This window comes from Cryptosporangium aurantiacum (genome assembly GCF_900143005.1).
Taxonomy (GTDB): Bacteria; Actinomycetota; Actinomycetes; order Mycobacteriales; family Cryptosporangiaceae; genus Cryptosporangium; species Cryptosporangium aurantiacum.
This window is the reverse complement of the sequence record NZ_FRCS01000010.1, coordinates 55,734-113,404: the sequence shown is the minus strand read 5'-3', so window position 1 is coordinate 113,404 and position 57,671 is coordinate 55,734. Positions and strand designations below refer to the sequence as shown.

Below are 57,671 nucleotides of genomic sequence, written 5' to 3'. Positions count from 1 at the left end.
GCAGGAGATGAAGGACGCCGGAGCCTGGGTGTTCTCCGGAGGGCTGGAGGCCCCGGACACCGCGACCGTGCTGCGCGCGACCGGTGAGCTGCTTCCGAGCGGGACGCTCTCCAGCGACGACGTGCTGCTCACCGACGGCCCGTTCATCGAGGCCAAGGAGTACCTCGGCGGGTTCACGATCCTGGAGGCCGCGGATCTGGACGAGGCGCTGCGCTGGGGCCGGCGCACCGCGGCGACGATCGGGCTCCCGATCGAGGTCCGCCCGTTCCACCGGGTGGACTCCTGACCTCGTCCGCGACGCCGCCGACGCCGGGCCGGCGCCCGGCGTCGGCGGCGGAGATCGAAGCCGTCTTCCGGGCGGAGTACGGGCGCACCGTCGCCGTGCTGGTCCGCGTCTGCGGTGACATCGACCTGGCCGAGGAATGCGTCCAGGACGCGTTCGAAGCCGCGCTGAGCCGCTGGCCGACCGAAGGCGTCCCGCCCAGCCCCGCCGGATGGCTGATCACCACTGCCCGCAACCGCGCCATCGACCGGGTCCGGCGCGAGAGCACCAGGGACGCACGCCACGCCCGAGCAGCCGCCCTGCTCGACGACGAGCCGCCGCAGGAGGTGGGCGCCGTGCCGGACGACCGACTTCGGCTGATCTTCACCTGCTGCCACCCCGCGCTGGCCCCGACGGCCCGGGTGGCTCTCACGCTCCGCCTCCTCGGCGGCCTCACCACCGCCGAGATCGCGCGAGCCTTCCTGGTGCCGGAGCCCACGATGGCGGCCCGGCTCACCCGCGCGAAGAAGAAGATCTCCGCGGCCCGCATCCCGTACCGGGTGCCCAGGGAGGCTGACCTCCCCGACCGCCTGCGCGCCGTGCTGGCCGTCCTCTACCTCGTCTTCAACGAGGGGTACGCGGCCAGCACCGGCGACCGGCTGGTCCGGGCCGACCTGTGCGCGGAGGCGATCCGGCTGGGGCGGCTGCTCGTCGAGTTGATGCCGGACGAACCCGAGGCCCGCGGCTTGCTGGCACTGATGCTGCTGGCCGAAGCCCGCCGGAACGCGAGGGTCGGCGACGACGGGACGCTGGTGCCGCTGGCCGACCAGGACCGCTCGACGTGGGACGCGACGCTCGTCGCGGAGGGCCGCGCGCTCGTCCGGCAGTGCCTACGGCGCGGACAGCCGGGCCCCTACCAGGTGCAGGCGGCGATCAGCGCGGTGCACACCGACGGACCGAACCCGGACTGGACGCGGATCAAGGAGCTCTACGACCAGTTGCTGGTGCTGACCCCGACACCGGTGGTGGCGCTCAACCGGGCCGTCGCGGTCGCCGAGGTCGAAGGCCCCGCCGCGGCGCTCACGCTGGTCGACGGCCTGTCTCTGGACTCCTATCACCTGTTCCACGCGGTCCGCGCCGACCTGCTGCGCCGCCTCGGGCGCGACACCGAGGCCAGAGCCGCCTACGAGGCCGCGCTCGCCCGCACCGACAATGCGTCCGAACAGGCTTTTCTCCGGCGCGCGACGGCCGAACGCTGACCGGATCACCAGCGCGCTCGAGACGCCAACCCGATCGCGTACGCCTGCCACCACACGCCGGCCTTCGGCGCACCGACGCGGCAGGTGCCGTCGGACAACCCGATCGTCTTCACCCAGAGCGACGCGTCCAGCAGCGGATCACCGGTCGACGTGGTGGGTCGCGCCCCGAGCGCCCGCCCGGGCGGGTTGCACCAGGACTGGGTGCCGGTCCAGGGCCCGTTGCCGTTCCGGCTGACGTCGATCACGAAGTGCGCACCACCGGAGGCCGCCGAGACCTGACGTCCGTACGCCACCTCGTCCGCGGTGGTCTGGAAGTTCGCCACGTTCAACGCGAACCCGGCGGCCTGGTCGATACCGGCCTGCTCGAGCCGGGCGGCCATCGTGGCGGCCGGCTTGAACGCGTTGTGTCCGGCGTCCAGGTAAACCGCGATGCCGGACGTCTTGGTCAGCTTCGCCACCGCGTACCGCAGTAGGGCCAGCCGGGACGACTGCCGCGGGCCGGTGAGGCAGTCCAGGTGCGGCAGGGCATCCGGTTCCAGTACCGCGACGACCTTGCCGCCGGCCAGACCGGCAGCGACCTGGTCCACCCACGTGCGGTACGCGGCGTCGCTCTTCGCGCCACCGGCGGAGTAACCGTGGCAGTCGCGGAACGGGATGTTGTAGAGCACCACCGGGAGCAGCTTGTTCGCCTTCTTGGCGGCGGCCACCAGCGACGCGGCCTGCGTCCGTGCCTTCGCCGGGCTGAGCCAGTCGCCGAACCAGACCGCCTGCGGCTGACCCGCGATCTTCCCGAGCAGCGTTCGGGTGCGGGTCTCCGAGCGCGGCGTCTTGGCCAGTGCGACGGCTGCGGCGCTGCCGGGTGCGGTGTGAAGAGCGCGGCTGCGGACGATGTTCCGCTGGGCATCCGGGGTGGTGGCGGCCGCCGTCACCGGCGCAGCGCCCGGCCGGGCGAACGCGTAGCCGAGCGTGACCGAGGTCGGCTCGGCTGCGGCGAGGGTGGAGATGCTGATCGCGGTAGCGACGAGGACTCGCAGGCCACGATGCCGTCCGCCGAGCGTGGGCATGAACGGTTCATCGGCCGGAGCGGGCCGCACCTGATGCTTTCGGCGTGGTTGCGAGGCGGGTGCGGATGCCCGAATTAGCAGCGTTCCGCCGCACGGACGTCGACATCGGGAAAGCGCGACCACGCTTCCTTCCCTGGAGAGTCCGATGACGAGCCCTGCTGCCAACGAGCCACCCCCGCCCTCCGAGGCCGCAGCACCCACGGACGTCGCGGAGCCCGACCAAGCGCCCGCGCAGGGCGAGCCCGCTGCCGTCGGGGCCGCACCCTGGACCCGTGGCGCCGCTGCGTTCCCGCCCGCGTACGCGCCGACCGGCCCGTTCCCGGGTGACTTCCAGCCGGTCGGTCGCCTGCCGAGCTTCGACTCACCCGGGTACGGCTACGGATACGCCACGCCGCCGACCTGGCACTCCGCGTTCGAGGGCCCGAAAGCCTGGCCGGTAGCGGTCTTCACCGTGTTCTTCGGGATCTTCGGCGCGATCTCGGCCGCCCGTCGCTCCAGCGACGCTCGCGCTCTCGGCCTGCCCGTCGGCCGCTACTGGGGTGTGTTCGCCGGAGCGCTGGTCGGCAGCTTCGCGATGTGGACGCTCGTCCTCGGCCTGGTGATCGCGGTGCTGGTCCCGGTGTACCTGGAGTCGGCCACCGTGATGACGACCAGCCGGCTCGAGCAACAGCTGAAGTCGAGCAGCTCCCCCGGGCTCGCCGTCACCGACGCCGCCTGCGTGGAGGAGGCCGTCGACACCTCAGGCACCGGCACCTACCAGTGCCTGATCACGTTCACCGACGGCGACAGCTTGCCGTACCGCATCACGGTCAGCGACGACGGGACCTGGGCGACATCCGCAGCTGATTGACGAACAATTCGCACCGGTTTCCCCGCCAGCCACGGAAATGACGTGAGCGCATCCGGGGACCCCGGCGTCCGCGTTATTCTGCCCCTGTTCCGCCCGGCCGTGCCACGGCCGCCGAGCGCTACTTGGCACAGGGAGAACTGCCCGTGGACGCAGCACCCGCTTCCCAGGCCATCGAGGCGATAACCAGTCGATTGGCGCAAGCGGACGCGAACCCGACGGAAACCGAAGGGGACGTGACGTCCGAATCGCTGTTCAGGGCCGTTGCCGACCGTTTACTTCTGAGCGACGACGGACGCGGAGCCTACCAGCGAATCACGGAGCACCCTACGGACGATGAAGCGAAAGACGCCGCAATTCGAACATTGCAATTCGAACTGGAACGCGATCACGTTTTCGCCGCTCGAATTCAAGCCCTGCTCGCCGGGGAAGAAGATCCGGAAATAGTGGTCGCGCCCCCATCACGGCGTTCAAAATGGGCTTGGATTCTCGGCGGTTCGGCGGCGCTGCTGGTCATCGGGTTGGCCGCCGCCGCAGCGCTCGCCTACCCGCGCGTCACGAACAGCAGCACGCCGAACGTCGCGACCTCGCCGTCCCCGGCGCCGTTCGGACCGACCTGGAAGGTGATTGGCGACGTCGGCGTCCGGGCGAACGACGTCGAGTTCCACAGCCGGTACGGCGACTTGTTCGCGACCGCGAACGTCGACGGCACGATCACGCTGTGGAAGGTGGGCCGAAAGGCCCGGCTGGCACGGTTCGATTCGACCAACGGCATGCCGGCCAGCGGTCCCGCGGAGATGCGTTCGCTCGAGTTCAGCCGGGACGGGCGTCGACTGGTCGCCGCCGGAATGCGGGGATCGATCGAGGTCTGGAACCTCGACACCGGCCGGCTGGCGACCAGGCCGTTCGGCGCTGGACGGATGGGCGTCGTGAACAGCGTGACGCTCTCCCCGGACCGGCAGACGGTGGCCAGCGCCAGCGCGGATGGCACCGTCCGGCTGTGGAACGCGAACAACGGTCAGCAGCTCGGTGACCCGATCGATGCCACCCCGGAGGGGGCGGCGTACCGGGTCGCGGTGAACGCCGTGAAGTTCAGCCCGAACGGCAAGATGCTGGCGACGCTGTCGGACGACGGTTCGGTGTCGTTCTGGAACGTCGCGACGCGGGAGCGGCTCCGCCAGACGGATTCGCCGTCCAGCACCGTGGGCACCGCCGGTGACGAGTTGGTCTACCGGCCGGACGGCCGAGTCGTCGCCAGCGTCAGCGCGTCCGGCGTACACCTGTGGGACGCACGGACCGGACGCTCGATCCCGGTACCGAAGACCGATTCGATCGGTGCGTTCGCGTTCCGCCCGGACGGCAAGATGCTCGCCTGCGCGAGCATCGAGGGGCCGGTCAAGCTCTACGACCCCACGACGCTCCGTCCGGTGGGCAACCCGCCGCCCGGTGGGTTCCGCTTCGTCGACGCGATGGCGTTCAGCCCGTCCGGCAAGTACCTGGCGGCTGCCGAGGCGGATCGAGGGGTCCGCATCTGGAGCATCTGAGCCCCGGTCAGCCGAGCGTAATCTCCCCGGCCTCGGCCTTGGCCGCGATGTCGGAGCGGTACTGAGCGCCCTCGAACGTGATCTGCTCGACCTTCGCGTACGCGCCGGCACGGGCGGCGGCGAGGTCGTCGCCGGTCGCGGTCACCGAGAGCACCCGGCCGCCGCTGGTCGCCAAGTCACCCGCGTCGTTCCGCACGGTCGCGGCGTGCAGGACGCCGGGCTGGTCGGCGCCGGTGATCACGTCACCGGTGCGCGGCGTTCCGGGGTACCCCGCCGAGGCCATGACCACGGTGACAGCGGCGCCGTCGCGCCACCGCAGCGGCGGGTGCGCGGCCAGCGTCCCGGTGGCGGCCGCGTTGAGCAGACCGGCCAGCGGCGTCTCGAGCATCGCGAGGACGACCTGCGTCTCCGGGTCGCCGAAGCGTGCGTTGAACTCGATCACGCGCGGCCCGCGCGTCGTGATCGCGAGCCCGACGTAGAGGACGCCGACGAACGGCGTGCCCCGGCTGGCCAGGTCGTTGAGCGTCGGCGTGACGACGTCCTTCATGACCTGGTCGATCGTGCCGCCAGGCAGCCAGGCCAGCGGCGTGTAGGCACCCATACCGCCGGTGTTCGGGCCGGTGTCGTCGTCGCCGATGCGCTTGAAGTCCTGCGCGGGCAGCAGCGGAACCGCGGCACTGCCGTCGGTGATGACGAACAGTGACACCTCGGGGCCGTCGAGGTACTCCTCGATCACGACGCGCCCGCAGTCTTCCGCGTGGGCGAGCGCCACCGCACGGTCGTCGGTGACCACGACGCCCTTGCCCGCAGCGAGCCCGTCGGCCTTGACCACGTAGGGAGCGCCGAACAGGTCGAGCGCCGCCTCCACCTGCTGGGGGTCGTCGCAGGTGCGGGACTCCGCGGTGGGGACGCGGGCCGCGCTCATCACGGCCTTCGCGAACGACTTCGAGCCCTCGATGCGCGCGGCCGCGGCGTCCGGACCGAAGACGGGAACACCCTCCTCGCGCACCATGTCGGCAACGCCCGCCATCAACGGCGCTTCCGGGCCGATCACGACCAGGTCGGCCTCGACCTGGCGCGCGAGCGCCGCGACGGCGTAGGGATCGGTCGGCTTCACCGGCTCGATCTGGGCCACCGCCGCGATGCCGGCGTTGCCGGGAGCACACACCAGACGCTCGACGGCGGGGTCAGCTGCCAGCGCCGTACACAAGGCATGTTCGCGGGCACCGGATCCGATAACGAGGACGCGCACGCGAAGAGCCTAGTAGCGCGGTCAGTCGCTCGGTGCCCCGGCCGGTCCCCCTGTGGATGACGACCCGAAACGAGCCGCTCACCGATAAGCGGCGGAGGCGTCCGGCGACCCGACGGGATCGGGCAACGCCACGGACCGACCGTCCCACTGAGGCTGTGGCCACGCCGCTGTCGGCCAGGCGCGCCGCGGACCGAGGGCCGACCGGCACGCGGCGGCCGCCGAGCCTGATCAGTGCCACCCGGTGCGGCGCGACCCGCGGACGCTGCGCCGGGCGGGACCGAGCGGCCAGCCATCGCCGGACCTCGGTACTCCGGCCGAGGCGCCAGGTCGCCAGCCCGAGCATCGGGATCGTCAGCAGGTCGGCCGTGGTGAGCCCGTGCTCGCTGTCGAGCGTCCAAAGGACGAGGCCCTCCACCGGGCCGTTGGCGAGGATCCATACCGGGGCGAGAACGGCGAGCGCCGAGGCACATCGGCAGCTACCGCGTACCGCGCCGACCGCTGTTCCGAGAGAGAGTGCAAGCACACACAGCGGCAGAGACACCTTTTGAGTAGATCATGCCTATTGCAGATAAGCTGTACCGGTTCATTAACTCGCCGTTACCACGATGGGGACCAGGCCCGCGGTCAGCGGGCCCGATCCCCCATCGATCGGGTGGCGTGGATCTACACGTGGTGGCGGTCCAGCAGACCGAACACCTCGTCCAGGATCGCCAGGCCCTCCTTGGCCTCACCATCGCTGATCGTGCACGGCGGCACGACGTGCATCCGGTTCATGTTGACGAACGGGATCAGCCCGCGGAGCTTCGCCTCGGCCAGCAACTCGGCCATCGGCGCGTTGTCGGCGCCCGCCGCGTTGTAGGGCACCAGCGGTTCCCGGGTCTCCCGGTTCTTCACCAGGTCGAGGGCCCAGAAGACGCCCAGGCCACGGACCTCGCCGATCACCGGGTGCCGGGCGGCCAACTCGCGCAGGCCCGGACCGAACACGTCCTCACCGAGCCGGGCGGCGTTCTCCACGATGCCCTCGTCGGCCATCGCGTTGATCGTCGCCACCGCTGCGGCGGCCGCCAGCGGGTGCCCGGAGTAGGTCAGGCCGCCCGGGAACGGACGCTCGGCGAACGTCGCGGCGATCTCATCCGAGATGATGACGCCGCCCAGCGGCACGTATCCGGAGTTCACACCCTTGGCGAACGTGATCAGGTCCGGGGTGACACCCCAGTGGTCGACCGCGAACCACTCACCGGCGCGGCCGAACCCCGCCATCACCTCGTCGGCGATGAACACGATGCCGTACCGGTTGCACAGCTCCCGGACGCCGGCCAGGTAACCGCCCGGCGGAACCAGGATGCCGGCCGTCCCCGGGATCGACTCCAGCACGATCGCCGCGATCGTCGCCGGCCCCTCGAGCTGGATCGTCGCCTCCAGGTGCGCCAGGGCCCTGTCGTTCTCCTCCTCCTCGGTGGTCGCCCAGAACGGCGACCGGTACAGGTACGGCCCGAAGAAGTGGTGGACGTCGGTCGCGGCGCCGTCGTTCGGCCAGCGACGCGGGTCGCCGGTCATCTGCATCGCGGTGGCGGTGTTGCCGTGGTAGCTGCGGTAGGTCGTCAGCACCTTGCGGCGACCGGTGTGCAGCCGGGCCATCCGGACCGCGTTCTCGTTGGCGTCCGCACCGCCGTTGGTGAAGAAGACCTTGTTCAGGCCTTCCGGCGCGCGTTCGACGATCAATCGCGCTGCTTCGCTCCGGACGTCGTTCGCGAACGCCGGTGCCACCGTGCAGAGCTTCGCGGCCTGCTCCTGGATCGCGGCGACCACCTTCGGGTGCTGGTGCCCGATGTTCGTGAACACTAGCTGCGAGGTGAAGTCGAGGTACCGGTTGCCGTCCGGGTCCCAGATGTAGGAGCCCTGAGCGCCCTCGATCACCATCGGCTTGATCAGCGACTGGGCCGACCAAGAGTGGAAGACGTGAGCCCGGTCGAGTTCATAGGCGCGAGACATCCGTGCTCCTTACTTGTTCTGGGGGAACCCAAGGTCGACGCCACGGTGGGACGGGTCGGGCCACCGCGTCGTGACAACCTTGCCTCGGGTCCAGAACCGCACGCCCTCGGCCCCGTACATGTGCACGTCGCCGAAGAGCGAGTTCCGCCAACCACCGAAAGAGTAGGTGGCCACCGGCACCGGGATCGGCACGTTGATGCCGACCATGCCCACCTCGACGTCGAGCCCGAACTGCCGGGCGACGCCGCCGTCGCAGGTGAACAGCGCGACGCCGTTCGCGTACGGGTTCGAGTTGACCAGGTCCAGCGCGTCGTCGTAGGTCTCGACCCGGACGACCGACAGCACCGGGCCGAAGATCTCGTCGGTGTAGATCGTCATGTCCTTGCCGACGTTGTCGAACAGCGTCGGGCCGACCCAGTAACCGTTCTCCCGGCCCTCGACGCTGGTGCCACGGCCGTCGGCGACCAGCGTGGCACCGGCGGCCTCACCCTGGTCGATGTAGCTCTTGATCTTGTCGCGGTGCTGGGCGGAGATGACCGGGCCCATCTCGGCACCCGCTTCGTCGCCGGGAGCGACCTTCACGGCCGGGATGCGCTCGGCGATCTTGCCCACGAGCTGGTCACCCACGGCGCCGACCGCCACCACGACCGAGACGGCCATGCAGCGCTCGCCGGCCGCGCCGTAACCCGCGGACACCGCGGCGTCGGCGGCCAGGTCGAGGTCGGCGTCGGGCAGCACGACCATGTGGTTCTTCGCACCGCCGAGTGCCTGGACGCGCTTGCCGTTGGCGGTGGCGGTCTGGTGGATGTACTGCGCGATCGGGGTCGAGCCGACGAAGCTCACCCCGGCGACGTCCGGGTGGTTGAGCAGGCCGTCGACGGCGACCTTGTCACCGTGCAGCACGTTGAACACGCCGTCGGGCAGGCCGGCCTCGGCCCAGAGCTCCGCGAGCCGGACGCCGGCCGACGGGTCCTTCTCGCTGGGCTTGAGGATGAACGTGTTGCCACAGGCGATCGCGATCGGCGACATCCAGAGCGGCACCATGGCCGGGAAGTTGAACGGCGTGATGCCGGCGACGACGCCCAGCGGCTGGCGCACCGAGAACGAGTCGACACCGGTCGAGACGTTGGGGCTCTGGTCGCCCTTGATGTGCTCGCCGATGCCGCAGGCGAACTCGACGATCTCCAGGCCACGGGCGACCTCGCCCTTGGCGTCCGGGATCGTCTTGCCGTGCTCGCGGCTGATGATCCGGGCCAGCTCGTCGGTGTGGCGGTCGAGCAGCTCACGGAACGCGAACAGGACGCGGGTGCGCTGGGCGAGGCTCGAGCGGCGCCACGTCTTGAACGCGGCCTTGGCGGCGGCAACCGCGGTGTCGACGTCCTGGGTGCTCGCGAACGGCACGGTGGCGATCTGCTCGCCGCTACTCGGGTCGTACACCGGCCCGGTGCGGACCTCGCCGGCGTCGACGGCGCCCTCGGTCGGCTTGCCATCGATCCAGTGCGGGACGGTACGCATCGGCTTCTCCTTCTGGTCGCTGCGGGGGTCCACCGCTACCGTCACCCGGATCTGGACCAGTCACAAGATCCAGTTGATGTGCTGGTAATGAGTCCAGTTGTGCGACGCTGGAACCGTGACCCTCCTGGCTGAGCTGGACCGGAACAGCAGCGTGCCGCTGTACCGGCAACTGCGGGCCGCGCTGGAGCGGGAGATCCTGGCCGGGCGATTGGGCACCGAAGGCCGGTTGCCGTCGTCCCGCGAACTCGCCACCGCACTGGGGGTCTCGCGCAACACCGTGGTCACCGCCTACCAGGAGCTCATCGCCGAGGGTTACGTGACGCCGATGCCGCGGTCGGGGCTCGCGGTCAACGCCGAACTGCACGCCGAACCTCCTCCCCCTCCCACCGGACGCCGCTTCGACTGGGACGCACGGATCGCGCCGGCGCCCGACGCCGACCTCCCGATCTCGCACCGGCCACGCGACTGGCAGCGCTACCGCTACCCGTTCCTGAGCGGACAGCCGTCCGCCGACCTGTTCCCCCGCCGGGCCTGGCAGCGTTCCCTGCGGGCCGCGATGGAGGGGTCGAACTTCTGGCCGAGCCTCTCCGACAGCGGCGACGCGGACGACCCGATGCTGGTCGAGGCGCTCTGCCGGCACATCCTCCCCGCCCGCGGCATCGACGCCGAGCCGTCGCAGGTCCTGGTGACGCTCGGCTCGCAGCAGGGCCAGGCGCTGATCGCGGGTGAGCTGCTCGGGCCGGGCAAGCGGCTGGCTGTCGAGGACCCCGGCTACCCGGACCTCTGGCACATCGCGGTGCGCGCCGGAGCGTCGCTGGTGCCGATGGACGTGGACGGCGGCGGTTTGGTGCCGACCGACGCGCTGGCCTCCTGCGACGCGGTGGCCGTGACACCGAGCCACCAGTACCCGACCAACGTGACACTCACCGTCGGGCGGCGGAACCAGCTGCTGGACGCCTCGCCCGACCTGGTGATCGTCGAGGACGACTACGACGCGGAGTTCCGGTACTCCGGCAGCCCGACACCGGCGTTGAAGGCCCTCGACCGCCGAGGGCAGGTCGTCTACCTGGGCAGTTTCTCGAAGTTCCTGGCACCGGGGCTGCGGCTGGGCTTCCTGGTAGCGGACGCCAGGCTGGTCGCCGCGCTACGCGAACGGCGCCGCTTCCAGGTGCGGCATGCGCCGGGACAGCAGCAGCGGGCGCTGGCGTTGCTGATCACGTCCGGCGACTACGCCAGGGCACTCCGCCGGGCCCGCACGATCCTGCGCGACCGGTGGCGGCGAACCGTCGCGGCGGTGGATACGCACCTGGGGTGGCGGCCGGCGTTCGGGGACACGTTCCCCGCCGGTGGTACGGCGCTGTGGGTGGTGGGGCCACCCGAGCTGAACAGCCGCGCGCTGGCTGCGGCGGCGCGCGCCCGTAGCGTCCTGGTCGAGCCGAGCGAGTCGTACCACCTGCGCGAGCCACGCGCGCTCAACGCGGTCAAGATCGGCTTCGCGAGCGTGCCCACCGACCGCATCGACGCCGGCATCGCCGAACTAGCCACCGCCTGGTCGAGCGGGACGGCCCAGGCAGCGGGGGTCGGGGTCGTCGGATAACGAACGGGACGGGGCCAGCCAGGACAACATCGCTCGCTCCACCTGCCACCCGTGCACCTCGACCGCGCTGTACGGCGGCTCGATCGGGTCCGGGCAGAGCACCTGGGAGATCACCGCGTCGTTCGCCACGAACTCGACCTTGCCGCCGGACTCCAGCAGCGTCGTCGCCCGGTCGTCCACGGTGATCACCTGACCCCGCACCACGGTGACCTCGCTCCGATCGCCGACCGATTCCTCCGCCGAGGAGTCGGCCAGCGCGTCCGGCTTGAGCTCCACCGCAACCGCAGGCAACACCGGCGCCTGGACGAAGATCGCGGCCACCAGGATCGGCCCGATCACCAGACCGGCCATCGCAACCCAGTGCGTCACCAGCCGCGCGGACGGCGCAGGCACCGGACCGGTCAGGAACGGCAGCGCCACCACCGGCGCGATCAGCAGGAACGCGGTCTCCGGCTCGCCCGCCCGGACGGCGTCCAGCGTGGCCGGGCCGAACAGCAGGAGGCCGAGCACCGAACAGACCACCGGCACCACGATGCACGCCATCCGGATCAGCTGCGGGTGATCCTCGTACCGCAGCCGGACGTCCAGCGCGAAGATGACGAGCAGCAGCATGCCGAGCGTCGGCAGGAACCGCAGTTGCCAGGTGACCGCGGCGACCGCGAACGCCGACAGCACCACCCAGCCCGGCGTCCGGCCCGCGGCACGCGCCAGCCACGACCGCCCGGCGTCGATCGAGCTGACCAGCAGCAGCGCGCCCAACGCCCGCCCGACCAGGATGAACACCGGCGGCACCCAGATCAGCGTGATCAGCAGGGAGCCGATCAGACCGAGCGGGCTCACGTTCTGGACCAGCAGCAGCATCGTCTGCAGGTCCTGCCGACTCAGGTACCAGAGCCGCAGCACCAGCAACAGCAGCGGGAACGCCGGGAGCGCGGTGAGCATCCACTGCTGGTCACGGCCCCGGCGCCGGCGCGCGGGCAGCATGACCGGCTGCGGCCGGGTCACTGTTCGTCCTCCCACGGCCAGATCCGCACCCGCGGCTTCTCGACGTCGGGCTGCTTGGCGACCGCGACCTGCTGCGGCATCGCGCTCGGCTGCTCCCGGCGCAGGTAGGTGTCGTACGCGGTCTCCCAGCGGCGGTCGGTCGGCTCGGTGTACGAGCGGTAGAGCGCGAGGTCGACGAGCGTCTTCAGCGCCTCGTTCGTGCCGACGTTGATGCCGTAGAGCTCGCTGCCCTCCGACCCGATGTCGTGGATCGTGAACTTGCCGGGGTTCTCGAAGACGAACCCGGCCAGGATCGCCGCGTCGGTGGAGACCGCGTCGTACGCGCCGGACTCCAGCCCGCGGACGCACTCGCTGATCTTGTTCTTGCCGAACGGAAGCACACCGGCCGCCTCGAGGTTCTGCTTCGAGGTCGTGGTGTTGAGCGTGCACACCTTCCGGTCGGCGAGGTCGGACAACGCCTCGTACCGAGCGGACGTCTTCCGGGTCAGAACCGACTGCTCGGTACGCAGATACGGCGCCGAGAACGAGACGTCCGGGTCGGCCTCGCGTGCCGGCGTGATGCTGAACGTGGCCACGACCAGGTCGACCGTGACGATCTTCTTCGTCTTCACGTCGAGGGCCTGACGCCGGGCGCGGTCCTCACTCTCGATCGTCAGCAACCGCACATCGTCCGGGGCGAACCCCAGGCTGGCAGCGACCAGGTACGCGATCTCGACGTCGAAGCCGCGGTAGACGCCGTTGTCCAGCAGCGACATCCCCGGCTGGTCGTCCTTGACGCCGATCAGCAGCTGACGCTTGTCGAACAGACCGGCCTGCCGCCGAAGGTCGTCCTGCGACGGTGGCCCGACCCCGCTCACCGTGACCGCGGCGACGACGACGGCGCCAACCAGCAGCACCACGACGACCGCGAGCCGGGCCAGGCGAGCCGCGAGCCCCAGACCGTCGAGCTTGGATAACGTCCGGCCGCCCGCGACCCACCGCGGCGGAAGGCCGGGCCGCGATTGCGAGGCGAACCCGGTGTCCGCCGGCGCCGACTGAAGCTCCTCGGTCCCGCGCTCGGAGTCCCCGCGCTCGGAAGCCCCGCGCTCGGAAACCCCGCGCTCGGAAACCCTGCGCTCGGAATCGTCGTCCGCCATCGTCACCTGCCTCCCGCTCCGCCCCACCAGCGCCGTCTCGTACCGCCGTTATAGCTGGGGCGCGCACGGGCCGCCGACCCGACGAGCGACTCAGATCAGGTCACGCACCACGACGTTCTGGTCGCGGCCGGGGCCGACGCCGATCACGCTGACCTGCGTGCCGGACAGCTCCTCCAGGCGAGTGACGTACGCCTGCGCGTTCTTCGGCAGGTCGGCGAACGTCCGGACGTCGGACAGATCCTCCCACCAACCGTCGAGGTACTCGTAGATCGGCTTCGCGTGGTGGAAGTCGGTCTGCGTCATCGGCATGTCGTCCATCCGCTCGCCGTCGACGTCGTAGCCGACGCAGATCGGCACCCGGTCGAGGCCGGACAGCACGTCGAGCTTCGTCAGGAAGATATCGGTCAGTCCGTTGACCCGGGTGGCGTACCGGGCGATCACCGCATCGAACCAGCCGGTGCGGCGGTTGCGCCCGGTCGTCACGCCGACCTCGCCGCCGACCTTGCGCAGCCGCTCGCCGTACTCGTCGTGCAGCTCGGTCGGGAACGGGCCGGACCCCACCCGCGTGGTGTAGGCCTTCAGGATCCCGATCACCTTCGTGATCCGGGTGGGCCCGATGCCGCTGCCCGCGCAGGCACCGCCCGCGGTCGGGTTCGACGAGGTCACGAACGGATACGTGCCGTGGTCGACGTCGAGCAGCGTGCCCTGCGACCCCTCGAGCAGCACTGTCTCGCCCCGCTCCAGCGCCTTGTTCAGCAGCAAGCGGCTGTCAGCGATGTGCGGCTTCAGCCGCTCGGCGTACCCCAGGTACTCCTCGGCCACTGCGGCCGGGTCGAGCGCCTTGCGGTTGTAGACCTTGACCAGGATCTGGTTCTTCTCGGCGAGCACCGTGTCGAGCTTGCGGCGCAGGATGCCCGGGTCGAGCAGGTCGGCGACCCGGATACCGATCCGGGCGAGCTTGTCACCGTAGGCCGGGCCGATGCCCCGCCCGGTGGTGCCGATCCGCGCCTTGCCGAGGTAACGCTCGGTGACCTTATCCAGCGCGCGGTGGTGCGGCATGATCAGGTGCGCGTCCGCCGAGATCCGCAGGTTCGACACGTCGACACCACGTTCGATCAGGCCGTCCATCTCGCCGATCAGCACGGCCGGGTCGACGACGACACCGTTGCCGATCACCGACGTGGTGTTCGGCGTGAGGATCCCGGACGGGATCAGGTGCAGCGCGTACTTCTCCCCGTCCGGGGTGATCACCGTGTGCCCGGCGTTGTTGCCACCCTGGTACCGGACGACCCACTGGACCGAACCGCCGAGGAGGTCGGTGGCCTTACCCTTACCCTCGTCCCCCCATTGGGCACCGACGAGCACGATCGCGGGCATACGGTCCTCCATTAACCCCGGCACGGACAGGATGTAAGGCTAACGAACGTGGACGTGCTGCTTCTCGCGCCGGGTCCGGGCGTCGCTACCCGGGTACCCGTGCTGGCCTGTCGCGACGCGCTCCGGAAGGGCGCGGACGTAGAGGTGCTCGAGCTGGATTCGGATTCCGAGGTCGACGCCGCTGTGAAGCGAGCGTCCGTGGACGGTGCCCGCCTGGTGGTCGCCGGCGGCGACGGTCAGCTGCGGGCGGTGCTGCGCCGGATGGTTCGCCGGTCGCTGCCGCGGGGCGGCGAGCGCCCCGCCGACCTGCCCAGCGACCGCACGGTGCCCGACCTTCCCGCCATCGGGGTCCTGCCTCTCGAAGCGCATGGGGACGCCGACCTCGCGGCGAAGTTGGGGCTTCCACGCACGCCCGCGGACGTGGCCGCCGCAGTGCTCGAGGGTGCCGAGCGGCGGGTCGACCTGCTGCGCCACGACGGCGGCTCGGTGACGTTGCACGGCGCGCTGCTCGGCGGCGCGGATACGAGTGGCCGTCCGGTTGCCTGGCACGCCCGGATCGACGTCGACGACACACTGCTCACCGACGGCACCGAACCGCTGCTGGCCTGCGCGATCGCCAACGCCGACGGGTACACCGACCTCAGCGGGCTGCCGCTGGTGGTCAGCGCCGATCCGGCGGACGGCGTCCTGGAGGTGGGGCTGGCGCTGCCGGCAGCGCCGACGCGCGGCCTGTTCGGCCGCAGGCGCGCGCACGGTGAGATCGAGGTACGGCGGGCACGCGGCCGCGCGGTGTCGCTCAACATCGTGACGAATACCGCTGAGGACGCCGTCCCGCTGATCGACGACGGCGTGAGCGGCACCGTGACCAGGAAGCGAACCTGGTGGATGGAGCGCGGGGCCTGGGGCGTCTACACCCGGTAACCGGCGTTATCGGCCATTGGTAGGTACCGGCAGTATGGATATTGGGCATACTCCACTGCAGTGCTCCGGCCAAATGTTGGGGGGTTCCAATCCGTGCAAGGCACCGGCCAGAGCAACGGTGAGGCCAACGGTCGTCCCGGTTCCGGGGCGCACTCCGAGGTGTCCGGCGAGCCGTCCGCGATCGGATGGCCAGAGCCGACGACACCCGGGTCCTCGGAGGCGTCGTCCAACGGTGTGCAGGCGGCCCAGCACCTGCAGTCCGGTTCCGGATGGGCGGAGAGCACCACCGGCACGAACGGGGTCGTCCGGATCGCCGAGACGCCCGAGGTGCCCGCGCAGCCGGGCCCGGACGCCACGACCTCCGGGCCGCCGTCGCCGAGCGAGCAGCCGACGCTGCCGCAGTGGCCGAGGCCCGACGGCCCCCAGTCGGCGCCACCGCAGGACCCCGGGCCGCACGCCCAGACCGTGCCCGGCGTGGCACCGGACGAGCAGTGGCAGCCGCCGTCGGCGCAGGGTTGGCCGGGTCAGGTGGGTTCCGGTGACCTTGACTCGGCGGACCAGCAGTGGCTCGGCCAGCTCCGCGATCAGGAGGCCGCGGACCGGCCGGCGTCGCCAGAGGCCGGTGCCCAGCCCCAGCAACAGCCGACGCCGCAGCCGCAGTCCGGTGGCGAACCACCGTGGCCGGGCACGGAGCAGTCGCCCGGCAGCCAACCGCAGTGGCCAGGCACAGAGCAGCCGCCCGGCAGCCAACCGCAGTGGCCGGGCGCGGAGCAGTCGCCCGGTGGCCAGCCGCCGTGGCCGGGCGCGGAGCAGCACCAGACGCCGGGCGCGGAGCAGCAGTGGCCGGGGCAGCACCAGTCGCCGGGGCAGCACCAGTCGCCGGGGCAGCACCAGTCGCCGGGGCAGCACCAGTGGCCCGCGCAGCCGCAGGGCCAGCAGTGGCCGGCGCAGCAGCCACCGGGCCAGCAGCAGTGGCCGCCGCAGCAACCGCACGAACAACAGCAATGGCCCGCCCAGCAGCCGCCGGGCCAGCAGCAGTGGCCGGCGCAGGCACCGCACGACCAGCAGCAGTGGCAGGCGCAGCAGCAACCGGCGCAGTGGCCGCAGCAGCAGCCCGGCTGGCCGGCGCCGGAACCGCAGTGGCCCGCGCAACAGCAGTGGCCCGGCCAGGAGAACCAGTGGCCTGCCCAGCAGGAGTGGCCCGCGCAGCAGCAGTGGCCGGGGCAGGAGAACCAGTGGCCCCCGCAGGAGCAGCAGCAATGGCCTGCGCAGCAGCCACAGTGGCCCGCCCAGCAGCAGCCCGCGCCGCCGCCCCACCAGCCGCCCCAGCCCCAGCAGCCCCACCAGCCCCAGCAATGGCAGGCGCCGGAGCAGCAGTGGCCCGCACCCGCGGATCCGAACCACCCGGTCTCCGGGCAGCCGACCTCCGAGCAGGGCGGGTTCCCGGTCTCCGGCGACCCCTCGGCCACCCCGCCGACGTCGGGACAGCCGATCTCCGGCCAGCCCGTGTACGACCACCCGGTATCCGGGCAGCCCATCTCCGGGCAGCCCATCTCCGGGCAGCCCATCTCCGGGCAGCCCATCTCCGGGCAGCCCATCTCCGGGCAGCCGGTGTACAACCACCCGGTATCCGGGCAGCCGACCTACGGGCAGCCCGTCTCGGGGCAGCCCGTCTCGGGGCAGCACGCTGAGCCCGACCCGTTGACCGCACCGCAGTGGCCGGCGCCGCCCCCGGAGCCAGAGCCCGCACCGGAGCCCGCGCCGGACCAACCGGCCCAGGAATGGGCGGCGCCACCGGCTGCGGCGGCGTGGCCCACCGAACAGCCTCCGGCCGGTCCGCCTCCGGTACCACCACCAGCCGCACACGACCTACATCGGCCCGCAGACCACTACGCCTACCGGCCCGCGCCGGACACTGCCGCCGAGCGTCCACAACCGTTGCAGGAACAGCCACCACGGCAGACGCCGCAGCCGGAGTGGCGGACCGGCCCGGGCCAGCCCAGCTTCGACCAACCGGCCGTACCACCGACCGCGGAGGAATTCGCCGCCCGCAGGGCGCACCGGCCCCGGCCGCCAGAACCGACGATGGGCGTACCCGCGCTGATTCGGCGGGTCACGTTCGGCACCGTGAGCCCGCAGCTGTCGAAGCGGGAGATCGAGTACCGGGACGCGGTCGCGAAGGTCCGGCGGAACTTCGGCGGGCTGCGCCAGGTCACGGTCGTCAACCCGAAGGGCGGCGCGGGCAAGACCGTCGCGGTGCTGATGACCGCGATGACGTTCGGCCAGAACCGCGGTGGTTACGTCCTGGCCTGGGACAACAACGAGACCCAGGGGACGCTGGGCATGCGCTCCCAGCAGGACTACCACGTCCACACGGTCCGGGACGTCCTGCGCGCGCTGCCGAGCTTCCAGAACAGCGGCAAGGTCGGCGACCTGACGCCGTACGTCCGGTCGCAGGGTGAGGCGATGTTCGACGTCCTGGCGTCGGACGAGTCGGCGACCGCCGGTGAGATGCTCACCGCGCAGGCGTTCGTCAACATCCGCGAGGTCGTCAGCCGGTTCTACAAGCTGATCGTCGTCGACACCGGGAACAACGTCCGGGCGGAGAACTGGCAGGCCGCGATCGACGCGACCGACCAGCTCGTCGTCACGATGTCGGCGCGCGGCGACTCGGCGGAGACCGCGGCGCGGATGCTCGACCACCTCGACCAGACCGGGCGGCACGAGCTCGTGCGCCGGGCGGTCACCGTGGTCGCGATGGCGGCCAGCCGGAAGGACGTCGACCTGCCTGCGATCCAGCGGCACTTCGCGGCCCGGACGCGCGCGGTGCTGCTGGCGCCGTACGAGAAGCTGCTCGACTCGGGTGAGCCGATCCGGTACGGCGAGCTGTCGGCTCGTACTCGCAACGCCTGGCTACGTATCGCCGCCGCTATCGCCGAGGGCCTCTGACGCGGCTGCTTTGGCCGCGAGGCCGGTGAGCAGGACGTCGAGGCCGAACGCGAACCGTTCCTCGCCGCCACCGGTGGTGAGGGCCTCGGAGAGCTCGACGACGTGCGGGAACCGGTCGGCGGGCAGGCTGGCGAAGTACGCCCCGAGCCCCTTGAAGTACTGCTGGCCGTTGTCCGCATCGCCGAACGCCGCAGCGTAGAGGCTGCCCTCGTGGGCGTCCGCGGTGATGTAGTCGAACAGCAGCGGGCCGGCCCAGGCTGCGAGCTGGTCGGGTAGGCCGATCCGGCGCAGGATCCCGAATACCTCGTTGCTCAGCCGCATCGCGTTCGGGCCGGTCGGGACGCGGCCCCACAGTGCTTTGGCGACGTCCCGGTGAGCGATGAGCGCCTCGCGGGTGGCGTAGGCGAACCGGGTGAAGTCCTGGCGCCAGTCGCCGGTCAGTTCGGGGAACTCCACGGTGGCGAGCACACGGTCGACCACCGCGTCGACCAGCTCTTCTTTGTTCTGGACGTGCGCGTACAGCGACGCGGCGCCGGTGCCGAGTTCCTGTGCGACGCGCCGCATGCTCATCGCGTCGACGCCCTCGGAGTCGAGGACGGTCATCGCCGCGTCGACGATCTGCTCGTAGCTGAGCGGACGCCGGACCGAAGCGGTCTTCTTGCGCTCGCGCCAGGGCGGTACCGGCATGTCGTCCAACGCTGCTCCCCTCGCCGATCCTCCGAACACTGTACTTGACACGAACGCCGTTCGATCATAGAACGGTGTTCGTTGCAACGGAACACTGTTCGTAAAGGAGCCATCCTCGTGACTTCCCAGATAGAAACCCCCACCGCGCCTGCCCGCCCGCCCGACGGCTATCGGGCCGGCGGGCGGCTCGCCTGGCTCGCCCTGGCCGTCGTCCTCGTCGCCGAGGTGATGGACCTGCTCGACACCACGATCGTCGGCGTCGCCTCACCCGCGATCCGCGACGATCTCGGCGGCACCTACGCGTCGATCCAGTGGATCTCGGCCGGCTACACGCTGGCGTTCGCGGTCGGACTGCTCACCGCCGGTCGCCTCGGCGACCTCTACGGCCGGAAACGCCTATTCGTGATCGGTGTCGCCGGCTTCACGCTCAGCTCCGCCGCCTGCGCGCTCGCCGTCTCGCCAGGCATGCTGATCGGCTCCCGACTCCTCCAGGGACTGTTCGCCGCACTCCTCATCCCGCAGGGCTTCGGGCTGATCCGGGCCGCGTTCCCGCCCGACCAACTCGGCAAGGCGTTCGCGTTCTTCGGCCCGGTGATGGGGCTCTCCGCGGTGGCCGGGCCGATCGTCGGTGGCGCGCTCGTGGATGCCGACCTGTTCGGTACCGGCTGGCGCATGATCTTCCTGATCAACGTGCCGCTCGGCCTCGTCGCGCTGATCGGTGCGGTGACCGTCTTACGGGAGGACCGGACGCCGTCGGCAGGCGGGCTCGACCCGCTCGGCGCCGGGCTCGCGACCGCCGCGGCGTTCCTGGTGGTCTATCCGCTGGTGCAGGGCAACGAACTGGACTGGCCACGGTGGATCTTCGGGTGTCTCGCCCTCGGTGTTGTGCTGTTCGTGCTGCTCGGCGTCCACCTGGTGCGGCGTTCACGACACGGACGTGCACCGCTGGTGATGCCCAGCCTGTTCGGCAAGCGCAGTTTCAGCAGCTCGCTCGTCGTCGGCTTGCTGTTCTTCGCCGGGATGAGCGGTCTGATGCTGGTCATGACCCTCTACCTGCAGATCGGCCTGGGTTACACCCCGCTGCGCGCCGGTCTGACGATGGGCCCGTGGCCGTTCGGCGTCGCGGTGGGCGCCGGACTCGCAATGGGCGTGCTGGTGCCGCGCTTCGGCCGGTACGTCGTGGTCGGTTCCGCGCTGGTGATGGCCGCGGGCATCGCCGGGGTGTGGCTCACGCTGGAGATCGCGGGCTCGTCGGTCAGCAGCGTCGCGTTCGCGCCGGGGTTGCTGGTCGCAGGCATCGGCATGGGCGGCGTGGTGGCGCCGTTCTTCGACATCGCGCTCGGCGACGTGGACGACACCGAGGTCGGCTCGGCGAGCGGGCTGCTCAACGCGATCCAGCAGCTCGGCGCCACGGTCGGGGTCGCGGTACTGACCTCGGTGTTCGTGGGCCTGCTCGGGAGCGCGGTGATCAGTGGGGTCGGGTCCGTGACGCCGTCCCTCCGCGCCGAGCTGTCCGCCGCCGGAGTACCCGCCGCCGCCCAGGAGGAGATCGTCGCGGACTTCCGCGACTGCGTGCGGGACCGGGCCACCGCGGACGATCCGGCCGCGACGCCGGAGAGTTGCCGGGCGTCGGTAACCCCGGAGGTCGGCGCGGTGCTGGCGGACGAGGGCGCCGCCGCGAGCAAGGAGATCTTCACCGACGCCGCGCAAAAACTGCTGCTGATCGACGCCGCGCTGATGGTGGTGCTGGCCGGGCTGTCGTTCCTGCTGCCGAAGAAGGCTCGCCCGGAAGAAGCCGGATGAAACGCGACAACGGCGGGCAGGGGTTGCCCGCCGTTGTCACGTTCACATGCGGTCGGCCGCTGACGGATCCGAGTCGCGGAGGAACTGGGCGCAGCGCGCGGCCTCGTCGGACTCGCCGATCTCGAGCGCAGCGCGGGCCAGCGCGTTCAGCGCCCGGAGGAAGCCCTGGTTGCCCTCGTGCGAGAACGGAACCGGACCGTGGCCCTTCCAGCCGTTGCGGCGCAGCGCGTCGAGGCCCCGGTGGTAACCAGTGCGCGCGTACGCGTACGAGGCGATCGCGTCGCCCTTCGCGAACGCCTGGTCGGCGAGTACGGCCCAGGCACCGCTGCTCGTCGGGTAGCGAGCCGCGACGGCGGAGGGGTCCTCCTCGCCGGCCGCTGCGGCCCGGACCGCCGCCAGTTCCTCCGGGTCCTCCGGCAGGAGCGTGGCGGGCGGCTGCGGGAGGAGGTCTCGAGGAAGGCTCATGGGTTCATCCTGACGGGCGGGAGGACACAGCGAACCACCGTGCCTCCAGGTGTGGGCAGTATTACGCGACGCAGTGAAGCCGCTAGCCAGCCATAACAAATCATCGCTGCGAAACCATGCCGCGCGATCCAAGGAAACTTGGCGGAAACTCGTGGCGTCCGCGATCTGACGTACATTCCACCGACTTTGCGCCGACCGGCAATATGGGACGGTGGACGCCACCCCGGACGAAGTAGAGACCCTGGCCGAACTCAGGATCTGGCTGGACAAACGGACGTTGAGCGGGCTCGCGGTTCAAGGTTTGGACCTCACCGGGATCTCGCTGGCCGACGTCACGGTCGAGGACACGCTGTTCCTCGGCTGCCGGCTGAACGCACCGGAGGCCGCCGACCTCGTAGCGCGTGGCGCGTCCGTGGTGCCGGAGCTCGCCCACGCGCCCTACCCGACTCACCCGTCGACGCTCTACACCGCGGCCGACCTGACCGTCGGGTTCGAGGCGAGCGGCTTCGCAGGCATGTACGACTCGGTCGTCTACCGGCACTTCGTCGAGCACGGCGGCCCGCTGCCGCCGATCCGCGAGGCGCTCTCGCAGCGACTGCACGACCACGGCATCGACAACGCACTGTCGGACGCGCTGGCCGCCTGGGCGTCCGCGTCGACCGGACCGGTGGTCGGTGTCATGGGCGGACACGCCGAGCCCCGCGGTTCGGTGGCGTACCGGGAGGCCGCGACGCTGGGCCGGGCGCTGGCCGACGCCGGTGCGCTGGTGCTGACCGGCGGCGGGCCGGGCGTGATGGAAGCGGCCAACCTCGGGGCCTACGTGCCGTCGGCCGAAGCGCTGGACGCCGCTCTCAAGGAGTTGTCCGCGGCGCCGTACTTCGTCGACCACGAGCCGTACACCGCAGCGGCGCTGGCGGTCCGGGCGCGATACCCGTCGGCCGAGCCATGGGCCGGCGGGCTGTCGATCCCGACCTGGCTCTACGGACACGAACCGGCCAATTTGTTCGCTGCCCGGATCGCAAAATACTTCTCGAACGCGATCCGGGAGGACACGATCCTGCGCGCGGCCCGCGGCGGCATCGTGTTCGCGCCGGGCAAGGCGGGCACCGTGCAGGAGGTGTTCCAGGCGGCGACCAAGGCGTTCTACCGCAGCGACGGAGCGTCCGGGCCGATGATCTTCCTGGACCGTCGGTACTGGACGGACGTGCTGCCGGTGGAGGCGCTGCTGCGGCCGCTGTTCACTCAGGCCCCCGAGGTGCCCGCGGTCGTTCACCTCACCGACGACGTCGACGAAGCGGTCGAACTCCTGACGACGCATCGACCGGCGTGAACTCAACTCGTCGGTACCTCCGATAGCCTTTTAGCGAGGAAGGAGGTGCCATGACGACGCTGGGTCGGCCGCGCACCGGCTACCTGACGACGGTCGACCTCGTGACAGAGGTCCGGGCCGGGAAAGTCCGAATTCCCCCCTTCCAGCGACCATACAAGTGGCAGCCGACTGACGTCGTTACCCTCTTCGACAGTCTCCGGCGGGGGTTTCCGATCGGGAGCCTTCTGTTCTGGCGACGCCCGGCCGCGGAGGGCGAACTCAGTCTTGGCCCGATACAAATGCGTGTTCCAGCCGTTCCGGACGCGAATTGGGTGGTCGACGGTCAACAGCGCATCATCAGCATCGTCGGGGCCCTGACGGCCCCGGACGACGTAGCTGATCCACGATTGCGCATCGTCTTGGATGTATCCAATGAGGAGTTTCGCTCGGTCATCGAGCCGTTCGAGGCTAATCCGGTCTGGCTCCCGGTGTCTCGCCTCCTCGACACCAAGCGATTGCTCGCCTGGTTGCGTTTGAACAGCGAGTGGATCACCGACGAGCAGATCGACATGATCGAAGAAGTATCCGCGACAGTGCGCGAGTATCAGATACCGACGTACACGGTCAGCGGTGATGACGAGCGCGATCTTCGCCTGATCTTCGATCGAATGAACAACAGCGGTCGGCCCATGACACTCTCCGAGGTTTTTCATGCCCTCAACGCTGCGGGAACGGCGCCGGACACGCTGAACACGCTAACTGCACGAGTGGCCGATCTGGGCTTCGGCAAGCTGGAGGAGGACGCGGCGCTGCGGTGTGTCCGCGCCTATCGCGGCAGCGATGTCTTCCGCGACCCACACGGCGAGTTCGACAACCCGACTGAGTTCAGCGAGGCACTGGATCACACGCTCAGCGCCGTGACTCGTGCGGTGGAGTTCCTACGGGCCGGAGCTGGCATACCGCACATTCGGATCCTTCCCCACACTCATACGCTCTACGTTCTCACTCGGTTCTGCGGATTGCACGGGCATCCGGAGGGCCGTGCTGCAGAGCTATTGCGCCGATGGATCTGGCGAGAGGCTGTCTCGGGACTCGGCCACCAGAGTGTGAGCGTGACTACGATTCGCCGGGCCGTAGCCACTATCGACCAGGATCCGCTGGCTTCGGCGGAGCGATTGTTGCAGACCGTGCCGCACAAGCGGCCTTCCAGGCCTATCCCGCTATCCAGCATCAGTATCGGACTGACGGTCGGCAAGCTAATTCTCCTCGGATTCCTCGCACAGGAACCCCGCGATCTCCGGACGGGTGCAATTCTTGAGCCCACCCAACTCCTGGATGCAGGCCCGAAGAACCCATGGCGGCAAGTCGTCACGCAAAGTTCCAGCCCACTCAGCAAGAGCGCCGCGAATCGCATCGTCCATGGGGCTCTTGGTGGGACCAACGTTGCCGCCGCGCTGACGAAGGTCGATCAAGGAATTGCCGACAGCCACCTCCTCGACGAGGCAGCCGTCGAGCTTCTCCACCAAGGTCGGACAGACGAATTTTTCGAACATCGACAGCTATTGGTTGAGGCAGCTATCAACAACCACATCGATCGGATGGCCGAGTGGGGGGCGCGCGATGGACGGACGATTAGAGATCTGATGCGTTCCGGGACTCTCAAGTGAAAAAGCAAGTGGTCGCCATCGTTCAGTTGCACGATCATCACGTCGGCCACATGGTGTTGACGCGCGGAGGATCGCGCTTCTATTACACTGATCGTGTCGATGTTTCTGACCACCTGGTGCTCGGTCAGGCTTTTGAGGAGAGTCCGGGAGCAGTACGGCAGGAACGAACCGGAGTTCCGGCCTGGTTCGCCAACCTCCTCCCAGAGAGCGGCGGTGCGCTACGCCGCTACATTGAACAGACGCTGGGCCGGGGCCAATTGGACGATCCTCGCTTGCTGCTGCAACTCCGCACCGACCTACCAGGCGCGGTAACGCTGAGGGTCGTGGAGGATCCAGAGATCGCCGACCAGGTCCTTCGCTCCGAAACCGTGGAGGATTTCGGTCCTGAGCCCGACCCCGACGATCACGTACGCTGGTCCTCGCTCTCCGGAATGCAGGGAAAGCTGTCGGTGCCTGCTGACCGTTTGAGCATTCCCGTTCGCGACCGGGGCACCTGGTGGATCGCGAAATTGCCGGACCGCGCGAACCCGAACGTACCAGCCAATGAGTACATCGTCATGACCTGGTTGGCACGAGCGGGTTTTGAGGTGCCGGTCCCTGAGCTAGCGCCCGCGCGGGTGATCGAGGGCCTCCCGGAAGGGATGGCCACGCCGGATGACCTCGTCTATCTCATTCCCCGGTTCGACCGGAGCCCCGATGGACCCGTACACATCGAAGACTTCGCACAGGTGCTCGAGGTCGAACCACGATTCAAATACGACATGCCGGGCGTGGGTCCTCATACGGTCGAGGGGCTCGGATCGATCATCGCAGCTCTGACAGGCGAATCCGCATTCATGGAATATATCCGACGCCTCGTTGCAATGATCCTTACCGGCAACAACGATGCTCATCTGAAGAACTGGTCGCTGATCTATCGTGATGGTCGAACGCCGGAACTGAGCCCGGTTTACGATTTTCTGTCGACCACCGTCTATCTGCGGCCGTACTCGCCGTTCGCCCTTCCATGGCTCGGCGAGACCATCTTCGAACGCATCAGCCTCGACCATGTGTCGGCGCTCGCCGAACGTGTCGGGATAGACGACGGTGCCGCTCGGGACACCGCCGCTACGACCGTCGACACGTTGCGTCGCGCCTGGTCGGAGACCCGGGTGGAAACCGACCGATTCCCCGCCATCCGCGACCACATCGATCGTCGTTTCCGGACGCTACCCCTCAGTACTGGGAAGCCCGTCGAATAACGACTTCCTCAGCGACCCGGACGCGTCTGCCGGGTCGCCGAGGATGGCGTCTACTTCTTCGCGGTGCCTGCCGAACGCAGCGCCTGGCACGCCTCGACCACGCGGGCGGCCATGCCCGCCTCAGCGGCCTTGCCCCAGGCCCGCGGGTCGTAGGTCTTCTTGTTGCCGACCTCGCCGTCGATCTTCAGGACGCCGTCGTAGTTCTTGAACATGTGGTCGGCGACCGGCCGCGTGTACGCGTACTGCGTGTCGGTGTCGACGTTCATCTTCACGACGCCGTAGTCGAGTGACTCGTGGATCTCCTCCAGCAGCGAGCCCGAGCCACCGTGGAAGACCAGGTCGAACGGCTTCGCGTCGGCGCCGAGCCCGAGCTTCTCGGCCGCGACCTCCTGGCCGCGCTTGAGCACCTCGGGCTTCAGCACGACGTTGCCCGGCTTGTAGACGCCGTGCACGTTGCCGAACGTCGCGGCGAGCAGGTAGCGGCCCTTCTCGCCGGCACCGAGCGCGTCGATCGTGTGCAGGAAGTCGCCTTCGGCGGTGTACAGCTTCTCGTTGATGTCGTGCGCGACGCCGTCCTCCTCGCCACCGACGACGCCGATCTCGATTTCCAGGATGATCTTCGCCTTGGCGGCCTCGGCGAGCAGCTCCTGGGCGATCTTCAGGTTCTCGTCCAGGTCGATCGCGGAGCCGTCCCACATGTGCGACTGGAACAGCGGGTTCTCACCGGCCGCGACCCGGTCCTGGCTGATCTTGAGCAGCGGCCGGACGAACCCGTCGAGCTTGTCCTTCGGGCAGTGGTCGGTGTGCAGCGCGATGTTGACGCCGTACTTCTTGGCGACCTCGTGCGCGAACGCGGCGAGCGCGACCGAGCCGGTCACCATGTCCTTCACGGTCGGGCCGGAGAGGTACTCGGCACCACCCGTCGACACCTGGATGATGCCGTCGCTCTCCGCCTCCGCGAAGCCGCGGATGGCCGCGTTCAGGGTCTGGGACGAAGACACGTTGATGGCCGGGTAGGCGAAGGAACCTGCCTTCGCCTTGTCGATCATCTCGGCGTACACCTCGGGGGTGGCGATAGGCATCTGGGCGCTCCTCGGTCGCGTGCTCTCTCGCACCGCAGTATTCCTTGCCGTCGGGGCACGTCGCAGCCGCCCGGACCCGCAAAGCGGGAATGATCACGCCAATCGGGGTAGATCGCGCGCGCCCGATCACCGGAACCCGGTCAGACCGCCGAGACTGCGGCGGGAGCCACTTCCTCCGACGGCACCGGGGCTGCGGGCTTCGGCGAGCGCACCAGGATCACCGCAGCCACCCCGGCCACTGCCAGCACGATTGCCCCCAACAGCATCATCCGGCCGATTCCGGCCGCACCGGCGGCGCGGGCCGCGGCGCTCACCAGGTCCCGCAGCGCCTCCGGCACCGCCGCGACGATCCGCGTACCCGCGCCGGCCCCGGCGGCGTCGGCCAGCGACCGCACCGAGTCGTCGGGCAGCGCCGACCCGGACAGCCGCGTCGTCACTTCGTCAGCGACCCGGGCCTGGTAGACCACGCCCCACACCGCGACGCCCGCCGCAATCCCGAGCTGCCGCAGCGTGTTGACCACACCGGTCGCCATCCCGGCCCGCGCGGGCTCCACCGCGGCGAGCGACACCTGAGACACCACCGCGCCCTGCACTCCCATGCCGATCCCGGCGACGATGAACCCGGGGATCAAGACGGTCCATGCCGAGTCGCCGTCCAGGCCGGTCATCATCGCCGCACCGATCGCGGCCAGCAGCACGCTGCCGCCCACGGTCAGCCGCGGTGAGACCCGGTGCGCGATCTGCGCGGCCAGCGGAGCCGCGACGAACGAGGCGAGCGTCCACGGCAGGAATCGCAGTCCGGCCTCGAACGGCGTGTAGCCGAGCGTGTTGAGGAAGTACAGCGAGAGGTAGGTGGTCGCCCCGACCAGCACCGCCGAGACCGTGAACACCGAGAGCGCAGCACCGGTGAACGTCGGCGACCGGAACAGGCTCAGGTCGACCATCGGCTGCGCCGCCGTAGCCTGCCGCACGACAAAACCCACGGTCAGGACGCCTGCGACGACGAACAGTCCGACGATCAGCGGCGAGCCCCAGCCGTCCGCGTGGCCCCGGATCAGCCCCAGCAGTAGCGCGAACAGCCCACCGGTGAGCAGCGCGGTGCCCGTCCAGTCCGCTCGGCGCGGGTTCTCCGGCCGCGACTCGGTCAGCCGCCACCGGGTCACCGCCAGCGCAGCGAGACCGATCGGGACGTTGATCAGGAAGATCCAGCGCCACCCCGGTCCGTCCACCAACGCACCACCGACGAGGGGGCCGACCGCGGTCGCGCCGGTCAGCGTCGCACCGAACACCCCGATCGCCCCGGCGCGCCGCCGCGGGTCGGGGAACGCCGCCCCGATCAGCGGTAGCCCGGTGCCGAAGAGCAGGGCGGCGCCGGTGCCCTGTACCACCCGGAACACGTCCAGCGACAGCGCCGACCAGGCCAGCGCGCAGGCCAGTGAACCGAGCGTGAAGAGCGCCAGACCGGCCGCGAAGATCCGGCGCCGCCCGATCCGATCGCCGAGCGTCGCGGCGGTGAGCAGCAGGCCGGCCAGCGGGAGCGTGTAGGCGTCGACGACCCACTGCAGGTCGGCGAGGTCGGCGTCGAAGTCGCGCTGGAGTTCGCCGAGCGCGACCGCCACCACCGTGAGGTCGAGCAACAGCATGAATATCGCCGCGCACACCACGGCCAGCGTCCAGCCGGGGTGTTGTTTGTTCTCTTTCATCGCGTCTCCCTGTACGGCCGTAGCCCAACGGCTGTAGATGTACGCCTGTAGCCTTACAGGTGTCAACCGTTAAGATGGGCGCCGGAGAGAGGGAGTGCATGTCTGCCGAATCGACGACGAGCCCCCGGCGCCGCCCGGCCAAGCGCGGCGAGGGGGACCGGCTGCGGGACGAGATCGTCCTCGCGGCCTGTGGGTTGCTCGCCGAGACCGGGGAGATGAGTTCGCTCTCGCTGCGAGCCGTCGCCCGGAAGGTCGGCGTCGCCACCACGTCGATCTACCTGCACTTCGACAACCTCGGGGCGCTACAGCGAGCGGTGAAGGACCGCTGGCTCGACATGCTCACCGCGGAGGTCGAGGCCGCGGCGTCCGAAGCCGGCGACGATCCGCGGGAACGCATCCTGGCGATCTCCCACGCCTACGTGGACGCCGGCATGCGCGACCCCGCGCGTTACCGGGTGCTGTTCACCTCGGAGCTCCTACCACTGCCCGACGGCGTCCAATATCTGGGCGGGGGAACCTTCGAGGCGGTGCTGCAGATCGTCCGGCAGGCACTGCCGGACCACGTGGACGCGAGCCTGTTCACGATGCAGTTCTGGTGCGCGCTGCACGGCATCGTGACGCTCCGGCAGGCCCGGCCGAACTTCCCGTGGCCCGACCTCCACCTGCAGGTCGACGATCTGGTGACCCGGTTGGTCGACTCAGCCGTGCACAGCGTCTGAGGCTGCCCGCGCGGCGACCAGCACGGGGTCCCAGACCGGGGAGAACGGCGGCGCGTAACCGAGGTCGAGGCCGGTCATCTCGTCGACCGTCATGTGGTTCCAGAGCGCGACCGCCACCACGTCGATGCGCTTCGCGGCACCGTTCCCGCCGACGATCTGCCCGCCGAGCAAGCGTCCGGTGCCCCGTTCGGCGACCAGCTTCACCGTCACCGTGTCGGCACCGGGGTAGTAGCCGGCCACCGTGTGCGACTCGATCACCGCGCTGACCACCGCGAACCCCGCCTCCTCCGCCTCGGCCTCGCGGAGGCCGGTGCGGGCGATCTCCAGGTCGCACACCTTGGTCACGGCGGTGCCGAGCACGCCGGGGAACGTCGCGTAGCCGCCGCCGAGGTTGATCCCGGCGACCCGCCCCTGCTTGTTCGCGTGCGTCCCGAGCGGAATCGCCACCGGGCGCCCGGTCACCCGGTGCACGACCTCGACACAGTCACCCGCGGCCCAGATCCCGTCGTGCCCGGGAACCCGCATCCGGCGGTCGGTGACGATGCCACCGCTCGGCCCGATCGGCAGACCTGCCTCCTCGGCCAGTGTCACGCCGGGCTGCGTCCCGAGCCCGAGCACGACGACGTCAGCCGGGAACTCGCCCGCATCGGTGGTCACCGCCCGCGCCCAGCCCTCGCCGTCCAGCTCGATGCCCTCTACGGTCACGCCCATCCGGACGTCCACCTCGAACGCCTTCAGCGCCTCACCGACCCGTTCCCCCATGTCCGGGTCGAGAGTGTTCATCGGCTGCTCGGCACGCTCGACGAGCGTCACCTCGAGGCCCTGCCGGATCAGCGCCTCGGCCATCTCGACGCCGATGTACCCACCGCCGATCACGACCGCCCGTTTGGCGTCTCGCGACCGCAGCGAGGCGCTGACCGCCTCACCGTCGTCCAGCGTCTGGACGCCGTGCACGCCCCGGCCGTCGATGCCCGGCCAGTCCGGCCGGACCGGTTCGCCGCCGGTTGCCACCATCAACTGATCGAATTCGTGGGTGGTCTCTCCACCGCGCGGTTCGCGCACGGTAACCGCCCGGCGATCGAGATCGACGCCGACCACCGTGTGCCCGATTCGGACATCGATGTTCCGCTCGCGGTGCTGCTCTGGGGTGCGGGCGATCAGGTCGTCACGTTCCTCGACCAGTCCGGCGATCCAATATGGGATGCCGCACGCCGAGTACGACGTGTGTGTGCCCCGCTCGAACGCGAGAATCTCCAGGTCCCGATGATCGCGCCGACGTCGCGCCTGACTGGCCGCGCTCATTCCGGCCGCGTCGGCGCCCACCACGATCAGCCGCTCTGCCATCCCCCCACGCTAACGCGTGATTCGGGTCTCAACGGGTGGTAACGCTCCGTATGCACACAGCAGAGGCCGGGTACAGGCTCAGTCGACTCCTAGGAAAGCCACGGTAGCCTCGGCGCGTGCAGGTATCCGAGACCGTCCACGCCGCCAACGAGCTGCTCGCCGCGAACCCGATCGACCCGAAGTATCTGGTGACGACCTTCGGCCTGTTCGGCATCTGGGCGATCCTCTTCGCCGAGACCGGTCTGCTGTTGGGCTTCTTCCTACCTGGCGACTCGCTGCTGTTCCTCGCAGGCATCGCCACGTCGGCGACCGGCGGCACGATCGTCGGCGCGACTCTGAGCCTGCCCGGGATGCTGATCGGCGGCCCGATCTGCGCGATCGCCGGTGCCCAGTTCGGCCATTTCCTGGGCGCCCGGTACGGCCGGAAACTGTTCGACCGGCCGAACTCTCGCCTGTTCAAGGGCATCTACGTCGAGAAGGCCGAGCAGGCGTTCGTGAAGTTCGGCCCGGCCAAGGCCGTGGTGTTCGCTCGGTTCATCCCGATCGTCCGGACGTTCCTCAACCCGGTCGCCGGAATGCTCGGCATGCCCACGAGGCAGTTCTTCCTCTGGAACGTCGTCGGCGCCATTCTCTGGGTCGACGGAATCGTCCTGCTCGGGTACTTCCTCGGCGATGTCGTGGACGAGAACTTCCCGATCGACAAGTACCTGGTGCCGGGTATCGCGTTCATCATCTTCCTGTCGATCCTGCCGGTCCTGATCGAGTGGATCCGCACCCGTCGGCACAAGAAGAACGAGCCCGAGGACGCCCACGGCGAAGCTTCGCTCGGATCCGGTACTCCGCCGACGTTCTGACCGCTGTCGGATAGTCGACCGGGCACGCGAGGACACCCGACCGGGCTGGCTCCACGCTGCTAGTCTCCAGGCCAGCTCAGCCGTGGCATCGGCCTCGGAACAGCGAGAACTGGCCGCATCGGTTCACTGACAGCGGTCGACCCGGGCGGAGAAGGCACATGACGACGTCGGCGAGCGATCTCGGACCGTTCACCGGCCTGCGCCTGATCCACCACACGCCGACCGTCGAGCTGTTCACCGGGTTCGAGCGCAACGGTCGGCGGCCGGTCGTGCTGATCGCGCTCACGGAGCAGGCCGGTCGCGACCCGAACTGGTCGGCCGAGTTCACCGATGCGGTGGCGAAGGACGCCACGACGCTCGGTCCCCTCGACGTCCCCGTGCACGTCAGTGATTTATACGGACGCCGTCCGTGGGCGGCCAGCCGCATCGTGCCGGGTCGGCGCGGTGCTGAGCGGATCCTGGCGGCGCTGCCCGGCGCGGTACCCGAGGGCACCGACCCGAGCGCGCTGCTGCACGCTCCGCGTCCGCCGCACCCGGGTGCACCGGGGCAGCCCGGTCCGGGCCAGCAGGGTCCGGGCCAGCAGGGTCCGCACGTCAGCGCACCACACCCGGGGCAGCAGGGCCAGCAGCCACCGCACGTCCAGCCAACACCGCAGGGCGCGCCCCAGAGCCCACAGGGCCCGCAGCCGCACCAGCCGCCCCAGGCCACGCCTCAACCGCCCCAGACCGCGCCGGGCACACCGCAGCCGCCGCAGGCCGCGCAGGCGCAGCCGGCGTTTGCCGGGCAGCCGGGGAACGCGGGCGCGCAGCAGCCCCGACCACCGGCAGCCAGTGGCCAGACCTCCGCACCGCCCCACCCCGGAGCCGCACGCCCGGCGTCCGGCCTGCCGGCAGCACAGGCCGCGTCCGGCCAACCCGTCTCGGGGCAGCCGGCGCCCGCTCCGGTGTCCGGGCCGATCGCCACCGGCGCCACCGCACCGACCAGCGGCTCGCAGCCGACCGAGCCGATCCCGGCCGTCGAGCCCACCGGCCCCCCGGCCTCCCCCGCGCCGCCCGAGGGCTCGGCGGGCTCTCCGGCGTCGCCCGGCTCTCCCGTTCCGCTCGGCTCCCCCATTCCGCCTGGCTCCCCGGTTCCGGCCGGCACGCCGACCGGGCGGACCGGCGACGCCGCAGCGCGCGCCGACGGTGCGCCGAAGCACGGTCCGCTCCCGCCCGGCGCGCACAACCCGACCGTCCCGATCCCGCACCCCGGTCCGCCGACGTCCGCCCCGGCGGCTCCGCGCCCTCCGGGCCCCGCCGTCCAAGGAGCGCCCGGCCCCGGCAGCCCGGTCCGCGGCGCACCCGGTCCGAACGGTCCAGGCCCAGGCCCTGGCGGCCCAGGTCCGAACGGCCCCGGCCCGGGCGGCCCCGGTCCAGGCGGCCCCGGTAGCCCGGGTGTCCCCGGCGGACCGATCGGCGGCAACACCGGGTCGTTCCCGCGCCCGCAGCTGCCTCCGCCGCCCCCGCCGAAGCGCCGCGGTTTCCGCACCGCGCTCCTCGTTCTGGTCGGGACGTTCACCATCGTCGTCCTCGCGTTCTGCGCCATGACGACGCTCTTCGTCGTGTCCGGCGACGACGAGACGGGCGACGCGTCCGCACCGGCGCCCAGCGGCTCCGCGGCTCCGGTGCCGAGCCGCAACGCCCAGCAGCCCTCGGAAGACCTCCCCGAGTACAAGAAAGCGCTGCCGGTCATCGTCGTCGGCTCGGTCTTCGACGAGGGTGAGCAGACGGACATCGTCCAGCGCGAGGGCTGGCCGTTCGCGTTCCGCGTCCCGGTCGGCTGGTTCTGCGACGGGGACGCGGTCATCGACGGTCAGCGCGACGGGCTGAACTGCCACCCACCCGGCGGCGGGAACGTCGTCGTGCGGGTCGGCATCCGCGACTGCGACGCGCCGTGCGACAGCACGACCCAGGATCTGATGAACCGCGACGTCTCGCCCGACCCGCTCATCGAGGGCGACGAGACGACGAGCTTCTCCGAGCGCGCGGACCCAAGGGGTAACGCCTACGGGCTCGTCGTCAGCCACTTCTTCGGCCCCGGCCCGGGCCAGCAGCCGCGCTGGCAGGTCGTCGTCCGCGGAACGAGCCCGCACACCGATCGGGCCGCTGTGCAGAAGGTCGCCAACGACATCCGAACCCAGACGCCTTAACGTTTTCCTTGATCGTGATTTCGGGGTTGTTACCGGACCGCTCAGGGTGACTCAAGTGGCTCCGGGGGTGGCCGGGCCGTGTAGCCTCGTCCGGGCTGACCTGTTACTCAGGGCCGAAGACGGCCGGTCCGGGGTGCGGGCCACGCACGGAAGCGAGCGGAGCGAGAACCCCGATGACCCAACCCGGCGACGAGTTAGGCGCGTTCACCCAGGTCCGCCTGGTCCACCACGCAGCGGTGGCCGACTTGTTCAGCGGCGTCGACCAGACCGGGCGCCCGGTCGTGATGGTCGCGCTGACACCGGAGGCCGGCGCCGACCAGGCCTGGCGGAGTGCGTTCGCTGATCTGGTCAACCGTGACCGCGCATCGGTCAACCCCACCAACCCGCAGTTCGTGGCGGCGCACGCCGGTGAGTTGCAGGGGCCGCGGCCCTGGGTAGCCAGCCGGTACGAGCCGGGTCGCCGCGGGATCGAGCGGATCCTGAGCGTGATCCCGCAGGCGCTCCCGCCGGGGGCCGACCCCACCGCGCTGATCGGCGCGGCGCTGGCCGCGGCTGGCGGAGTAGCCGGTGCACCGGCGCCCGGCCCGCAAACGCAGCAGTGGACGACGCCCGGCCAGCCGCAGGGCCCTTACCCCGGCCAGCCACAGGGCCCCTACCCCGGCCAGCCGTACCCGGGGCAGCCCCAGGCCGTGCCGCCGACGCAGGCCGGTCCGCCCGCCGCCGAGCAGTACTCGGCGGCCTCGTCCGCGCCGTACTCAGCCCCGGTGTCGCCGACCCCGTACTCCGCGCCCGTCTCTGCGGCGCCCCAGTCCGGCCCACCCCAGTCCGGCGCGCCCCAGTCGGCCCCGATGTCCGGACCGCCGATGTCCGGACCCCCGATGTCCGGGCCGCCCGCGCCAGACCCGTACTCCTCGCCGATCGGCCAGCCGGTTTCACCCCATTCCGGCCCGCCGTCGAGCGACCCGTACTCCTCCCCGATCGGCCAGTCCGCAGCGCCCCAGTCCGCACCACCGCACTCGGGAGCGCCGCAGTCCGGGCCCCCGCAGTCCGGGCCGCCCGCCGCGCCGTTCGCGGCCGGCGGGTACGTCAGCCCTGACCAGTCCGGATACTCCGAGCAGCCCGCCTACTCCGAGTCCGGTGGTTACCCCGGCCAGGGCACACCCGCCTACGCCGACCCGGCAGTGCCCAGCGGCCCCGACTCGCCCTACGCGCCCCCGCCGCCGGACAGCTCCAAGCGCGGCGCCGGCATGCTGATCGGCCTGATCACCGCGGTCACGGCACTGGTGATCGTTGCCGCCGGGTTCGCTGTCGTGTTCATCAACAGCGGCGACGAGGAAGACAGGCAGGTGGCCAAGCCGCCGCCGTCCCCCTCGGCGAGCCCGCTCCCGGCGGACACGGCTGGCCCGAGCCCGTCGCCGTCCCGGTCGCCGCTCCCGAGCACGACGCCGACGATCCGCACCGACGTCGAGACCGTCAGCGTCATCGGCCCGACCTGGCAGGACGAGGACAAGACCCAGCTGCTCGACCTGACCGGCTGGCCGTTCGCGTTCCGTCTGCCGGAGGGCTGGAGCTGCCTGCGCGGCGAGATCGAGGAACTGCCGGACGCCAACGCCTGGGGCTGCGTCAAGACCGACGGCACCAGTCACCAGCAGCGGCTGAACATCATGCTCCGTCGCTGCCCGACCGGCTGCACGGCGCCCGAGCAGCAGACGATGAACGAGGCGTGGTTCGACGACGAGGAAGAGCCGAAGCTCAAGAAGTTCGACGCCACCACGACCTACGTCGAGATCCCGAAGAACGAAGACGGGTTCTACGCGGTGGACTTCAGCCACTTCTTCGCCGACAAGCCGGGCGGCAAACTGACCTACCAGGTCGGCGTGTGGTTCCAGTCGCCGGACAAGTACAAGGAAGAGATGCAGAAGTCGCTCAACGACGTCCGCACCCAGGCGCCGCAGACGAGCTGAGACAACAGATGGTGGTGTGGGCAGCGGCCCACACCACCATTCTGTTGCAGCCTCAGTCGAGGCCGAGGTCGGCGAGCGAGTACGCCGCGCGATAGGGCAGCCCAGCCGCTTCGATCGCCGGTCCGGCCCCACGATCGACGACGACCGCCACGCCGACGACCTCCGCGCCGGCCGCCCGCAGCGCCTCGACCGCGGTGAGCACGCTGCCGCCGGTCGTGGACGTGTCTTCCACCGCGAGCACCCGGCGCCCGGCGACGTCCGGGCCCTCGATCCGGCGCTGCAGCCCGTGCGCCTTCTCGCCCTTGCGGACCACGAACGCGTCGAGCTTGCGGCCGCGTGCCGCGGCGGCGTGCAGCATCGCGGTGGCCACCGGGTCGGCACCGAGCGTGAGCCCGCCGACCGCGTCGAATGACCACTCGGCGGTGGTGTCGAGCAGAACGCCGCCGATCAGCGGCGCCGCCGCGTGGTGCAGCGTCACCCGCCGCAGGTCGACGTAGTAGTCGGCCTCGCGGCCGCTGCTGAGGGTCACTTTGCCGTGCACGACGGCAAGGTCACGAATCAGGTCGAGAAGCTCATCACGGTCGGCCACGCCGCCAGCCTAGGACGTCGCCCCGGTTCCCCGGCGCGCGCCGCCCTCGACCACGTCAGCGCGCGAGGCCCGCGAGGATCTTCCGTTCGCGCGCGAGGGGCAGCCGCCGCTCGAGCTCCGAGGGACGCTCGGCGTCCGTGTGCGACGGCAGCCCGTGCTCCCGCACCCACTCCCAGACGTCGGCCAGCGACTCCGCCAGCGGGCGGATCCGCAACCCGGTGGCGTACGCGGCGGACACGTCCAGATCCCACGCGTGCCCCGCCAGCGACGCCGGGAGCCAGAGCGGCATCTCCGTCCACGGCTCCACCGCAGCGTCCAGCAGGACCTGGTCGTCCACCCAGGTGAAGCGCGCATCGGAACCGGTCACGTCGCGGGCCGTCGAGAGCAGTGACTCGAACGTCTGGGTTCCCGCACGCGAGTTGACGACGAACGCGCCGGGCGGCGCGGCCAGCATCCACTCCGCCATGTCCCGCGCGTCGATCAGCGCGAGCGGCTGGTCCGGACGTCCGGGCGCCAACACCTCACCGCCGGCCGCCACGCGCTGCACCCACCACGACACCCGGGCGATGTTGTCCCGCGGCCCGAAGATCAGCCCGGCCCGGTTGATCGTCGCGTCGGGAAACGACTCGAGCACCGCTCGCTCGCACCCGGACTTGAGGTAGCCGTAGTCGCCGTCGTCCGGTCCGGCGTCCAGCGGGCAGTCGCTGACCGGGGACGACGCGGTCACCGGTCGCTCCGGCCAGTCGGGGTACACGTTGACCGTCGAGACGAACACGTAGCGTCCGACCCGCCCCGCGAGCGTCCGTGCACCGAGCCGGACGTCCCGCGGCACGTACCCCGACGTGTCGACGCATGCGTCCCACTCGCCGTCGCCGAGCGCGGCCAGGCCGGCGGCGGTGGTTCGATCACCGATCCGGGCGTCGACCTCGGGTGGGGGCGTACCGTGCAGCCCGCGCGTCAGCGTCGTGACGTGCCAGCCGGCATCCAGGGCAGTGCGCACCACCGCACTCCCGAGCAGCTTCGTTCCACCGAGCACGAGAAGTCGCATGCCCCACCCTCACCCCGCAGCGCGGGGCAGCGGCACGGTTCGGCTACCGGCGAACGAGAACCTTCTCCCTCCAGCCCTACTCCCCCCGCCCGCCCTTAACTCGAACGGAGAACTTTCCCCCAATCAGTCCCATCCCCCACGGCGCGGTATCCGAGGGCCGTGTTGATCGCGATCATCGACGCGTTCGTGGCCCCGTTCCAGGACGAGATCTGCCGCGCGTCCGGCCACGTCGACGCCAGTTGCCGCAGGTTCGCGACCTTCACCAGCATCCCGAGCCGATGCCCGCGGTGCTTTCGCGCCACGGTCGTCCCCCACTGGTGGACGTGCGGCCGCCCAGCACCGTGACGAGCGATCACCGTCACGGCGACCAGCTCTCCGGTGCCCTCGTGGACGGCGCCGGCGCACAGCGCACGCCGTCCGTGGCTGATCAACCGATCCTCGTACGCCCGAACGCGATCGCCGTCCCACACTTCGGGCTGCCGATGCGGACCGGCCGCCGGATCGTCGCTCGACTCCGGCCCTGTACCCCCCGCCCACCCGCCCTTGATCGGAATTTCACCCAGCTCCGCGTTGAGCGCGGCGCGACCCTCCAGCAGTTCCTCCGGGCATCGGTCGGTCCAGGTCACCACGCGGTAGCCCGGAACCGGCCCGGGATCGGCGGCCGTCAGGTGCTGATCCGGCGCTGGCAGGTCCAGCGTCCGGAGCACCGAGACCGTGCCCGCGCGGTACCCGTGCTGTTCGGCGAACGCCGCCCCCGGAACGGTCTCCACCGGCAGCGGCCGCGTCGTCTCGCTGAGCGCCACCGCGCAGCCGACCCCGAGCGCCCAGCTCTCCACGGCCGCGAGCAGTGCCGATCCGATCCCCCGACGGCGCTGGTCGGGGCGAACCACCAGCGTGAAGTACGCCAGGTTCGGGCTGTCGGACGTCAGCTCGATCCGGGCCGCTCCGACACCCTCGTCCCCGACCAGAGCGATCAGATGGTGCCACCGGTCGTACGGATCGCCCGGCGGCGGCGCATCAGCCAGGGACTCGGACAGCACCTGCGCGGGCAGGTGTGGCTGGTCGACCGGGTGCGCGACGGCCGGCACCGAGAACCAGCGCCGGAACGCCGCGTCGTCGCGCGGGTCGACGGCCTCGACCGTCAGCGTCTGCACGCACCCATTCTTAGTCGGAAGTCGTCCGCCCGACGGTCTTTGCGGCCCGTCCGATCAACCGCAAATACACCGGACGAGGTGCGTAGCGCACGATTCCGCCCAGAACCTTGTATCGGACGCTCGGCACGCTGGTGGGGCGGCCACGGCGCAGATCGACGAGCGCATCCCGGACGACCGCGTCGGCGTCGAGCCACAGCGCATCCGGGATGTCGCTGGTCGGAATCTCCGCTCGCTGGTGGAACTCGGTGCGGACGAAACCGGGGCACAGCGCGATCACGCGCACGCCCTGGTGCTTCAGCGTCAGGTGCACCGACTCGCTGAACGTCGTCACCCAGGCCTTGGTGGCCGAGTACGTCGAGCCCGGCGCGGTCGGTCCGAACCCGGCGACCGACGACACGTTGAGCACGTCGCCGTGCCCGCGCTCGATCATGCCCGGCAGCGCAGCGTGGGTGAGGCGCATGACCGCCCGGACGTTGAGCCGGAGCATTCGCTCCTCGTCGTCGATCGTGTTGCTGACGAAACCCGAGCGGAGCCCGATGCCGGCGTTGTTGACCAGCAGCTCCACCGGGCGGGTAGCGTCCGCCAGCCGCGCTTCCACCAGCGCACAGCCCTCGTCGCTGACCAGGTCGGCCGGCAGGACCTCGACCTCGACGTGGTACTTCTCGGTCAGCTGCTTCGCGGTCGCGGCGAGCCGCTCACCGTCGCGAGCCACCAGGACGAGATCGCGTCGCTCGGTGGCGAGTGCTCGGGCGAACGCTGCGCCGAGTCCGGCCGTTGCCCCGGTGACCAGTGCTGTCGTCATGCGTGCATCCTTCCGGATCGGCGCTACCGGACGCTGCGGGGCCGACGGTGTGCACCGCCGGCCCCGCGAACGTCAGCTCAGAACCCGGCCTTCGGCCGACGGAAGTACGCGTTGGACGCCGGCAGCGCCAACAGCACGATGATCGCGATGTAGATGATCAGCGTGACGGCGGTGACCGTGTACATATAGGCGACGTACCCACCCGGCAGATACTCGACGAGTATCAGCGAGAAGGCCGATATGACGCCGGTGCAGCAGAGCCCCAGCCCGCAGAGCACCCAGGTGATGATCCGGGCGACGTTCGCCGCACGGAGCAAGCCGAGCGCGAGCGCGACGAACGCCGCAGCGAACACCAGGCTGAAGATGATGCCGCCGACTTGCTGGGCCGACCCGCCGCTGCTCGACGTGGTGTTGTTCGCTTCCGCGAACTCGTCGGCGGCCTGCTGGATGGTGTCCTGGGTGATCAGCGAAACGATCACGCCGATGACGCTTAAGACCGCTGCAACGATCAGGAGGCCGGCCGCTGCCGTGACCGTGGTCGGCCGCGGCGGACGTGGCTCCTGACCAGGTAGCGGCGGCGGTGCCGCGCTCGGTGGAGGCGGGGTGTTGGTCATGCCGTTCCTTCCTGCGGGTTACGAGCCGGGTTCAGGGCCCTTACCCTGCCGTAGAACGGTCGATTCCTTAAGTGACAGTTGTGAGTTGACTGAGATCGTTCACCGATCGGAACCGCCACCCACGTCAATACAGGCCGCGCACCGCTTCCCAGCCCGGATCCGGACGCCATTCCTGCGTAATCGCGATCGACTGCTGTGTCGCCCAGGTCGCCACCTGGTCGGGAACCACCCCGTTGCTGTCCGCGTAGAGGTGCAACGTACGCACGCCCGAAACAGTCACCACCGCAACCAGGACCGCGGAGTCCCCGAGCCGCCCCAGCAACCCGTTCTGGATGCCGTCCAGCGCCGCTTCCTCCGCCGACCCCGGCTCGAACGGCATCCGTACCCGGCCGTGCAGGTCGTAGAGCGGATAGTCGAGCCGCGCGAACGGCACCCGCACCCGGACCGCCACCGGCCGATCGCGGTCGTCGAAGCCGTCCACGGTGACCCACTCGCCGTGCTGGTAGTGGGTGGACAACTCGACCACGGCCGCGCGCAACGCGTCGACGCCGTACGGCTGGTCTTCGCTGGTGACCTTGACCTCGCCCAGCCAGCGTTCGACGTCGTCCTCACCCAGTGCCCAATCGAGGAGCAGGAACGACGCTTGGAGCCGGATCGCCTCGTCCAAGCGGGGAAAATCGGGGTGCCACACCGCGACGTGCACCCGTGCGCGGTCGAGGTCGATCTCGAACCCGAACCGGGCGGAGCCCGGGTGGAACGGCCGACCACCGAGCTGCACCGAACCGGTGTACGCGGCCGGGTCGGGTTGCCGGGAGGCGTAGTACTCCCAGTCGGCGTCCGGGCCGGGGCCGGCGCGAAGCCACCGCTCGGTCACCGGGCGCAGCGCTGGTGACCCCTCCGGGCTGACCACCAGTGCATGCTTGGCCTGCCGACCGGACGTCAGTTCCCAGGCCAGCTCCGGGTGGATGGCGCGCACTCGCCCGGTGAGGTCTCGATGCAGCTTGCCGAGGTCGTCGCGGTCGAGGCCGGCGCCCACTTGGTCGCGTGCGCGGGCCCACCAGCTCCAGAACGCGGCAATGCTGTCCCGCGGGTCGCGAGTGCGACGTTCGAACAGCGCCATGAAGGCAGTTTGCCAACCCGCGCCACCGTCCGCCGCAGCGGTCCGGCCCCGAGGTCCGATCGATGACTGCACGTGACTGGACGCTTGCAGAACGTGGCCCGATCGGGCGGATTTACTCGGTCTTCTTACGTGCGTTACGGGTGGGTTTCGGCGTCGTGTAGCCGACGGACCAATCCGAAACCCCTGTCGGTTCGGATCATAGAGGGGAGGACGACATCACGGCCCGGCCCGCGTGGGCAAAAGGTGACTGAACGGGATGATGGAGGGTAGCCCGTAATGTCCCGCCTACTACGAGAACGGGTGCGAGGGGCCGCTACGGTGAGTCCGGGTAGCAGCGTCCGTAAACTGACGCTTCGGACTAGTGGCCGGCGGCAGACGGGGAGGGGTGTCCGCTTGCGGTACCGGGGGTCGGCCCTTCTTGCGAGCCTTGCGGTGTTCGCACTGGCTTTGACCGGCTGCAGCCCGATCGACGGGAAGATGGTCACCTACGACTCGGTCGCCAACCACGTCCGGACTGCTGCCTCCGCGCTACAGACGGCGGAGGGTGTCCGGGTCAACGGCACGCTGGAGACACCGGCGAAGGAAAAGATCGAGATCGACGTCCGGATCAACGGCGCAGGTGACGGGTCGGGAAAGATCCGACGACACGGCACCGTCGGTGACGTGTTGGTCATCGACTCCGCAACCTACGTCCGCGCCGCCGCCGCCTGGTGGGGCACCGACAACCGGGCGGAGACCTACGACAAGGTCTGGGTCGCGATCGCCGACACCACGATCGGCCTCGACCTAGCCGGGACGCTACGCCCGCGAGAACTCGGGGCGCTGATCGACGACGGTTTCGGATCGCTGCAGTTCGAGGGCATGCCGCCGACGAGCGAGGTCAACGGTGTGAAGGCTCGGCGGGTCGAGGCAGCCGGCGGCTCGCTCTGGATCACGGTCGCGAAGCCGTACCAGGTGGTGCGGCTGGAAGGTGGCCTGCTCACCGAGGACAGCCGGCCCGCCGCGCTGACCGTGACGATCACGCCGCCGGCCGCCACCGCCCAGATCGCGCGTGACGTCGCGCTGACCCTGCCCACGTTGCGCACCGGCACCTACGACGCCTACCGCAGCCTGCGGTTCGACGGCTCGCTGCGCAGCGCCTGCAACGCGCAGGGCTGCACGATCACCGGCCGGATCCGGAACGCCTCCACCGACACCCCGGTGACCGCCGTCCTCAACGCCAAGGTGATCGGCAACAAGAACGTGCTCGGCCGCTGCCGCTCCGGACGCGCGGCCGTGGCCGCCGCCGCGGCCACGGCCGTGAGCTGCCGCATCACGACCGCGGCATGGCGATCGTTCTACGCCGCGGCGACCGCGCCCGGGAGCGGAACCTCGACGACGTCGTACCAGGTCAGCGCGAATGCGAGCGTGGTCGGTCCGGCCCCGGACGCGGTGGCGTGCCTGCCCGGCGCCACCGGCTGCGACACGCCGACGATGACCGACGCCGAGGTCGTCGCGACGTTCGACCGCAGCGCCCCGGCCTGGTACGAGCGGGCGCCGACCGATCGGGACCTCCCCGAGTGGCGGAAGCTGATCCGCACCGCGGCGAGCGGGAAGGACCGGGTCCCGTGGTCGGCGGAGGGCACGCCGACCGTCGCCTACCTCGGTACGTCGAAGGGGCGGCCGTTCGTCGCCCAGTTCGATCGCGGGAACGGGCAGTTGGTCGCCGCGTACGGCCCGAGCAAGGACGAAGCCGACGCCCTACGCGCAGCAATCGCAGCCCGCTGATCCGCCTACCCGCTGATGATTCGCTCGACCAGGGCGCGAACTCCCGTGCGCGAATTCAGACGCGGGTCCCCCCGGTGTTTCTCGGCGGAGCGATCGGGCGATGCTTGATCGGTACCGATCACAGGAAGGACCACGATGGGTGACGTGCCTTATCTGACGCTGAACAACGGTGTCCGCATCCCGCAGCTGGGCTTCGGTGTTTGGCAGGTGCCCGCGGACGAGGTCGTCGGGCCGGTGCGCACCGCGCTCGAGACCGGTTACCGGCACATCGACACGGCCGCCGCCTACGGCAACGAGGAGGGTGTCGGGCAGGCCATCCGCGAGTCCGGCGTCCCGCGCGAGGACATCTTCGTCACGACCAAGCTGTGGAACGCCGACCACGGACGGGCGGCCGACGCGTTCGACGCCAGCCTGAAGCGGCTCGGCCTGGACTACGTCGACCTGTACCTGATCCACTGGCCGCGCCCGGACCAGGACCTCTACGTCCAGGCGTACCAGGCGATGGAGAAGGTGCTGGCCGAGGGCCGTGCCAAGGCGATCGGCGTCTCGAACTTCCACCAGTCGCACCTCGACCGGCTGCTGGCCGAGACCGACATCGTGCCCGCGGTGAACCAGATCGAGCTGCACCCGGGCTTCAACCAGGACGCGCTGCGTGCGTACAACGCGCAGCACGGGATCCTGACCGAGGCGTGGAGCCCGATCGGGCAGGGCCAGGGGTTGCTCGACGAGCCGCAGCTGGCCGCGATCGCCGACGAGGTGGGGCGGACGCCGGCCCAGGTCGTGCTGCGGTGGCACATCCAGCTCGGGAACATCGTGTTCCCGAAGTCCGTGACGCCGAGCCGGATCCGCGAGAACTTCGAGATCTTCGACTTCGAGCTGAACGACGACCAGGTGGCGGCGATCAGCACGCTGCCGGGTGGGCGCATCGGCGCCAACCCGGACACCGCGACGTTCTGACCCGCGCCGCCGCGGTTCGACACGAAACCGGTCTCTAACGAACCGCACGCGAAGGCCCCGCCCTATTCGGGCGGGGCCTTGGCGTCAGAGTTGGATGATCGGCTCCGCGCTCACGACGAGCGCGTCGCGTTCGGCGTCCACGTCGACGTAGACCGTGTCGCCGTCCACGACCTCGCCCGCCAGCAACGCCCGGGCCAGCTGGTCGCCGATCGCCGACTGCACCAGCCGCCGCAGCGGCCGCGCGCCGTACACCGGGTCGAACCCACCGATCGCGAGCCACTCCCGGGCCGCGTCGCTGACCTGCAGCGTGAGCCGCCGGTCGGCCAGCCGCGCGCCCAGCCGGTCGAGCTGGATGTCGACGATCCGGGTCAGCTCCTCGGTGCCCAGCGCGTGGAACACGACCACGTCGTCGAGCCGGTTGAGGAACTCGGGCTTGAACCGCGACCGCACGACCTCCATCACCGCGTCCTTGCGGCCCTTGTCGTCCAGCGACGGGTCGGTGATCAGCTGCGACCCCAGGTTCGAGGTCAGCACCAGGATCGTGTTCCGGAAGTCCACGGTGCGGCCCTGGCCGTCGGTGAGGCGTCCGTCGTCCAACACCTGCAGCAGGATGTCGAAAACGTCCGGGTGCGCCTTCTCCACCTCGTCCAGCAGGACGACCGTGTACGGACGTCGCCGGATCGCCTCGGTGAGCTGACCACCCTCCTCGTACCCGACGTAACCGGGCGGGGCACCGACCAGCCGAGCCACCGAGTGCTTCTCGGCGTACTCGCTCATGTCGATGCGGACCATCGCCCGCTCGTCGTCGAACAGGAACTCGGCCAGCGCCTTCGCGAGCTCGGTCTTACCGACACCGGTCGGTCCCAGGAACAGGAACGACCCGGTCGGACGGTCGGGGTCGGCCACCCCGGACCGGGCCCGGCGCACCGCGTCCGACACCGCGGACACGGCCTCCTTCTGCCCGATCAGACGTCGCCCGAGCTCGTCCTCCATCCGAAGCAGCTTGGCAGTCTCACCCTCGAGCAGCCGCCCGGCGGGGATTCCCGTCCACTGCGCGACGACGTCGGCGATGTCGCCGGCGCCGACCTCCTCCTTGACCATCGGCGCGGTGGCCTCGGCCGTGCTGGAGGCCTCGGCGAGCTCCTTCTCCAGCGCCGGGATCTGTCCGTAGAGCAGCTGGGACGCCTGCGCCAGGTCACCCTCGCGCTGGGCTCGCTCGGCCTGCCCGCGGACGTCGTCCAGCTTCTGCTTCAGCTCACCGACCCGGTTCAGCCCGGCCTTCTCCTGCTCCCAGCGGGCGTTGAGCTCGGCGAGCTCCTCCTGCCGGTCGGCCAGGTCCTGGCGGATCCGCCGCAGCCGCTCGATCGACGCCGCGTCGGACTCCTTCTCCAGCGCCAGCTCCTCCATCCGGAGCCGGTCGACGGCGCGCTGCTTCTCGTCGATCTCGACCGGGCGGGAGTCGATCTCCATCCGCAGCCGGGACGCCGACTCGTCGACCAGGTCGATCGCCTTGTCCGGCAGGAAGCGGGAGGTGATGTAGCGGTCGGACAGGGTCGCGGCGGCGACCAGCGCGGCGTCGGTGATGCGCACCCGGTGGTGCGCCTCGTACCGCTCGCGCAGACCACGCAGGATGCCGATCGTGTCCTCGACGCTCGGCTCGCCCACCAGCACCTGCTGGAAGCGTCGCTCCAGCGCGGGGTCCTTCTCGATCCGCTCGCGGTACTCATCCAGCGTGGTCGCGCCGACCATGCGCAACTCACCGCGGGCCAGCATCGGCTTGAGCATGTTGCCCGCGTCCATCGACGAGTCGCCGGACGCACCGGCGCCGACGACCGTGTGCAGCTCGTCGATGAACGTGACGATCTGCCCGTCGGAGCTCTTGATCTCCTCGAGGACGCTCTTCAGCCGCTCCTCGAACTCGCCGCGGTACTTCGCGCCGGCGACCATCGCGCCCAGGTCGAGCGAGATCAGCCGCTTGTTCCGCAGCGACTCGGGCACGTCACCGGCGACGATGCGCTGCGCCAGGCCCTCGACCACCGCGGTCTTGCCGACGCCGGGCTCACCGATCAGCACCGGGTTGTTCTTCGTGCGCCGGGAGAGCACCTGGACCACTCGCCGGATCTCGGCGTCCCGGCCGATGACCGGGTCGATCTTGCCCTCGCGGGCCCGGTCGGTGAGGTCGATGCCGTACTTCTCCAGGGCCTTGTAGGTGCCCTCGGGGTCGGGCGACGTCACCCGGCGATTGCCGCCGCGGACCGTCGTGAACGCGTTGACCAGCGCGTCCTCACCGGCCCCGACGCTGCGGAGCCAGTCGCTGACCTCGCCGCCCGCCTTCGCGAGGCCGGCGAGCAGGTGCTCGGTGGAGACGAACTCGTCGCCGAGCGGCTTGGCGATGCGCTCGGCGGCTTCGATCGCGTTCAGCGTCGCCCGCGCGATCTGCGGCTGCGCGACGCTGGCGCCGGAAGCCCTCGGCAACCGGCCGAGAGCGGCGGTAGCACGCGACCGGACCTGTTCCGGGCTCGCGCCCACGGCACGCAGCAGAGCGGGCGCAGTCGACCCGTCGACGTCGAGCAACGCGACCAGCAGGTGGGCGGGCTCCATCGTCGCGTGGCCCGCATCGGACGCCGCGGACAGGGCAGTAGCCAGGACCTCGCGGCTCTTGGTGGTAAGGATCTCAGCGTTCATAGCTAGCTGCGGAGCTCCCGTCAGACGAACCCAACACGGACTATCGCTTCGAAGAACTTCAACAAACTTGAGTGTATTCCACTCAAGTTTGAACCCTCTCCGTCGGGTACCTGCCGAAGGCATTCCGGGGACGCTCGACGCCGCGCCACCATTCACAGCGTGGCCCACCCGATCCACCCGAGCCGCCTACGACCGCGGCGACACTGGTACGCCGTCGCCGCCGCAACCGCCGCACTCTCGTTGTTCTGCGCGTTCGGCGGATTCATCGCCGCCGGCCTCACCACCGATCAAACGGTCCCCGACTTCGACAACGTCCTGTTCGGCAACGGCAAGCAGCTCGACGTGCCGTTCTCGGCCGACCGGGGTTACGCCATCTACGTCCTCGAAGGCACCCCGACCCGATGCACGTTCGGGCCGGGCGTCACGGCATCCCTGCCTGCCGAGACCTACACGTTCCTGCGCGAGGACGAGACGTGGAAGGAGACGTTCGAGCTCTCCGTGGCGTCCGATGGGCTCTATCAGGTCACCTGTGACGCGGCGAGCTTCGCGATCGGCGAGACCCCGCCGGCCTCCAGTTGGCACGGCCCGCTCGCCGGGCTGTTCCTTGTGGTCGCAACGCTACCGTGCCTCGGGATTCCGGCCGCGATCGTCATCGTGGCGGTGGTAGCTTCGCGCCGATCCAGCCACCGGACGCAGCTGCTGCGCAGGAGCTACTGACCTCCCGAGCTGAAGGAGCTTCCCATGGCACAGCCGATCGACTCCAGCACGCTCCGTCCGCGCCGCCGCTGGTACGGGGTCGCGGTGTTCATCGCCGTGCTGTTCACCGCGATCGGGATCGGCGGCTTTGTCGTCGGCATCGTCACGGCGACCAAGTCCATCCCCGATTTCGAGCAGACGTTCACCGGCAACCAGGTGAACCAGGTACAGCTCGACGCCGGCCGCTCGTACGCGTTCTACGTCCCGGAAGGCGCCGGCGGGTGGAACACCCAGTTCGACGAGCGCATCCAGGTGAAGAATCCGGGGGCCACGTTCTCGTTCACCCGCGACGGGCAGCAGTGGACGCACCTTCGGACCCTGACCGTCGACACCAGCGGGACCTACACGATCGACTCCGACGCCACGACGTTCGCGATCGGCGAGGAGCCGGAGATCGGCCAGTTCGCGGGTGGCCTCGGTGGCGGCATCGCGGCCCTGGTGGGTCTGCCCTGCTTCGGCATCGTCGTCGGCGGCATCATCGCGCTGGTCACGGGCCTGCGCCGCTCGTCCCACAAGCGGCGGCTGATGACCAACCCGTACGCCTGATCCAGCACTACGCGGAGCCCCAGCCCGGCAGGAGCGGAGGAAGGTCGTCGTAGGGCTGGGCGGGCTGGCGCGGTCCCGCTTTGGAACCGTCGTCCTTCGGCCACCGCATGCCGTGCTGGTCGGGCAGCGAGCCCCACCCCCAGTACGGCGTCGGCAGCTCAGGGGTACCGCGGAGCCGCGTCTTCCGCGGGTCGAACGGACGCTCGACGACCGTGCAGAGGTGCTCCCACCGCGCTTCCGGGTCGAACACGTAGGCGAATCGGTCGCCCTGGTTCAGCTCACCGATCTTCGCCAGCGTGCTGTCCTCGGTGTCCTTGTCCCGCCCGATCCGGACGCCGTCCGCCAGGATGAACTCGGCCGGCTGCGGCACGTCCCAGCGCGCCAGCGCCTGGTCGACGGCCACGCCGAACTCCGCGAACGTGTGCGAGCGAGCCACCGCGAACAGCCGCCCCGGTCTTGGCCAGAGTGGCTGGCCGTGGCCGGCGATCAGCTCAACCTGGATCGCCAACCAATTTCTGCGTCGCACCGTCTCTCCTCGTCAGGCGTACTTACCTGACATCACTATTCCCCAAGGTTGAAGAGTTCTGACGTGGAGCCCGCCCAGAGCGGGGCTGGCGTCCGCGCGCAAGGCCGCCTCGACCTTGCTGTGGTCTCAAGGCCTTGCGCGCGGCCGTCAGCGTCGTTCTGGGCGGGCCGCCCTAGGAGGTGGTGCGGTTGAATTGTTCTAGCAAACGGCCGAATTCGGCGACGTCCTTCTCGTCCCAGCGTTCGAGCATGCGGCGCACTTCCTGCTTCCGCTCCTGGCTGACGCCCATCAGCCGCTCGTGGCCGGTCGGTGTGATCGCGACCAGGTGCGCGCGACCGTCCGACGGGTCCGGCGTCCGCTCGACCAGGCCCCAGTCGATGAGCCGGCTGAGCTGGCGGCTGACCGTCGACTTGTCGAGCGCGAACCGCTCGCCGATCGTCGACGCCCGCAGGGGACCCTCGGTGTCGAGCAGCCGCAGCGTGGCGTAAGCGCTGAGCTCCAGCCCGGTGTGGACCTTCGAAGCGCTGGTGACCATCAGCGTCCGTGCCTGTCGGATGAGCAGCGACAGCTCACGTTCTACTCGGTCGTGGTCCTGCTCGCTCACCGGCGCTCCTCCGTCGGCCACACCATTCCGAGCAGGGTACTTGCACGTACCTACTTTGTGCCGTCGCAGCTCAGCAGATTCTTGGGTTGAACTCAGCGAAGCGGTGTCTGCAACGGAAGCCCGGTCGGCGTGACCATCGGGCGCCCGGCCTCCGCCCGTTCCGCCGCCCGCGTAATATTCCGGACCATTCCTCCGAAAACAACGCCGTGGAACGGCAAGATCCCCAGCCAGTACGCGTGCCCCGCCAGGCCACGGGGCAGGAACACCGCGCGCTGCCGATACCGCGAACCGGCCGGATCCGGCGCGACGGTCAGCTCCAGCCAGGCCCGGCCGGGCACCCGCATCTCGGCCCGCAACCGCAGCAGATGACCAGGCTCGATCTCCTCGACCCGCCACCAGTCGAGCGCCTCACCGACGTAGATCGCGGCCCGATCACGTCGGCCCCGCCGCAGGCCCGCGCCCCCGACCAGCCGATCCAGCCAGCCGCGCACCGACCAGGCCAGCGGGAACGAGTACCAGCCGTTCTCGCCGCCGATCCCGGCCACGACCTGCCAGAGCGTCGACGGTGACGCGGCGGCCACCCGCTCCCGCACGTCCGTATACGCCGTACCGCCCGACCACTGCGGGTCGCTGGGCAGCGGATCGCTCGGTGCGCCCGGCGTCGACGCCCAGGCCCACGTCGTCTCCACGGCGCCCTCGCGGATCCGCCGCAACGCCAGCTCGACCGCGTGGTCATACGGGGTCAGGCCGCTCGGCGGGTCCGGCACGTACTCGGCGATGTCGTGCTCGGCGCACACCACCTCGTGCACCAGAGACTGCACCAACGGAATCGCGATCCCCCGCGGCACCGGCGTCACGACGTTCACCCACTGCGCCGACAGCTTCGGCGACAGGACGCCGACCGGCACGATCACCCGCCGCGGCAGCCCGGCGACGCGCGCGTAGCGCTGCATCATGTCCGCGTACGTCAGGACGTCCGGCCCGCCGATGTCAAAGGCACGGTTGACGTCGCCCGGCAGATCGGCGCAGGCCACCAGGTAACGCAACACGTCCCGAACCGCGATCGGCTGGATCCGGTTACGCACCCAGCGCGGCGTCACCATCGCCGGCAACCGTTCGGTGAGGTACCGCAGCATCTCGAACGACGCCGAGCCCGATCCGATGATCACCGCCGCCTGCAGCACCACGGTCGGCACCGGGGAGTCCAGCAGGATCTGCCCCACCTCGGCGCGGGACCGCAGGTGCGGCGACAACTCTGCCCGCGGCACCGCCGGGTAGAGCCCGCCGAGGTACACGATGCGTCGGACGCCCGCGTCCGCGGCCGCCTGCGCGACGGTCTCCGCTGCGCGTCGGTCGAGGTCGTCGAACCCGCGGGTCCCGAGGCTGTGCACCAGGTAATACACGACGTCGACGCCGTCGACCGCCGCGCGAACGGCGTCCGGGTCGGTGACGTCGCCCTCGGCGATCTCGATCCCGGACGCCCAGGGCACGTCCCGGAGCTTCGCGGGCGTCCGGGCCAGGCAGCGGACGTGGTGCCCCTGCTCGAGCAACCTCGGCACCAGCCGTCCGCCGATGTAGCCGGTCGCGCCCGTCACGAGTATGCGCATACAGCGATCGTTCCGCGTTTTGTCTGTTTCTGCATTTCGACGACGGGCATTCACTTGCCGGACGCGGGTCGGACTTGGCGCCCCGGCCGCTCATTCGGAAGGCTGGACGCGTGGAGCGGACTCTTGACGGGAAGATCGCGCTGGTCACCGGCGCGAGCCGGGGTATCGGGTACGAAGTCGCCGCGGGGCTGGGTAAGGCCGGCGCGACCGTCGTCTGCGTCGCCCGTAATCCGGAACGCCTCGACGAGGCGGTTTACAAACTACGCGCGGACGGAACGGACGCCGTCGCAGCGCCGTGCGACCTGAGCCAGCCCGGCCTGGTGACCCGTCTGCCCGAGAAGATCGACGCGCTGGGCGAGGTCGAAATCCTCGTCAACGGCGCCGGGATCGTCGGCAACCGCACGTCGAAAACGCTGAAGGCGACGTACAGCGAGTGGCGTTCGGTCTCCGCGGTCAACCTGGACGCGCCGTTCCTGCTGATCCAGGCGTTCGCGCCGGCGATGATGGCCCGCCGCTCCGGCCGGGTCGTCAACATCTCCGCCGACGAGGGGCGGATGACCGGGCCGGGCACCACCGGCGGCGTCGCACCGTACCGGGTCGCCAAGGCGGGCCTGAACGCACTGACGCGCAACTTCGCCTACGAAACTGGCCTCGGACGGCGTGGGTTGTTCGTCGATGCGGTCGCGCCGGGACGCTGCCGGACCGACCTCGGCGGACCGAACGCACCACGCTCAGCGGCCGAGGGTGCCGACACCGTGCTCTGGCTGTGCACCCGCCCGGCAGCCCAGCCCGACGGCTCCCCCGCACCGACCGGCCTGCTCTGGCAGGACCGGGAGGTTATTCCCTGGTGAAGCAGGTACGAGAGCCGCCACGGCTCTCGTACCTGCTCAACGCCCCTTCGGACGCCAGACCGGCAACACGGTCTGGCTGAGCGGCACCAACTCGCCCCGGTACGGCATCGCGGCCCGCACGTCGGCGGCTTCCTGCCGTGCCTGACGCAGCTCGGCGAGCAGGTCCTCGACCTGCTCCTCCAGCTCACGAACCTGCCTGGTCAGCGCGATGATGCGCTTGATGCCGGCCAGGTTGACGCCCTCCTCCTGGGAGAGCCGGGCAATCTCCCGCAGCAGGACGACGTCCCGTGCGCTGTATCGACGGCCACCACCGGCCGACCGACCGGGCTGCACCAGCCCGAGCCGGTCGTACTGACGCAGGGTCTGCGGGTGCATGCCCGCCAACTGCGCCGCGACCGAGATGACGAAGACCGGGCCCTCGAACGCCACGTCGATCTCGATCTCCAGATCGGCGTTCTCGAATGCCGCACTACCCCGCCGCGACTGCGACGACCGTGGCGCCGGAGCCGGTCGTGCCGACCGTGCCGGTTCACTCATCGCGCTCCCTCCCGTTCCAGGTGCGCCCGAGGATTGCCGGGTGTGGCGGCGGCAAAGTCGGCCAGCGCCTTCCGGGCCGCCTCGTTGAGATTGTTGGGCACCTCCACCTCAATGGTGACCAACAGGTCACCAGGAGGGGCATCGCCCTTACGGACGCCCTTTCCGCGAACACGCAAAATCCGCCCGCTCGGTGTTCCCGGCGGGATCCGCAGTGTCACCGAACCGTCCAGTGTGGGCACCCGGAGCTCGGTGCCGGTCACGGCCTCCGGAAAGGTGACCGGGACGGTCAGCGTGAGGTTCAGTCCACTCCGGCCGAACAGCGTGTGCTGCCGCACGTGGACGACGACGTACAGATCACCGGGCGGCCCACCGCGTTGACCCGGCTGGCCCTTGCCCTTGAGCCGGATCCGCTGCCCGTCGCTGACCCCGGCCGGGATCCGCACGTGCATCGTCCGGGTCTTGGTGATGCCACCGGTGCCCTTGCAGTCCGGGCACTTCTCGTCGACCACGGTGCCCGCGCCCTGGCACTCACGGCACGGCTCGGAGAACGAGAACGCACCCTGGTTCCGGCTGACCAGCCCGGTGCCGAGGCAGAGCGGACAGGTGCGCGGCTTGGTTCCCGGCTTCGCACCGTTGCCGTGACACGTCTCGCAGACGCCCGGCGCGTGCAACCGCAGCGGGACGGTGACCCCGCGAGCCGCCTCGGCGAAGTCGAGCGTCGCCTCGGTCTCGATGTCACCGCCGCGATTGGACGAGCCGGGCTGCCTGCCACCACCGAACATCGCCCCGAACAGGTCGCCGAGGCCGCCGCCGCGCGCGCGGTGCGCACCGCCGGCCGGCCCCGGCGCGCCGGCGCCGCCGGCTCCCTGGGAGGCGTTGAACAGATCGGTGAAGTCGAATGGCATCCCGCCCGGGCCGGTGCCCCCGAAGCCGCCGGCTCCGGCCTGGCGACGGAACGCGCCGGAGCCGAATAGCGTCCGCGCCTCGTCGTACTCGCGGCGCTTCCGCTCGTCGGACAGGACGCCGTAGGCCTCGGAGACTTCCTTGAACCGGGCCTCGGCCTCGCTGTTGCCCGGGTTCTTGTCCGGGTGGAGATCACGCGCGAGCTTGCGATACGCCCGCTTGATGACGTCCGGGGAAGCATCCTTGGCCACGCCCAGGACCGAGTAGTAATCCTTTTCGATCCAGTCCTTCGTACTCACCGGGCGCGCCTCCCTTCGTCACTCGGCGGACGACTCACCGGACGTCTCGACGCCAGTTATGTTCGCACCCGAACCCGACTGCTCCGAAGCGGAGTCGCCAGCCGGACTCGCCGGATCCGCCACCGCGACCATCGCCGCCCGCAACAGCCGGTCACCGAACGTGTAGCCCTTGCGCAGCACGTCGATGCAGGCTGTCTCGGTGACGTCCGGGCTCGTGGTGTGCGCGACCGCCTCGTGATACGTCGGGTCGAACGGATCACCCTTCTCGCCGAAGGCGTTCAGACCGAGCTTGGTGAGGATGGCGACCAACTGCTCCGCCACCGCCCCGAACGGGCCGGTCAGATCGCCATGAGCCCGCGCCCGGTCCAGGTCGTCGAGGACCGGGAGCAGGGCGGTCAACACCGCACCGGTGGCCTGCTCGGCCACGACCTGACGATCGCGTTCGACCCGACGCCGGTAGTTGGCGTACTCGGCCGTCACTCGCTTCAGGTCGGCGGTGCGCTCGGCGAGCTCGACCGTCAGCTTCGCCGCGGCCTCCCCGCCGTCGGCGGTCTGCTCCGAGACCTCAGTCGCACTCATACCGCCTCCTTCCCCCACACTGTCGTGCGCCGCGGCCGGCGAACCGGCCGCGGTGTCGACCTTGGAACCGCCGTCCGACGGACCATCCCCCGCCGGGGCGGCGGGGGCCGCAGCCCCCGCCGTGTCCCCGCCGAGGCTGGACACCGCTTCAACCCGCGGCGCCCCGGTCTCCGGATCGATGCGGCGCCGGTCGCGGATCACGACCTTCGGCTGCTCCTCGGAGTGCCCGTCGTTCGTCGTGCTCACTTCTGCGCGCCCCCGCGGTTCTCGTCGTCGACGATCTCGGCGTCGACAACGTCGTCCCCACCACCGGCGGCGGCCGACGGCGGCGGCGTGGTGCCGCCGGCGGTCGGGCCCTCGCCGGCCTCGGCCGCACCGGTCGCGGCCTGCGACTGCGCGTACATCGCGGTGCCGACCTCCTGGGAGATCTTGGCGACCTTCTCCTGGGCCGTCTTGATCGCCTCGAGGTCGCTACCGCCCAGCGCGGACCGCAGCTCCGACAGGGCCTCCGACAGCTCGGTCTTCTTGTCGGCGGGGATCTTGTCGCCGTTCTCCGCGATGAACTTCTCGGTCTGGTACTGCAGGGACTCGGCGACGTTGCGCACCTCGGCCTGCTCGCGACGCTGCTTGTCTTCCTCGGCGTGCGCCTCGGCGTCACGCATCATCCGGTCGATGTCGTCCTTGTTCAGGGCCGAACCACCGGTGATCGTCATCTTCTGCTCGCGGGCCGTGGCGAGGTCCTTGGCGGACACGTTCACGATGCCGTTCGCGTCGATGTCGAACGTGACCTCGATCTGCGGGACGCCACGCGGCGCCGGCGGGATGCCGGTCAGCTCGAACATGCCGAGCTTCTTGTTGTACGCCGCCATCTCGCGCTCGCCCTGGTAGACCTGGATCTGCACGGACGGCTGGTTGTCGTCGGCGGTCGTGAAGATCTCCGAGCGCTTGGTCGGGATCGTCGTGTTCCGCTCGATCAGGCGGGTCATGATGCCGCCCTTGGTCTCGATGCCCAGCGACAGCGGCGTCACGTCGAGCAGCAGGACGTCCTTGACCTCACCCTTGAGCACACCGGCCTGGAGCGCGGCACCGACGGCCACGACCTCGTCCGGGTTGACGCCCTTGTTCGGCTCCTTGCCGCCGGTGAGCTCCTTGACCAGGTCGGTCACGGCCGGCATGCGGGTCGAACCACCGACGAGGACCACGTGGTCGATGTCGGCGACGCGGATCTGCGCGTCCTTGATCGCCTGGTGGAACGGGCCCTTGCAGCGGTCGAGCAGGTCAGCGGTCATCCGCTGGAACTCGGCGCGGGAGACGTTCACGTCCAGGTGCAGGGCACCGTTGGGCCCACCGGTGATGTACGGCAGGTTCACGTTCGTGGACTGCTGACCGGAGAGCTCGATCTTGGCGACCTCGGCCGCCTCGCGAATGCGCTGCATCGCGATCTTGTCGCTGGAGAGGTCGATGCCGTTCTGGGCGGAGAACTGCTTCACCAGGTAGTCGACCAGGCGCTGGTCCCAGTCGTCACCACCGAGGTTGGTGTCACCAGAGGTGGCCTTCACCTCGACCACACCGTCGCCGATCTCCAGCAGCGAGACGTCGAACGTACCGCCACCGAGGTCGAAGACCAGGATGGTCTGTTCCTTCTCGCCCTTGTCCAGGCCGTAGGCCAGGGCCGCCGCGGTCGGCTCGTTCACGATCCGCAGCACGTTCAGGCCGGCGACCTGCCCGGCCTCCTTGGTGGCCTGCCGCTGGTGGTCGGAGAAGTACGCGGGAACCGTGATCACCGCGTCGGTGATCGGCTCGCCCAGGTACGACTCCGCGTCCCGCTTGAGCTTCTGCAGCACGCGGGCGCTGATCTCCTGCGGGGTGTACTTCTTGCCGTCGATGTCGACGGTCCAGTCGGTGCCGATGTGGCGCTTGACCGACCGAATCGTGCGCTCGACGTTGGTGACAGCCTGCCGCTTCGCGACCTCGCCGACGAGAACTTCACCGTTCTTGGCGAAAGCGACGATCGACGGAGTGGTCCGCTTGCCCTCGGCGTTGGCGATGACCGTCGGCTCGCCACCCTCGAGGACGCTGACGACCGAGTTGGTGGTACCGAGGTCGATGCCGACCGCTCGTGCCATGGATCCCTCCTCCTAGGGGGTTGCGGAGAACCATCTCCGCGGAGTTGTCTCGTTCGAAGGGCTCGTCGTCCGGGACTCACCGAACTTGAGTCAACCTCGCGCAAGTTTGCTGATCGGCTCAACGATAGCTCGTCCGGTCTTGTTCCCCGCAGGCGGGGGCACTCACTGTCACGTGCCTGTCTTGTGGGTGACACGAGAGGCGTAAGACGTTCTAGCCTTCTGGCCGTGACGGACGCGGCAAACAGCCAACTCGTCGGTGGTCGGTACCGGCTGGGCCCACACCTGGGCACCGGCGGCATGGGCACGGTCTGGCGTGCCACCGACGAACTGCTCCATCGCGACGTGGCGATCAAGGAGGTCCCGATCCCGCACGGGCTCCCGGCCTCCGAGGCCGAGCGCCTGCGCGAGCGATACCTGCGCGAGGCCAGAGCCGCCGCGCGGCTACGTCACGCCGGGGTGGTCGGCGTCTACGACGTGCTGCCGGAGATCGACCGGGTCTGGATCGTCATGGAGTACGTCGAGGCCCGCAACCTCGCCGACGTCATCCGCGCGGACGGCCCGATGACCCCGGAACGCACCGCCACGCTCGGCCTGCAGCTGCTGGACGCGCTCGACCACGCCCACCGGGCAGGCGTCCTGCACCGGGACGTCAAGCCGGCAAACGTCCTGGTCTGCGCCGGGGAACACGGCGAAAGGGCCGTGCTCACCGACTTCGGCGTCGCCTCGGTCTCCGGGGACGCGTCGCTGACCCGCACCGGCCACCTGGTCGGATCCCCCGCCTACCTGTCCCCGGAGCGGCTCACCGGCGGCACCGTCGGCTCGCCGTCCGATCTCTGGTCGCTCGGCTGCACGCTGTTCGCGGCCGTCGAGGGCAAGGCGCCGTTCGCGCGGGACGAACAGTTCGCGGTGATCACCGCGATCACGCTGGAGCCGGTACCACCGGCCCTTCGGGCCGGAAACCTCACGCCGGTGCTGGCCGGCCTGCTGGACAAGGACCCCGACCAGCGGTGGGACGCCGTCCGCACCCGCGCCGCGCTGCGGCGCGTGGCCGATGGGCTGCCGGTCGAGAGCATGTCCGAAACGACCTGGGGGACGCCGCCCGCCGACGCTGAGCCGCCGGCCTGGTGGAACCCGGCCGCCCCGTCCGAGCCGACCAGCACCACGCCCCAGGAGTACGGACTCGACCCCGGACCGCAGGTCGACTGGGCCCGGGCTTCGATGCCGCTGGTACCCGACCTGTCCGGGCCGCGTCCGGTCTCCGGCAGCCCGGGTCTCGCCCCGGCGTCCGGTGGTACGCCGCCGCCGCACCCGTACGGCGCGGTCAGTGCCCCGCCCGCGCCGCCGGTCCCGCCGCCGACCGAGCAGCAGGGCAGCAAGCTCGGGCTCTGGCTACTGGCCGCCGTTCTGGTCGTGCTGCTGGCCGGCGCCGCCGGCGTAGTGGCCAAAAAGCAGGGCTGGCTGGACCTGTCCGCCAGCAGCGCCAACGGGACGCCGTCCGCCTCGGCCACTCCGACCCCGTCCACCTCCACGAGCGCACCACCGCAGGGCAACGAGTACGGCCGCGACCAGTACTCGCTGCGCTACCCACCGACCTGGAACGTCTACTGCATGGACGACCCGGAGGAGATCGAGAAGCAGGGCCACGACGGCTGCTTCTTCGACCACCTCACCCCCGCCCAGCACACCGACGACAACACGGTCCTGCGGCGCAGCCCGTACGTGCTGGTGATCGTCGACGAGGCCAGCGGCTCGGCACGCGAGCAGTTGGAGAAGGAAGACGCGGCCGCTGGTAGTTCGTTCCCCGAGTACACCCGGGTCTCGCTGGAAGACCAGAAGTACGGCGACCATCAGGGC

The 57,671-nt window shown here is 70.2% G+C and carries 47 protein-coding genes (2 of these 47 cut by a window edge); 21 read left to right on the top strand and 26 right to left on the bottom strand.

The window, feature by feature from the left end:
* Positions 1-286, top strand: partial view of a YciI family protein gene (locus BUB75_RS29060; RefSeq protein WP_073261181.1) — the 3' portion only. 95 nt of this gene lie to the left of the window's left edge; the window shows 286 of its 381 coding nt (coding positions 96-381); its start codon lies off the left edge, out of view; its stop codon occupies positions 284-286.
* Positions 283-1,521 carry an RNA polymerase sigma factor gene (locus BUB75_RS29055; RefSeq protein WP_073261178.1) on the top strand — a complete coding sequence of 413 codons (1,239 nt, stop codon included), beginning with the start codon at positions 283-285 and terminating at the stop codon, positions 1,519-1,521. Before BUB75_RS29060 ends, BUB75_RS29055 begins: the two co-directional genes overlap by 4 nt.
* 5 nt (positions 1,522-1,526) lie before the next feature.
* Here the strand turns inward: BUB75_RS29055 and BUB75_RS29050 are convergent, their stop codons facing one another.
* Entirely contained in the window at positions 1,527-2,585 is a 1,059-nt protein-coding gene (locus BUB75_RS29050) for a glycoside hydrolase family 6 protein (protein WP_073261588.1), read from the bottom strand.
* A 145-nt stretch (positions 2,586-2,730) separates the two neighbouring features.
* Here BUB75_RS29050 and BUB75_RS29045 point away from each other — a divergent pair, with 145 nt between their 5' ends.
* Together BUB75_RS29045 and BUB75_RS29040 are read left to right on the top strand one after the other, a co-directional pair.
* On the top strand, positions 2,731-3,435 hold the full coding sequence (locus BUB75_RS29045; RefSeq protein WP_073261177.1) for a hypothetical protein: 705 nt from the start codon (positions 2,731-2,733) through the stop codon (positions 3,433-3,435).
* A 443-nt stretch (positions 3,436-3,878) separates the two neighbouring features.
* Positions 3,879-4,976: a WD40 repeat domain-containing protein gene (locus tag BUB75_RS29040; protein ID WP_143175465.1), complete on the top strand. Its 1,098-nt coding sequence runs from the start codon at positions 3,879-3,881 to the stop codon at positions 4,974-4,976.
* Positions 4,977-4,983: 7 nt separating this feature from the next.
* Here the strand turns inward: BUB75_RS29040 and purD are convergent, their stop codons facing one another.
* From purD to BUB75_RS29025, 3 genes are all read right to left on the bottom strand, one after another.
* Entirely contained in the window at positions 4,984-6,228 is a 1,245-nt protein-coding gene (purD, locus tag BUB75_RS29035) for a phosphoribosylamine--glycine ligase (protein WP_073261175.1), read from the bottom strand.
* 663 nt (positions 6,229-6,891) lie between these two features.
* A complete protein-coding gene (locus BUB75_RS29030) occupies positions 6,892-8,220 on the bottom strand; it encodes an aspartate aminotransferase family protein (protein ID WP_073261174.1) in 1,329 nt (442 codons plus the stop codon).
* Positions 8,221-8,229: 9 nt separating this feature from the next.
* Entirely contained in the window at positions 8,230-9,735 is a 1,506-nt protein-coding gene (locus BUB75_RS29025; protein WP_073261587.1) for a CoA-acylating methylmalonate-semialdehyde dehydrogenase, read from the bottom strand.
* A gap of 115 nt (positions 9,736-9,850) precedes the next feature.
* Between BUB75_RS29025 and pdxR the strand changes: the two genes are divergently transcribed.
* A complete protein-coding gene (gene pdxR / locus BUB75_RS29020; RefSeq protein ID WP_073261173.1) occupies positions 9,851-11,332 on the top strand; it encodes a MocR-like pyridoxine biosynthesis transcription factor PdxR in 1,482 nt (493 codons plus the stop codon).
* Here pdxR and BUB75_RS29015 read toward each other — a convergent pair.
* From BUB75_RS29015 to BUB75_RS29005, 3 genes are all read right to left on the bottom strand, one after another.
* Entirely contained in the window at positions 11,273-12,337 is a 1,065-nt protein-coding gene (locus tag BUB75_RS29015; RefSeq protein WP_218617828.1) for a hypothetical protein, read from the bottom strand. The two genes, pdxR and BUB75_RS29015, sit on opposite strands and share 60 nt — an antisense overlap.
* Entirely contained in the window at positions 12,334-13,473 is a 1,140-nt protein-coding gene (locus tag BUB75_RS29010; protein WP_143175464.1) for a transporter substrate-binding domain-containing protein, read from the bottom strand. Before BUB75_RS29010 ends, BUB75_RS29015 begins: the two co-directional genes overlap by 4 nt.
* Positions 13,474-13,563: 90 nt before the next feature.
* Entirely contained in the window at positions 13,564-14,850 is a 1,287-nt protein-coding gene (locus BUB75_RS29005; protein ID WP_073261170.1) for an adenylosuccinate synthase, read from the bottom strand.
* A 48-nt stretch (positions 14,851-14,898) separates the two neighbouring features.
* Between BUB75_RS29005 and BUB75_RS29000 the strand changes: the two genes are divergently transcribed.
* The gene (locus BUB75_RS29000) at positions 14,899-15,771 is read left to right on the top strand and encodes a diacylglycerol kinase family protein (protein WP_073261168.1); all 873 of its coding nucleotides are present in this window, start codon (positions 14,899-14,901) and stop codon (positions 15,769-15,771) included.
* A gap of 93 nt (positions 15,772-15,864) precedes the next feature.
* Positions 15,865-18,720 (top strand): chromosome partitioning protein, encoded by a 2,856-nt coding sequence (locus BUB75_RS46530; RefSeq protein ID WP_178380001.1) that lies wholly within the window; start codon positions 15,865-15,867, stop codon positions 18,718-18,720.
* Here BUB75_RS46530 and BUB75_RS28990 read toward each other — a convergent pair.
* Positions 18,685-19,407, bottom strand: coding sequence for a TetR/AcrR family transcriptional regulator (locus tag BUB75_RS28990; RefSeq protein WP_073261166.1), 723 nt, complete (start codon positions 19,405-19,407; stop codon positions 18,685-18,687). The two genes, BUB75_RS46530 and BUB75_RS28990, sit on opposite strands and share 36 nt — an antisense overlap.
* Before the next feature lie 117 nt (positions 19,408-19,524).
* Here BUB75_RS28990 and BUB75_RS28985 point away from each other — a divergent pair, with 117 nt between their 5' ends.
* Entirely contained in the window at positions 19,525-21,210 is a 1,686-nt protein-coding gene (locus BUB75_RS28985; RefSeq protein WP_084741854.1) for an MFS transporter, read from the top strand.
* Positions 21,211-21,252: 42 nt separating this feature from the next.
* Here BUB75_RS28985 and BUB75_RS28980 read toward each other — a convergent pair whose 3' ends face one another.
* Entirely contained in the window at positions 21,253-21,675 is a 423-nt protein-coding gene (locus tag BUB75_RS28980) for a DUF3151 domain-containing protein (RefSeq protein WP_073261164.1), read from the bottom strand.
* Positions 21,676-21,886: 211 nt separating this feature from the next.
* Here BUB75_RS28980 and BUB75_RS28975 point away from each other — a divergent pair, with 211 nt between their 5' ends.
* Genes BUB75_RS28975 through BUB75_RS28965 form a run of 3 tightly spaced genes read left to right on the top strand, consistent with a single transcriptional unit; the run spans position 21,887 to position 25,892 of the window.
* Complete coding sequence (locus BUB75_RS28975) at positions 21,887-23,005, top strand: LOG family protein (RefSeq protein ID WP_073261162.1); 1,119 nt, start codon at positions 21,887-21,889, stop codon at positions 23,003-23,005.
* Positions 23,006-23,055: 50 nt separating this feature from the next.
* Positions 23,056-24,651, top strand: coding sequence for a GmrSD restriction endonuclease domain-containing protein (locus BUB75_RS28970; protein ID WP_073261160.1), 1,596 nt, complete (start codon positions 23,056-23,058; stop codon positions 24,649-24,651).
* Positions 24,648-25,892 (top strand): type II toxin-antitoxin system HipA family toxin, encoded by a 1,245-nt coding sequence (locus BUB75_RS28965; RefSeq protein ID WP_073261158.1) that lies wholly within the window; start codon positions 24,648-24,650, stop codon positions 25,890-25,892. The genes BUB75_RS28970 and BUB75_RS28965 overlap by 4 nt, the downstream gene beginning before the upstream one ends.
* 50 nt (positions 25,893-25,942) lie before the next feature.
* Here the strand turns inward: BUB75_RS28965 and fbaA are convergent, their stop codons facing one another.
* Positions 25,943-26,974 (bottom strand): class II fructose-bisphosphate aldolase, encoded by a 1,032-nt coding sequence (gene fbaA, locus BUB75_RS28960; protein WP_073261156.1) that lies wholly within the window; start codon positions 26,972-26,974, stop codon positions 25,943-25,945.
* Positions 26,975-27,114: 140 nt separating this feature from the next.
* Complete coding sequence (locus tag BUB75_RS28955) at positions 27,115-28,677, bottom strand: MFS transporter (RefSeq protein ID WP_073261154.1); 1,563 nt, start codon at positions 28,675-28,677, stop codon at positions 27,115-27,117.
* 98 nt (positions 28,678-28,775) lie between these two features.
* Between BUB75_RS28955 and BUB75_RS28950 the strand changes: the two genes are divergently transcribed.
* A complete protein-coding gene (locus tag BUB75_RS28950) occupies positions 28,776-29,396 on the top strand; it encodes a TetR/AcrR family transcriptional regulator (RefSeq protein ID WP_073261152.1) in 621 nt (206 codons plus the stop codon).
* Here BUB75_RS28950 and BUB75_RS28945 read toward each other — a convergent pair.
* Positions 29,376-30,740 carry an FAD-dependent oxidoreductase gene (locus BUB75_RS28945; RefSeq protein WP_073261150.1) on the bottom strand — a complete coding sequence of 455 codons (1,365 nt, stop codon included), beginning with the start codon at positions 30,738-30,740 and terminating at the stop codon, positions 29,376-29,378. The genes BUB75_RS28950 and BUB75_RS28945 overlap by 21 nt on opposite strands.
* Positions 30,741-30,856: 116 nt before the next feature.
* Here BUB75_RS28945 and BUB75_RS28940 point away from each other — a divergent pair, with 116 nt between their 5' ends.
* The 3 genes from BUB75_RS28940 (at position 30,857) to BUB75_RS46520 (ending at position 35,747) form a co-directional block, all read left to right on the top strand.
* On the top strand, positions 30,857-31,594 hold the full coding sequence (locus tag BUB75_RS28940) for a DedA family protein (RefSeq protein ID WP_218617827.1): 738 nt from the start codon (positions 30,857-30,859) through the stop codon (positions 31,592-31,594).
* 158 nt (positions 31,595-31,752) lie between these two features.
* Positions 31,753-33,783, top strand: a complete 2,031-nt coding sequence (locus tag BUB75_RS46525) for a hypothetical protein (protein WP_073261148.1) — start codon at positions 31,753-31,755, stop codon at positions 33,781-33,783.
* A 173-nt stretch (positions 33,784-33,956) separates the two neighbouring features.
* Positions 33,957-35,747, top strand: coding sequence for a hypothetical protein (locus BUB75_RS46520; RefSeq protein WP_073261145.1), 1,791 nt, complete (start codon positions 33,957-33,959; stop codon positions 35,745-35,747).
* 52 nt (positions 35,748-35,799) lie between these two features.
* On the opposite strand, the gene pyrE is transcribed toward BUB75_RS46520, so the two are convergent.
* The 6 genes from pyrE to BUB75_RS28900 form a co-directional block, all read right to left on the bottom strand.
* Entirely contained in the window at positions 35,800-36,336 is a 537-nt protein-coding gene (pyrE, locus tag BUB75_RS28925; RefSeq protein WP_073261143.1) for an orotate phosphoribosyltransferase, read from the bottom strand.
* A 55-nt stretch (positions 36,337-36,391) separates the two neighbouring features.
* Complete coding sequence (locus tag BUB75_RS28920; RefSeq protein ID WP_073261140.1) at positions 36,392-37,384, bottom strand: NAD-dependent epimerase/dehydratase family protein; 993 nt, start codon at positions 37,382-37,384, stop codon at positions 36,392-36,394.
* Positions 37,385-37,479: 95 nt separating this feature from the next.
* Entirely contained in the window at positions 37,480-38,538 is a 1,059-nt protein-coding gene (locus BUB75_RS28915) for a GNAT family N-acetyltransferase (RefSeq protein WP_073261138.1), read from the bottom strand.
* Between the two features lie 10 nt (positions 38,539-38,548).
* Complete coding sequence (locus tag BUB75_RS28910; protein WP_073261136.1) at positions 38,549-39,340, bottom strand: SDR family NAD(P)-dependent oxidoreductase; 792 nt, start codon at positions 39,338-39,340, stop codon at positions 38,549-38,551.
* Positions 39,341-39,417: 77 nt separating this feature from the next.
* Positions 39,418-39,819 carry a hypothetical protein gene (locus tag BUB75_RS28905; protein ID WP_143175459.1) on the bottom strand — a complete coding sequence of 134 codons (402 nt, stop codon included), beginning with the start codon at positions 39,817-39,819 and terminating at the stop codon, positions 39,418-39,420.
* 259 nt (positions 39,820-40,078) lie between these two features.
* Entirely contained in the window at positions 40,079-41,074 is a 996-nt protein-coding gene (locus BUB75_RS28900; protein WP_073261132.1) for a hypothetical protein, read from the bottom strand.
* Positions 41,075-41,506: 432 nt separating this feature from the next.
* Here BUB75_RS28900 and BUB75_RS28895 point away from each other — a divergent pair, with 432 nt between their 5' ends.
* Both BUB75_RS28895 and BUB75_RS28890 read left to right on the top strand, forming a co-directional pair.
* Positions 41,507-42,841 (top strand): hypothetical protein, encoded by a 1,335-nt coding sequence (locus BUB75_RS28895; protein WP_073261130.1) that lies wholly within the window; start codon positions 41,507-41,509, stop codon positions 42,839-42,841.
* Between the two features lie 135 nt (positions 42,842-42,976).
* A complete protein-coding gene (locus BUB75_RS28890; RefSeq protein WP_073261128.1) occupies positions 42,977-43,798 on the top strand; it encodes an aldo/keto reductase in 822 nt (273 codons plus the stop codon).
* 84 nt (positions 43,799-43,882) lie between these two features.
* Here BUB75_RS28890 and clpB read toward each other — a convergent pair whose 3' ends face one another.
* Positions 43,883-46,483 (bottom strand): ATP-dependent chaperone ClpB, encoded by a 2,601-nt coding sequence (gene clpB, locus BUB75_RS28885; RefSeq protein WP_073261126.1) that lies wholly within the window; start codon positions 46,481-46,483, stop codon positions 43,883-43,885.
* Between the two features lie 159 nt (positions 46,484-46,642).
* Between clpB and BUB75_RS28880 the strand changes: the two genes are divergently transcribed.
* Entirely contained in the window at positions 46,643-47,200 is a 558-nt protein-coding gene (locus BUB75_RS28880; protein WP_073261124.1) for a hypothetical protein, read from the top strand.
* Positions 47,201-47,224: 24 nt separating this feature from the next.
* Positions 47,225-47,785, top strand: coding sequence for a hypothetical protein (locus BUB75_RS28875; protein WP_073261121.1), 561 nt, complete (start codon positions 47,225-47,227; stop codon positions 47,783-47,785).
* A 7-nt stretch (positions 47,786-47,792) separates the two neighbouring features.
* On the opposite strand, the gene BUB75_RS28870 is transcribed toward BUB75_RS28875, so the two are convergent.
* The 3 genes from BUB75_RS28870 to BUB75_RS28860 all read right to left on the bottom strand — a co-directional run bounded on the left by BUB75_RS28870 (position 47,793) and on the right by BUB75_RS28860 (position 50,522).
* A complete protein-coding gene (locus BUB75_RS28870) occupies positions 47,793-48,311 on the bottom strand; it encodes a hypothetical protein (RefSeq protein ID WP_084741852.1) in 519 nt (172 codons plus the stop codon).
* A 172-nt stretch (positions 48,312-48,483) separates the two neighbouring features.
* On the bottom strand, positions 48,484-48,915 hold the full coding sequence (locus BUB75_RS28865; protein WP_084741851.1) for a MarR family winged helix-turn-helix transcriptional regulator: 432 nt from the start codon (positions 48,913-48,915) through the stop codon (positions 48,484-48,486).
* 92 nt (positions 48,916-49,007) lie between these two features.
* Positions 49,008-50,522 (bottom strand): SDR family oxidoreductase, encoded by a 1,515-nt coding sequence (locus BUB75_RS28860; protein ID WP_073261115.1) that lies wholly within the window; start codon positions 50,520-50,522, stop codon positions 49,008-49,010.
* Between the two features lie 110 nt (positions 50,523-50,632).
* On the opposite strand from BUB75_RS28860, the gene BUB75_RS28855 reads away from it, so the two are divergent.
* Entirely contained in the window at positions 50,633-51,373 is a 741-nt protein-coding gene (locus BUB75_RS28855) for an SDR family NAD(P)-dependent oxidoreductase (RefSeq protein ID WP_073261113.1), read from the top strand.
* A 36-nt stretch (positions 51,374-51,409) separates the two neighbouring features.
* On the opposite strand, the gene BUB75_RS28850 is transcribed toward BUB75_RS28855, so the two are convergent.
* Genes BUB75_RS28850 through dnaK form a run of 4 tightly spaced genes read right to left on the bottom strand, consistent with a single transcriptional unit; the run spans position 51,410 to position 55,817 of the window.
* Positions 51,410-51,910: a heat shock protein transcriptional repressor HspR gene (locus tag BUB75_RS28850; RefSeq protein ID WP_084741849.1), complete on the bottom strand. Its 501-nt coding sequence runs from the start codon at positions 51,908-51,910 to the stop codon at positions 51,410-51,412.
* On the bottom strand, positions 51,907-53,112 hold the full coding sequence (dnaJ, locus tag BUB75_RS28845) for a molecular chaperone DnaJ (RefSeq protein ID WP_073261111.1): 1,206 nt from the start codon (positions 53,110-53,112) through the stop codon (positions 51,907-51,909). The genes BUB75_RS28850 and dnaJ overlap by 4 nt, the downstream gene beginning before the upstream one ends.
* A gap of 18 nt (positions 53,113-53,130) precedes the next feature.
* A complete protein-coding gene (gene grpE, locus BUB75_RS28840; protein WP_073261110.1) occupies positions 53,131-53,937 on the bottom strand; it encodes a nucleotide exchange factor GrpE in 807 nt (268 codons plus the stop codon).
* The gene (gene dnaK, locus BUB75_RS28835; protein WP_073261108.1) at positions 53,934-55,817 is read right to left on the bottom strand and encodes a molecular chaperone DnaK; all 1,884 of its coding nucleotides are present in this window, start codon (positions 55,815-55,817) and stop codon (positions 53,934-53,936) included. Before dnaK ends, grpE begins: the two co-directional genes overlap by 4 nt.
* A gap of 225 nt (positions 55,818-56,042) precedes the next feature.
* On the opposite strand from dnaK, the gene BUB75_RS28830 reads away from it, so the two are divergent.
* A protein-coding gene (locus BUB75_RS28830) for a serine/threonine-protein kinase (RefSeq protein ID WP_073261106.1) crosses the window boundary here: on the top strand, positions 56,043-57,671 show its 5' portion. 177 nt of this gene lie beyond the right edge of the window; the window shows 1,629 of its 1,806 coding nt (coding positions 1-1,629); the start codon lies at positions 56,043-56,045; its stop codon lies beyond the right edge, outside the window.

Bases quoted from the DNA above. Each gene is read 5' to 3' on its own strand.
- BUB75_RS29050 (WP_073261588.1), bottom strand. From the start codon at position 2,585: ATGCCCACGCTCGGCGGACGGCATCGTGGCCTGCGAGTCCTCGTCGCT.
- BUB75_RS29045 (WP_073261177.1), top strand. From the start codon at position 2,731: ATGACGAGCCCTGCTGCCAACGAGCCACCCCCGCCCTCCGAGGCCGCA.
- BUB75_RS29030 (WP_073261174.1), bottom strand. From the start codon at position 8,220: ATGTCTCGCGCCTATGAACTCGACCGGGCTCACGTCTTCCACTCTTGG.
- BUB75_RS29025 (WP_073261587.1), bottom strand. From the start codon at position 9,735: ATGCGTACCGTCCCGCACTGGATCGATGGCAAGCCGACCGAGGGCGCC.
- BUB75_RS29010 (WP_143175464.1), bottom strand. From the start codon at position 13,473: ATGGCGGACGACGATTCCGAGCGCAGGGTTTCCGAGCGCGGGGTTTCC.
- BUB75_RS29005 (WP_073261170.1), bottom strand. From the start codon at position 14,850: ATGCCCGCGATCGTGCTCGTCGGTGCCCAATGGGGGGACGAGGGTAAG.
- BUB75_RS28990 (WP_073261166.1), bottom strand. From the start codon at position 19,407: ATGCCGGTACCGCCCTGGCGCGAGCGCAAGAAGACCGCTTCGGTCCGG.
- BUB75_RS28980 (WP_073261164.1), bottom strand. From the start codon at position 21,675: ATGAGCCTTCCTCGAGACCTCCTCCCGCAGCCGCCCGCCACGCTCCTG.
- BUB75_RS28970 (WP_073261160.1), top strand. From the start codon at position 23,056: ATGACGACGCTGGGTCGGCCGCGCACCGGCTACCTGACGACGGTCGAC.
- fbaA (WP_073261156.1), bottom strand. From the start codon at position 26,974: ATGCCTATCGCCACCCCCGAGGTGTACGCCGAGATGATCGACAAGGCG.
- BUB75_RS28955 (WP_073261154.1), bottom strand. From the start codon at position 28,677: ATGAAAGAGAACAAACAACACCCCGGCTGGACGCTGGCCGTGGTGTGC.
- BUB75_RS28950 (WP_073261152.1), top strand. From the start codon at position 28,776: ATGTCTGCCGAATCGACGACGAGCCCCCGGCGCCGCCCGGCCAAGCGC.
- BUB75_RS28945 (WP_073261150.1), bottom strand. From the start codon at position 30,740: ATGGCAGAGCGGCTGATCGTGGTGGGCGCCGACGCGGCCGGAATGAGC.
- BUB75_RS46525 (WP_073261148.1), top strand. From the start codon at position 31,753: ATGACGACGTCGGCGAGCGATCTCGGACCGTTCACCGGCCTGCGCCTG.
- BUB75_RS46520 (WP_073261145.1), top strand. From the start codon at position 33,957: ATGACCCAACCCGGCGACGAGTTAGGCGCGTTCACCCAGGTCCGCCTG.
- BUB75_RS28920 (WP_073261140.1), bottom strand. From the start codon at position 37,384: ATGCGACTTCTCGTGCTCGGTGGAACGAAGCTGCTCGGGAGTGCGGTG.
- BUB75_RS28910 (WP_073261136.1), bottom strand. From the start codon at position 39,340: ATGACGACAGCACTGGTCACCGGGGCAACGGCCGGACTCGGCGCAGCG.
- BUB75_RS28900 (WP_073261132.1), bottom strand. From the start codon at position 41,074: ATGGCGCTGTTCGAACGTCGCACTCGCGACCCGCGGGACAGCATTGCC.
- BUB75_RS28890 (WP_073261128.1), top strand. From the start codon at position 42,977: ATGGGTGACGTGCCTTATCTGACGCTGAACAACGGTGTCCGCATCCCG.
- clpB (WP_073261126.1), bottom strand. From the start codon at position 46,483: ATGAACGCTGAGATCCTTACCACCAAGAGCCGCGAGGTCCTGGCTACT.
- BUB75_RS28875 (WP_073261121.1), top strand. From the start codon at position 47,225: ATGGCACAGCCGATCGACTCCAGCACGCTCCGTCCGCGCCGCCGCTGG.
- BUB75_RS28860 (WP_073261115.1), bottom strand. From the start codon at position 50,522: ATGCGCATACTCGTGACGGGCGCGACCGGCTACATCGGCGGACGGCTG.
- BUB75_RS28850 (WP_084741849.1), bottom strand. From the start codon at position 51,910: ATGAGTGAACCGGCACGGTCGGCACGACCGGCTCCGGCGCCACGGTCG.
- dnaK (WP_073261108.1), bottom strand. From the start codon at position 55,817: ATGGCACGAGCGGTCGGCATCGACCTCGGTACCACCAACTCGGTCGTC.